Origin of the sequence: Hoeflea sp. TYP-13 (genome assembly GCF_040932035.1) — a bacterium.
Taxonomy (GTDB): Bacteria; Pseudomonadota; Alphaproteobacteria; order Rhizobiales; family Rhizobiaceae; genus Hoeflea_A.
On record NZ_JBFRBB010000005.1, the window covers coordinates 1 to 57671 of the forward strand.

At 58.3% G+C, this 57671-nt stretch carries 56 protein-coding genes and 1 tRNA gene (1 of these 57 running past the window's edge); 29 read left to right on the top strand and 28 right to left on the bottom strand.

The features are described from left to right. Positions 1-473 precede the first annotated feature (473 nt). On the top strand, positions 474-2417 hold the full coding sequence (locus ABVT35_RS23085; RefSeq protein WP_368469727.1) for a M23 family metallopeptidase: 1944 nt from the start codon (positions 474-476) through the stop codon (positions 2415-2417). Between the two features lie 100 nt (positions 2418-2517). On the opposite strand, the gene clpB is transcribed toward ABVT35_RS23085, so the two are convergent. The 7 genes from clpB to ABVT35_RS23120 all read right to left on the bottom strand — a co-directional run bounded on the left by clpB (position 2518) and on the right by ABVT35_RS23120 (position 12703). After that, positions 2518-5124, bottom strand: coding sequence for an ATP-dependent chaperone ClpB (gene clpB / locus ABVT35_RS23090; RefSeq protein ID WP_368469729.1), 2607 nt, complete (start codon positions 5122-5124; stop codon positions 2518-2520). Positions 5125-5366: 242 nt separating this feature from the next. Further along, the gene (locus ABVT35_RS23095) at positions 5367-6041 is read right to left on the bottom strand and encodes a DUF4167 domain-containing protein (RefSeq protein WP_368469730.1); all 675 of its coding nucleotides are present in this window, start codon (positions 6039-6041) and stop codon (positions 5367-5369) included. 454 nt (positions 6042-6495) lie between these two features. Beyond that, positions 6496-7116: an NAD(P)H-dependent oxidoreductase gene (locus ABVT35_RS23100; protein WP_368469731.1), complete on the bottom strand. Its 621-nt coding sequence runs from the start codon at positions 7114-7116 to the stop codon at positions 6496-6498. Beyond that, complete coding sequence (prmC, locus tag ABVT35_RS23105; protein WP_368469733.1) at positions 7113-7982, bottom strand: peptide chain release factor N(5)-glutamine methyltransferase; 870 nt, start codon at positions 7980-7982, stop codon at positions 7113-7115. The genes ABVT35_RS23100 and prmC overlap by 4 nt, the downstream gene beginning before the upstream one ends. 21 nt (positions 7983-8003) lie before the next feature. Further along, entirely contained in the window at positions 8004-9089 is a 1086-nt protein-coding gene (gene prfA, locus ABVT35_RS23110; protein ID WP_368469734.1) for a peptide chain release factor 1, read from the bottom strand. A 9-nt stretch (positions 9090-9098) separates the two neighbouring features. Further along, the gene (ptsP, locus tag ABVT35_RS23115; RefSeq protein ID WP_368469736.1) at positions 9099-11366 is read right to left on the bottom strand and encodes a phosphoenolpyruvate--protein phosphotransferase; all 2268 of its coding nucleotides are present in this window, start codon (positions 11364-11366) and stop codon (positions 9099-9101) included. Positions 11367-11449: 83 nt separating this feature from the next. Further along, on the bottom strand, positions 11450-12703 hold the full coding sequence (locus tag ABVT35_RS23120; RefSeq protein ID WP_368469738.1) for an aspartate kinase: 1254 nt from the start codon (positions 12701-12703) through the stop codon (positions 11450-11452). Positions 12704-12940: 237 nt separating this feature from the next. Between ABVT35_RS23120 and ubiG the strand changes: the two genes are divergently transcribed. Then, positions 12941-13687 carry a bifunctional 2-polyprenyl-6-hydroxyphenol methylase/3-demethylubiquinol 3-O-methyltransferase UbiG gene (gene ubiG / locus ABVT35_RS23125; RefSeq protein ID WP_368469739.1) on the top strand — a complete coding sequence of 249 codons (747 nt, stop codon included), beginning with the start codon at positions 12941-12943 and terminating at the stop codon, positions 13685-13687. Between the two features lie 15 nt (positions 13688-13702). Here ubiG and ABVT35_RS23130 read toward each other — a convergent pair whose 3' ends face one another. The 4 genes from ABVT35_RS23130 to ABVT35_RS23145 are packed head-to-tail and all read right to left on the bottom strand — an operon-like array spanning position 13703 to position 16040. Continuing rightward, positions 13703-14131 carry a DUF1178 family protein gene (locus ABVT35_RS23130; RefSeq protein WP_368469741.1) on the bottom strand — a complete coding sequence of 143 codons (429 nt, stop codon included), beginning with the start codon at positions 14129-14131 and terminating at the stop codon, positions 13703-13705. Further along, entirely contained in the window at positions 14128-14982 is an 855-nt protein-coding gene (locus ABVT35_RS23135; protein WP_368469743.1) for a carbon-nitrogen hydrolase family protein, read from the bottom strand. Before ABVT35_RS23135 ends, ABVT35_RS23130 begins: the two co-directional genes overlap by 4 nt. 10 nt (positions 14983-14992) lie before the next feature. Continuing rightward, positions 14993-15256, bottom strand: a complete 264-nt coding sequence (gene grxC, locus ABVT35_RS23140) for a glutaredoxin 3 (protein WP_368469745.1) — start codon at positions 15254-15256, stop codon at positions 14993-14995. 55 nt (positions 15257-15311) lie between these two features. Further along, positions 15312-16040, bottom strand: a complete 729-nt coding sequence (locus tag ABVT35_RS23145) for a ComF family protein (RefSeq protein WP_368469747.1) — start codon at positions 16038-16040, stop codon at positions 15312-15314. A gap of 82 nt (positions 16041-16122) precedes the next feature. Here ABVT35_RS23145 and ABVT35_RS23150 point away from each other — a divergent pair, with 82 nt between their 5' ends. Continuing rightward, the gene (locus ABVT35_RS23150; RefSeq protein ID WP_368469749.1) at positions 16123-17016 is read left to right on the top strand and encodes a methyltransferase domain-containing protein; all 894 of its coding nucleotides are present in this window, start codon (positions 16123-16125) and stop codon (positions 17014-17016) included. A 16-nt stretch (positions 17017-17032) separates the two neighbouring features. Here ABVT35_RS23150 and ABVT35_RS23155 read toward each other — a convergent pair whose 3' ends face one another. From ABVT35_RS23155 to ABVT35_RS23180, 6 genes are all read right to left on the bottom strand, one after another. Then, positions 17033-17197, bottom strand: coding sequence for a Flp family type IVb pilin (locus ABVT35_RS23155; RefSeq protein ID WP_368469751.1), 165 nt, complete (start codon positions 17195-17197; stop codon positions 17033-17035). Positions 17198-17378: 181 nt separating this feature from the next. Then, positions 17379-17693 (bottom strand): hypothetical protein, encoded by a 315-nt coding sequence (locus ABVT35_RS23160; protein WP_368469752.1) that lies wholly within the window; start codon positions 17691-17693, stop codon positions 17379-17381. Between the two features lie 102 nt (positions 17694-17795). Further along, entirely contained in the window at positions 17796-18203 is a 408-nt protein-coding gene (gene mutT, locus ABVT35_RS23165; RefSeq protein WP_368469754.1) for an 8-oxo-dGTP diphosphatase MutT, read from the bottom strand. Next, positions 18196-18999, bottom strand: coding sequence for a GNAT family N-acetyltransferase (locus tag ABVT35_RS23170; RefSeq protein ID WP_368469756.1), 804 nt, complete (start codon positions 18997-18999; stop codon positions 18196-18198). The genes mutT and ABVT35_RS23170 overlap by 8 nt, the downstream gene beginning before the upstream one ends. Before the next feature lie 9 nt (positions 19000-19008). After that, a complete protein-coding gene (gene argJ, locus ABVT35_RS23175) occupies positions 19009-20250 on the bottom strand; it encodes a bifunctional glutamate N-acetyltransferase/amino-acid acetyltransferase ArgJ (protein WP_368469758.1) in 1242 nt (413 codons plus the stop codon). Between the two features lie 69 nt (positions 20251-20319). After that, entirely contained in the window at positions 20320-21177 is an 858-nt protein-coding gene (locus tag ABVT35_RS23180) for a peptidylprolyl isomerase (protein WP_368469759.1), read from the bottom strand. Between the two features lie 287 nt (positions 21178-21464). Between ABVT35_RS23180 and secA the strand changes: the two genes are divergently transcribed. The 3 genes from secA (at position 21465) to ABVT35_RS23195 (ending at position 27360) form a co-directional block, all read left to right on the top strand. After that, complete coding sequence (gene secA, locus ABVT35_RS23185) at positions 21465-24209, top strand: preprotein translocase subunit SecA (protein WP_368469760.1); 2745 nt, start codon at positions 21465-21467, stop codon at positions 24207-24209. A 450-nt stretch (positions 24210-24659) separates the two neighbouring features. Further along, positions 24660-26081: a lipopolysaccharide biosynthesis protein gene (locus ABVT35_RS23190; protein ID WP_368470436.1), complete on the top strand. Its 1422-nt coding sequence runs from the start codon at positions 24660-24662 to the stop codon at positions 26079-26081. 1 nt (position 26082) lies between these two features. Then, complete coding sequence (locus ABVT35_RS23195; RefSeq protein WP_368469761.1) at positions 26083-27360, top strand: GNAT family N-acetyltransferase; 1278 nt, start codon at positions 26083-26085, stop codon at positions 27358-27360. On the opposite strand, the gene ABVT35_RS23200 is transcribed toward ABVT35_RS23195, so the two are convergent. Beyond that, on the bottom strand, positions 27361-28998 hold the full coding sequence (locus ABVT35_RS23200) for an acyl-CoA synthetase (RefSeq protein ID WP_368469762.1): 1638 nt from the start codon (positions 28996-28998) through the stop codon (positions 27361-27363). It lies immediately after the preceding gene. Positions 28999-29296: 298 nt separating this feature from the next. Further along, complete coding sequence (locus ABVT35_RS23205) at positions 29297-30172, bottom strand: LysR family transcriptional regulator (RefSeq protein ID WP_368469764.1); 876 nt, start codon at positions 30170-30172, stop codon at positions 29297-29299. A 139-nt stretch (positions 30173-30311) separates the two neighbouring features. On the opposite strand from ABVT35_RS23205, the gene ABVT35_RS23210 reads away from it, so the two are divergent. The 5 genes from ABVT35_RS23210 to ABVT35_RS23230 all read left to right on the top strand — a co-directional run bounded on the left by ABVT35_RS23210 (position 30312) and on the right by ABVT35_RS23230 (position 35180). Then, complete coding sequence (locus tag ABVT35_RS23210; protein WP_368469765.1) at positions 30312-31466, top strand: gamma-butyrobetaine dioxygenase; 1155 nt, start codon at positions 30312-30314, stop codon at positions 31464-31466. After that, positions 31463-32065 (top strand): HD domain-containing protein, encoded by a 603-nt coding sequence (locus ABVT35_RS23215; RefSeq protein WP_368469766.1) that lies wholly within the window; start codon positions 31463-31465, stop codon positions 32063-32065. The genes ABVT35_RS23210 and ABVT35_RS23215 overlap by 4 nt, the downstream gene beginning before the upstream one ends. Further along, positions 32062-32718: an ureidoglycolate lyase gene (locus tag ABVT35_RS23220; protein WP_368469768.1), complete on the top strand. Its 657-nt coding sequence runs from the start codon at positions 32062-32064 to the stop codon at positions 32716-32718. Before ABVT35_RS23215 ends, ABVT35_RS23220 begins: the two co-directional genes overlap by 4 nt. A 40-nt stretch (positions 32719-32758) precedes the next feature. After that, complete coding sequence (locus ABVT35_RS23225; RefSeq protein WP_368469771.1) at positions 32759-33595, top strand: alkaline phosphatase family protein; 837 nt, start codon at positions 32759-32761, stop codon at positions 33593-33595. Positions 33596-34178: 583 nt separating this feature from the next. Then, positions 34179-35180 (top strand): hypothetical protein, encoded by a 1002-nt coding sequence (locus ABVT35_RS23230; RefSeq protein ID WP_368469773.1) that lies wholly within the window; start codon positions 34179-34181, stop codon positions 35178-35180. A gap of 63 nt (positions 35181-35243) precedes the next feature. On the opposite strand, the gene ABVT35_RS23235 is transcribed toward ABVT35_RS23230, so the two are convergent. Next, positions 35244-35328 (bottom strand) — tRNA-Leu (locus tag ABVT35_RS23235). 453 nt (positions 35329-35781) lie between these two features. Here ABVT35_RS23235 and ABVT35_RS23240 point away from each other — a divergent pair. Together ABVT35_RS23240 and ABVT35_RS23245 are read left to right on the top strand one after the other, a co-directional pair. After that, positions 35782-36363: a YqaA family protein gene (locus tag ABVT35_RS23240; protein WP_368469776.1), complete on the top strand. Its 582-nt coding sequence runs from the start codon at positions 35782-35784 to the stop codon at positions 36361-36363. Positions 36364-36374: 11 nt separating this feature from the next. Continuing rightward, the gene (locus tag ABVT35_RS23245; protein WP_368469777.1) at positions 36375-36890 is read left to right on the top strand and encodes a disulfide bond formation protein B; all 516 of its coding nucleotides are present in this window, start codon (positions 36375-36377) and stop codon (positions 36888-36890) included. Between the two features lie 60 nt (positions 36891-36950). Here the strand turns inward: ABVT35_RS23245 and ABVT35_RS23250 are convergent, their stop codons facing one another. Next, entirely contained in the window at positions 36951-37508 is a 558-nt protein-coding gene (locus ABVT35_RS23250) for an HNH endonuclease (RefSeq protein ID WP_368469778.1), read from the bottom strand. Positions 37509-37635: 127 nt separating this feature from the next. Continuing rightward, positions 37636-38289, bottom strand: a complete 654-nt coding sequence (locus ABVT35_RS23255; protein ID WP_368469779.1) for a DNA-3-methyladenine glycosylase — start codon at positions 38287-38289, stop codon at positions 37636-37638. A 176-nt stretch (positions 38290-38465) separates the two neighbouring features. On the opposite strand from ABVT35_RS23255, the gene gluQRS reads away from it, so the two are divergent. After that, on the top strand, positions 38466-39344 hold the full coding sequence (gene gluQRS, locus ABVT35_RS23260) for a tRNA glutamyl-Q(34) synthetase GluQRS (RefSeq protein WP_368470437.1): 879 nt from the start codon (positions 38466-38468) through the stop codon (positions 39342-39344). Positions 39345-39383: 39 nt separating this feature from the next. Here the strand turns inward: gluQRS and ABVT35_RS23265 are convergent, their stop codons facing one another. Further along, entirely contained in the window at positions 39384-39671 is a 288-nt protein-coding gene (locus ABVT35_RS23265) for a hypothetical protein (RefSeq protein WP_368469780.1), read from the bottom strand. A 213-nt stretch (positions 39672-39884) separates the two neighbouring features. Next, positions 39885-40712, bottom strand: coding sequence for a YihY/virulence factor BrkB family protein (locus tag ABVT35_RS23270; protein ID WP_368469781.1), 828 nt, complete (start codon positions 40710-40712; stop codon positions 39885-39887). Positions 40713-40936: 224 nt separating this feature from the next. Between ABVT35_RS23270 and ABVT35_RS23275 the strand changes: the two genes are divergently transcribed. The 8 genes from ABVT35_RS23275 (at position 40937) to ABVT35_RS23310 (ending at position 47131) form a co-directional block, all read left to right on the top strand. After that, entirely contained in the window at positions 40937-41767 is an 831-nt protein-coding gene (locus tag ABVT35_RS23275; protein WP_368469783.1) for an SDR family oxidoreductase, read from the top strand. A 90-nt stretch (positions 41768-41857) separates the two neighbouring features. Then, positions 41858-42055, top strand: a complete 198-nt coding sequence (locus tag ABVT35_RS23280; RefSeq protein WP_368469784.1) for a twin transmembrane helix small protein — start codon at positions 41858-41860, stop codon at positions 42053-42055. Between the two features lie 13 nt (positions 42056-42068). Next, complete coding sequence (locus tag ABVT35_RS23285) at positions 42069-42644, top strand: cob(I)yrinic acid a,c-diamide adenosyltransferase (protein ID WP_368469787.1); 576 nt, start codon at positions 42069-42071, stop codon at positions 42642-42644. A gap of 34 nt (positions 42645-42678) precedes the next feature. Next, complete coding sequence (locus tag ABVT35_RS23290) at positions 42679-43437, top strand: rhomboid family intramembrane serine protease (RefSeq protein ID WP_368469788.1); 759 nt, start codon at positions 42679-42681, stop codon at positions 43435-43437. 224 nt (positions 43438-43661) lie between these two features. Further along, positions 43662-44411: an electron transfer flavoprotein subunit beta/FixA family protein gene (locus ABVT35_RS23295; protein ID WP_368469789.1), complete on the top strand. Its 750-nt coding sequence runs from the start codon at positions 43662-43664 to the stop codon at positions 44409-44411. 16 nt (positions 44412-44427) lie between these two features. Then, positions 44428-45357 carry an electron transfer flavoprotein subunit alpha/FixB family protein gene (locus ABVT35_RS23300; RefSeq protein WP_368469790.1) on the top strand — a complete coding sequence of 310 codons (930 nt, stop codon included), beginning with the start codon at positions 44428-44430 and terminating at the stop codon, positions 45355-45357. A 177-nt stretch (positions 45358-45534) separates the two neighbouring features. Then, complete coding sequence (locus ABVT35_RS23305) at positions 45535-46416, top strand: 3-hydroxybutyryl-CoA dehydrogenase (RefSeq protein ID WP_368469791.1); 882 nt, start codon at positions 45535-45537, stop codon at positions 46414-46416. A gap of 10 nt (positions 46417-46426) precedes the next feature. Further along, complete coding sequence (locus ABVT35_RS23310) at positions 46427-47131, top strand: SDR family oxidoreductase (RefSeq protein ID WP_368469793.1); 705 nt, start codon at positions 46427-46429, stop codon at positions 47129-47131. On the opposite strand, the gene ABVT35_RS23315 is transcribed toward ABVT35_RS23310, so the two are convergent. Next, the gene (locus ABVT35_RS23315; protein WP_368469794.1) at positions 47128-47829 is read right to left on the bottom strand and encodes a TlpA family protein disulfide reductase; all 702 of its coding nucleotides are present in this window, start codon (positions 47827-47829) and stop codon (positions 47128-47130) included. The genes ABVT35_RS23310 and ABVT35_RS23315 overlap by 4 nt on opposite strands. Positions 47830-47857: 28 nt before the next feature. On the opposite strand from ABVT35_RS23315, the gene argH reads away from it, so the two are divergent. The 4 genes from argH to ABVT35_RS23335 all read left to right on the top strand — a co-directional run bounded on the left by argH (position 47858) and on the right by ABVT35_RS23335 (position 53511). Then, positions 47858-49246: an argininosuccinate lyase gene (gene argH / locus ABVT35_RS23320; protein WP_368469795.1), complete on the top strand. Its 1389-nt coding sequence runs from the start codon at positions 47858-47860 to the stop codon at positions 49244-49246. Positions 49247-49333: 87 nt separating this feature from the next. Continuing rightward, positions 49334-49519, top strand: a complete 186-nt coding sequence (locus tag ABVT35_RS23325) for a lipoprotein (protein WP_368469796.1) — start codon at positions 49334-49336, stop codon at positions 49517-49519. 11 nt (positions 49520-49530) lie between these two features. Further along, positions 49531-50799, top strand: coding sequence for a diaminopimelate decarboxylase (gene lysA / locus ABVT35_RS23330; RefSeq protein WP_368469797.1), 1269 nt, complete (start codon positions 49531-49533; stop codon positions 50797-50799). Positions 50800-50934: 135 nt separating this feature from the next. After that, positions 50935-53511, top strand: a complete 2577-nt coding sequence (locus ABVT35_RS23335; protein ID WP_368469798.1) for a TIGR02302 family protein — start codon at positions 50935-50937, stop codon at positions 53509-53511. Between the two features lie 44 nt (positions 53512-53555). Here ABVT35_RS23335 and ABVT35_RS23340 read toward each other — a convergent pair whose 3' ends face one another. The 3 genes from ABVT35_RS23340 to ABVT35_RS23350 form a co-directional block, all read right to left on the bottom strand. Then, positions 53556-53918, bottom strand: a complete 363-nt coding sequence (locus ABVT35_RS23340) for a response regulator (RefSeq protein WP_368469800.1) — start codon at positions 53916-53918, stop codon at positions 53556-53558. A gap of 297 nt (positions 53919-54215) precedes the next feature. Beyond that, positions 54216-54758, bottom strand: a complete 543-nt coding sequence (hpt, locus tag ABVT35_RS23345; protein WP_368469802.1) for a hypoxanthine phosphoribosyltransferase — start codon at positions 54756-54758, stop codon at positions 54216-54218. A gap of 150 nt (positions 54759-54908) precedes the next feature. Then, complete coding sequence (locus ABVT35_RS23350) at positions 54909-55511, bottom strand: hypothetical protein (protein WP_368469804.1); 603 nt, start codon at positions 55509-55511, stop codon at positions 54909-54911. A 311-nt stretch (positions 55512-55822) separates the two neighbouring features. Between ABVT35_RS23350 and ftsE the strand changes: the two genes are divergently transcribed. The 3 genes from ftsE to ABVT35_RS23365 form a co-directional block, all read left to right on the top strand. Further along, on the top strand, positions 55823-56482 hold the full coding sequence (gene ftsE, locus ABVT35_RS23355) for a cell division ATP-binding protein FtsE (protein ID WP_368469805.1): 660 nt from the start codon (positions 55823-55825) through the stop codon (positions 56480-56482). Next, a complete protein-coding gene (locus tag ABVT35_RS23360) occupies positions 56475-57461 on the top strand; it encodes a cell division protein FtsX (protein WP_368469807.1) in 987 nt (328 codons plus the stop codon). The genes ftsE and ABVT35_RS23360 overlap by 8 nt, the downstream gene beginning before the upstream one ends. Before the next feature lie 110 nt (positions 57462-57571). After that, a protein-coding gene (locus tag ABVT35_RS23365; protein ID WP_368469808.1) for a YdcF family protein crosses the window boundary here: on the top strand, positions 57572-57671 show its beginning. Its footprint extends 641 nt past the window's final position; the window shows 100 of its 741 coding nt (coding positions 1-100); its start codon is at positions 57572-57574; its stop codon lies beyond the right edge, outside the window.

The window sequence follows — 57671 nt, forward strand, 5'->3', positions numbered from 1 at the left end:
AATCAGCGGCCCAATTGAGAAACAACAAGAGCAAACGATCCCGCCGCCAGCGGCGAACCGCCCTCGTTGGTGAGCGGGTTATACGCAACTCAAACAAAATAAGTCAACAGCGAAATTCGAAAATATGTCATTTTTTTTAGGCGCCCCGGACGGCGGCCTGTGAACGCATATAACAGGCCAAAATCAGGCTCCGTGCCCGGCGACGGATTCATCGGCATCACCAACCGTTAAAAAACTGAAATATTTCTGAAAAAACGGCATTTTGCCCTAATTCGGGCACAGTTGCCATGTCTTGAGGATAGGACCATGTCGTGCAGGGGGATAACGGCAGATCGCCCGACAGTAACGAATTTGCGCGAAATGTGCCTGTTTACGGCCCATAGAGATTGACTCGCCGTAAACAGCAGGGCAGATGAATAGCCGGGGAAATTACGGCACCGATGGAAAATAGAGGCGGGGCAATAAGATAACTGATGCCGTCACAGACTGATCTCAGCAGACAGATGGGAGAAGACGAGCCGCTACTGGCCGATGGCCGGAAGGCCCCCGACCGTCGCGAAATCTCCATACGCTGGCTGTCTGGCACCTTTCTGACCGGCGTCACCTCAAGCGCATTGATGGGCATAGCGTTGTTTGCCGCGCTCGACGGACGCGAGCAACTTGCCATACCGGGTGAAGCCTATGCGGCGACCGACATCAGTGAACCGGTAAAAGGCGCCGAAAAAGGCAGCCGGCTGGTCGGCACGACAATCGCAGCCAAACCCTCCGACAAGGCTATCGTCGAAATATCGACGATGATCAACGAAGGCGACCGCAGCGTTATCCGAAGCCGCCCCTTCGCCCACGTTAAAATGGCGCTTGCGGCCAATCACACTGCTAAGGCCGATTATCCCAAATTCGACCCGTTGAAGATCTTCTCTTCAGGCGAGCCTGAAACCGAACCGGAATCGACCGGCGTCATATATGGCGCCGAAGTCGAATCCGAAATCAGCCTCAAGACGACAGATTTTCCAATCCGCAATGCGCCCTACGCTTATGCGGCCACGATGAGTGCCGAAGAGGCTGAGGAAGTCGTCAGGACGAACGGTTCCATTCTGACCGACGAGACATTTCAGGTGGCAATGCTCCACTATGTCGACCCGCAGCGCTTTGCCGGTACAAATTCGCCCTTCGACTTCAGCGCCAATCTGAACGCCCGCGTCGTTGCCGAAAACGTATCGGTCGCCTCCGCCCTGTCACCGCAGGACCATACCGTCGAATTCATCGACGATGTCATTGCGATCCGCGAGGATGTATCAATGGTCAGCGCGCTGACCGAGGCCGGATACCACGAGAGCGAGGCAAAATATGTTGCTGAGGTTCTTTCCGGCGAGACGGGCTCAACAGACCTGAGGGAAGGCGACGTCTTCCGCATCGGCCTTGAGCAACGCGGCGAAGACACCCGCATCGTGCGCGCCAGCGTCTATGAAGGAACCGACCATGTCGGGTCTGTCGCCGTCAACGATTTTGAAATCCTGGTATCCGCCGAAGCGCCGCCCAGCTCCCCGGCTGTTGAAACGGCCTTCGACGAAACGCCCATCACGGTTACCACGGGACGTGAGCTGCCACGCGTATATGATGGCATATACAAGGCAGCGCTTTCCTACGGCATGAATGCCGATATGACGGACAAGATAGTCCGGCTTCTGGCAAGCAATGTCGACTATCAGGCACGCCTGAAGCCTACCGATACGATGGAGGCGATTTTCTCGGTCGACAAGGAAACCAAGGAGGCGGCCAGGGACTCCGAACTTCTCTATCTGAGCGCCACCTTCGGCAGCAACACCGTTAATTTCTACCGTTTCCGCAATCCCGAGGACGGGTCTGTCGACTACTACGACGACGAAGGCCGCAGCGCCCGCCAGTTCCTTCTTCGCAATCCGCTGCCGAATGGGCGCTTCCGCTCCGGTTTCGGCATGCGCCGTCATCCGATCATCAAGGTCCGCCGCATGCATACGGGTGTCGACTGGGCCGCTCCGCGCGGCACGCCGATCATTGCAGCAGGCAACGGCGTTGTGGAAAAAGCGGGCTGGAACAGGGGTTACGGCAAGCAGACCCTCATTCGCCATGCGAACGGATATGTCAGCTCCTATTCGCACCAGACCAAGATCGCCAAGGGCATTGCTCCGGGCGCGCGGGTAAGGCAGGGCCAGGTCATCGGTTATGTCGGATCGACCGGCCTGTCGACCGGGCCGCACCTTCATTACGAGCTCATCGTCAACGGCACCAAGGTTGATCCCATGCGCGTGCGCCTTCCCGATGGCAAGACGCTGAGCGGTAACATGCTTGCCGCTTTCCAGAGCGAACGCGAGCGTATTGATCAGCTGATCGGCCGCAACGAATCCCCCGCACGACTGGCGTCGGCCATTCTGGAATAGACTGGCTCCTTCCGCTTGTGCGGATCATCACACCTACTCCAGCGCATGAAAAACGGCCCGGCAAAACCGGACCGTTCTGTTTTGTGATTGTCAGCCTGAATTAAGCGGCAGCCTGCTTCTTGCTTTTGCCGGTCGCAGAAATCAGCAGCCTGTCGGATGCCGCCGAGATTGAGACTTTCTGGCCATCGGCGATCTCTCCAGCTAGGACCTTTTCAGCCAGTGGGTCCTGAACATATTTTTGGATCACACGCTTCAGCGGACGTGCGCCATAAGCCGGGTCATAGCCTTTTTCGGCCAGCCAGTTACGGGCATCCTCACCAAGATCGAGCGTGATTTTGCGCTCGGTCAAAAGATCCGTCAGGCGGGCCATCTGAATGTCAACGATCGCGCCCATATCCTCGCGCCGCAGTCTGTGGAACAGGATGGTTTCATCGACACGATTGAGGAATTCCGGCCTGAAAGAGGCTTTGACCACCTCCATGACCTGATCGCGAACCGAATCGACATCCTGACCTTCCGCAAGGCCTGTCAGATATTCCGCACCAAGGTTCGACGTCATGATGATGAGCGTGTTGCGGAAATCGACGGTCCGGCCCTGACCATCCGTCAGGCGGCCGTCATCGAGCACCTGCAACAAAACATTGAAGACATCCGGATGGGCCTTCTCAATCTCGTCGAACAAAACGACCTGATAGGGCCGGCGGCGAACCGCTTCCGTCAGCGCACCGCCCTCGTCGTAGCCGACATAGCCGGGAGGTGCACCGATCAGCCGGGCAACGGAGTGCTTCTCCATATATTCCGACATGTCCATGCGCACCATGGCGGTTTCGTCATCGAACAGGAAATGCGCCAATGCCTTGGTCAACTCGGTCTTGCCGACGCCGGTCGGTCCGAGGAAGATGAACGAGCCGATCGGCCGGTTCGGGTCCTGCAGCCCGGCCCTCGCGCGGCGGACGGCCTTCGAAACGGCCTGCACGGCTTCGCCCTGGCCGACAACGCGTTTCGACAGTTCGTCTTCCATGCGCAGCAGCTTTTCGCGCTCACCTTCAAGCATCTTGTCGACCGGAATTCCGGTCCAGCGCGACACGATATGGGCAATGTGATCGGGCGTCACGGTCTCCTCGACCATGGCCGAATCCTTGTTTTCGCTGCCCTCGGCTTCCTCTAGCTTGCGCTCCAGATCCGGAATCTCACCATAGGCAAGCTCACCGGCACGCTGGAATTCACCATTGCGCTGCGCGATTGCAAGCGCATTGCGGGCATCGTCAAGCTGCTTCTTCAGCTCGGCTGCAAGTCCGAGTTTCTGCTTTTCGGACTGCCAGATCGCCGTCAGCGAATCAGCCTTTTCCTCAAGTGAGGCCAGATCGACTTCAAGTTTTTCGAGCCGGTCCTTCGACGCAGCGTCGGTTTCCTTGAGCAAGGCCTCGCGCTCGATCTTCAGCTGGATAATCCGCCTGTCGAGTTCATCGAGCTCCTCGGGCTTCGAATCAACCTGCATGCGCAACCGCGATGCCGATTCATCGACCAGATCAATCGCCTTGTCCGGCAGGAACCTGTCGGTGATATAACGGTTCGAAAGGGTCGCGGCCGACACCAGCGCCGAATCGGAAATACGCACTTTGTGATGCTGCTCGTATTTCTCCTTGATCCCGCGCAGGATCGAAATCGTATCCTCGACCGTCGGCTCGTCAACAAACACCGGCTGGAACCGGCGGGCAAGGGCAGCGTCCTTTTCGACGTGCTTACGATATTCGTCAAGCGTCGTTGCGCCAACGCAGTGCAGCTCCCCGCGGGCGAGCGCAGGCTTGAGCAGGTTGGAGGCGTCCATTGCGCCGTCCGCCTTGCCGGCACCGACCAGCGTGTGCATTTCGTCGATGAAAAGAATGATATTTCCGGCGGCGGCCTGTACTTCGGAAAGGACCGCTTTCAGCCGTTCTTCGAATTCACCGCGATATTTTGCCCCGGCGATAAGCGCACCCATGTCGAGGGCAAGCAGTTGCTTGTCCTTGAGCGATTCAGGCACATCGCCATTGACAATGCGCAATGCAAGCCCCTCGGCGATGGCCGTCTTGCCGACACCGGGTTCACCGATCAGCACCGGATTGTTCTTTGTGCGCCTCGACAGCACCTGGATTGTCCGGCGGATTTCATCATCACGTCCGATAACCGGATCGAGCTTTCCTTCACGTGCCTCGGCGGTCAGATCGCGGGCATATTTTTTCAGCGCATCATAACCTTCTTCAGCGCTGGCCGAATCGGCGGTCCTGCCCTTGCGGATCTCGTTTATTGCCTGATTAAGACCTTGCGCGGTCACGCCGGCCTTTTCGAGGATCTTCGAAGTGGCGGCTGATTTTTCAATAGTCAGCGCCAGCAAAAGCCGTTCGACCGTAACAAAACTGTCACCGGCCTTCTTGGCTGCCTCTTCTGCTGTTGAAAAGACCTTGGCCAACGGCTGCGCAAGGTAAATCTGTCCATTGCCGCCCGAAACCTTCGGTAGTTTTCCGAGTGCGGCCTCGACGCCGAGCCTGGCATCGTCGGCGCGTCCGCCCGCCCGCTCGATCAGCGATGCGGCCATACCTTCAGGATCATCCAGAAGAATTTTCAGAATGTGTTCCGGGGTAAATTGCTGGTGCCCCTCTGCCAGGGCATAAGTCTGCGCAGATTGAAGAAACCCACGCACCCTCTCACTATATTTTTCCATATTCATAAAGACTGTCTCCTTGTCATGTTCCGCCCGCAACCGGCACGGAACTATGGATCCGGAAGGACCCCCGATAACGGCAGGCCCTGTTCGTTTCTAATATGGGTACTGTAACATGGGTCGTTCAAGTCCGGTTTCAATTTTGAATTGAGCCCGGCGCGGCCAAGTTGTCGCACCGCCCGGCGCCTCAAAAAACAAAACGCCCGGCAAGCCGGGCGTTCTTGAAAAAAACGATTGTTTTGACGGATTTACGCGTCCGGAGCGGCGGCAGCCACTTCCGGCGGATTGTCCTGTCCATCCGGTGATGTGCGTGTCGGCTCGGAAACGACGGTCGGCTCGGTTTCAACCGGGCCGTTGCCGACATTTGCATCAGCACCTTCGCTAACTGTATCCGGCGCCGATGTCCTTTGCCGGCGCGGCCTTGCTGGCGCGCGGCGGCGAACCGGAGAGCGGCGAGCAGGCTGCGGCTGACCGCCATCCTCGCCAATCGCCACTTCGGCGGGCGTTCCGGAGATAACCGGCTGGGGGCCTGAACCGTCGATCTGAACTTCAGTAGTTTGCTTATCTGCGTTTTCAGCATTTGCAGCGGCATTATCGGCTGGCTGCTGCTGTTGTTGTTCGCGTTCCGCGTTCTCACGCTCATCGCGCTGGTAACGCTCCTGCATCTGCGCCTGCGCCGAGGCAATGATCCGGTTGTAGTGCTCGGCGTGCTGCAAATAGTTTTCTGCCATGACCGTGTCGCCGGAGCTCGCCGCATCACGCGCCATGGTGCCGTATTTGTCGGCAATATGCTGGGCTGTACCGCGGATTTTTACGTCAGGACCGGTACTGTCATAGGTGCGCGATAGCGGATTGCCGTTTTTTCTTCCGTTATTGTTATTATTGCGACCGCGACCGCGTTTGTTCTGCTGTCCTGACCTCATGCGTCACTCACCTGAAATTTTTTCCCGTTATCGGATTGCTGGTACTGCACCGGTTGTTGAAATCGTTACTCGGCTGCCACGCCGCAGGCCGCATAAAGATGTGCGCTTGCGCTCTTTCCGCTTCACATTCATACAAGGGCAGATTCTGTTGCTGATGGTCAATCAGTGATCACCGAAGCGAAACCCGAACCAATCCTGAAGGATCGAATCTATGGTGATGACCATGTGTTCAGCACTGACTGGAAATTAGCGCGCTTTGCCGACAATTCCAAGCCTTTTCTTTATCTAATTCGTTTTCGGTGGCCCACAAGGTTAAGCCTGTCACGCAATGCAACATCATTGTGAGCAAATAGCTGCTGGCCGGGAACCCTCATTATTGGAAGAATATATCAAAAGTTGCCAGCCGGAGCCGGAATCACCCGTGTTTTGGCACGATACCCCATCGGCGGACGTCCTACAAAATCGATGCCAAAACCTTGTCTACGCGGCCCTTGAAGCGATCAATGCTGTTTTTGTCGGCGCTATCGGCCGCATAATGTGTCAGCATATTGAACCGGCACTTGGGTGCGCATGCTCCGATCAGCGCCCGCGCAAGGATACGGCGCACCGGTCGAAACAGGATAAACCGATCTATCCACCACGGGCTGCCCATGGTGGTTACCGCGACGCATTGCCTCAGTTTTAAAAGGCGCGGTTTGATCGGACCTGCATTGTCTGCGTGATCATAGGCAACGCCCGGTACCCAGACGCGGTCGAACCAACCTTTCAGCATGGCGGGAAACCCGAACCACCAAACCGGGAAAACCAGAATGAGAATATCAGCCGCCGAAAGGTCAGCGGCCTCCTGCCCGACGGCGTCGGTTGGATAGGGTTTTGCGTGATAACCCGCCCGTTCATCCGGCGATAACACGGGATCAAAGCCCGCGGCATAGAGATCGAGATGGGTGACATTGGTAGCGCTCTTGCTGAGATGGACAAGGATATGCTCACGCAGCTGCGCACAAAGGCTGTCGGCAAGCGGGTGGCAACTGACGACCAGAACGTTGGCGTCGGAACTGCCGGTTGTTTCGGTCACGGCTTACCTTTCTTTGCAAACGACAGAACCCGGTCATTGCCGCCAAGGTCTTTGAAACGGCCGGTGCAGACAAATCCGCTCCCCTGAAACAGATCCATGACCGCCTCATGCTGATCGAAACCGGTCTCGACCAGGATGTGTCCACCCGCCGACAAGTGCTTACCCGCATCGGCGGCAATCGCCCGATAGGCTTCAAGCCCGTCGGCTCCTCCATCAAGGGCGGCGATCGGATCGAAGTCCCTGACCTCCGGATCAAGCTTGCCGATATCGGCCGACCGAATGTAGGGAGGGTTTGACACGATCAGGTCAAATTCTCCCTCCACCGCCTCGAACCAGGACCCGCAGGCCGTATGAAAACGTTCCGCCAGTCCGTTGCGGCCGGCATTATCCTTTGCCGTTTGCAGAGCCTGCAAGGAGATGTCGGTCCCGAGGCCGGTGGCGGTTTCAACTTCGGCAAGCAGCGCCAGACATATCGCTCCGCTTCCCGTGCCGAGATCGATAATGCGGCACGTGCCGCTTTTATCCGCAATTGCCCTTGCATGCGGAAGGGCCGCATTCACCAGCGTCTCCGTATCGGGACGCGGCTCGAGCGTTCCCTGCGACAAGGCAAGATCGAGACCGAAAAACGACCGGTGACCGATGATACGGTGCACAGGCTCGTGCCGGCATCGTCTTTCGGCGGCCAGGCGGACACGCTCAACGTCGCCGGCAACGACCGGACGGCCGGGATCAAGGACCAGGTCGGTCAGACTTATATCGAGCAGATGACCAACCAGCGTGCGGGCATCCAATTGTGGTTGCGGCAGCCCGGCCGCATCAAATTGCCGCTTAAGTTCGGTTACAAGACCACCGACTGTGATGTCCATCAATTCCGCCGCTTTGCCGATTCACGCACCGGACGTTTCGCCGAGCGAGGCCAGAAGGTCGGCCTGGTGATCGGCAATGAGGGCATCGACCACTTCGTCGATTTCACCCATCATCATCCGGTCGAGTTTGTAGAGCGTCAGGTTGATGCGGTGGTCGGTGACGCGGCCCTGTGGAAAATTATAGGTGCGGATTCGCTCCGACCGGTCGCCGGATCCGACCTGGCTTTTGCGCTCAGCCGACCGCTCGCTCTCTGCTTTCTGGCGTTCCAGATCGAACAATCGTGCGCGCAGGATCTGCATGGCGCGGGCCCGGTTCTGGTGCTGCGATTTTTCCGCCTGAGTAACAACGATGCCGGAGGGAATATGGGTAATGCGAACCGCCGAGTCCGTAGTGTTGACGTGCTGGCCGCCGGCACCTGAAGCGCGCATCGTATCGATGCGTATATCCTCGTTTCGAACCTCGACATCGATCTCCTCGGCCTCTGGAAGAACGGCAACGGTCGCGGCCGAGGTGTGAATGCGTCCGCCGGATTCGGTTTCGGGAACACGCTGAACCCGGTGCACGCCCGATTCGAACTTAAGCCGTGCAAAAACACCGCGTCCGGTGATCGTTGCAACGATTTCCTTGAAGCCGCCGACTTCGCCCTCGCTGGCGCTCATCACCTCGACCTTCCAGCCGTTTGATGCGGCATAGCGCTCATACATGCGAAACAGATCGCCGGCAAAAAGAGCCGCTTCCGAACCGCCTGTCCCGGCCCGGATTTCAAGGATGGCGCTCTTGTTGTCGGCAGCATCCTTGGGCAGCAGCATGAGCTGCATGTCCTGCTCCAGCTTTTCGAGCCGCTCCTCAAGTTCCGGAAGCTCAAGCTCGGCAAGCGCGCGCATTTCTTCATCGGTCTCGGCATCGTCGAGAAGCGATTTCAGGTCGGAGATTTCGCTGACTGTCTTTCCGTGACTTCGGATTGTCGCGACGACCGGCTCGAGCTCGGAATATTCCGAGGCAAGCCTGACATAGGTCTCGGCATCTGGCCCCTGCGCCATCCGCGCCTCGATCTCATCGAAGCGGTTGTCCAGTTCGCGCATTTTTTCAAGCGGTAGTTTTGCCATCAGTTCACCCTAAAGCGGTATGCCGTTGGCATCGGCAAAATCGGAAAGAAGTTCGCGTACCGTGTATTTCGGATCGGCTTCATCAAGTGCCGGCAGCAGGACTTCCTCCAGTTTACCCACATCGAGGGCAAGCAGCATCGATTTGACCGGCCCGATTGCCGCCGGCGACATAGAAATGGACCGGTAACCGAGGCCCAGAAGCGCCATGGCCGGCAGGGTGCGCCCGGCCATCTCTCCGCAAAGCGTGAGCGGCGTGTTTCTCGCATCCGCCGCTTCGACAATCTGCCTCAGCATCCGCAGGAATGTTCTGCCGAGCGGATCGAAACGGTTGCTCACGCGCGCATTGCCGCGATCCGACGCCATTGCAAACTGGAACAGATCGTTTGAACCGACGGAGACAAAATCCGCATCCTTCATCAACTCGTCAAGCTGCCACATCAGGCTGGGCACTTCCAGCATAGCGCCAAGCTCAACCTTGCGCGGCAGGTCGTAGCCGAAGCGCGACAGGTGGCTCACCTCCTTGTTCACCAGGGAACGGGCGGCACGAAATTCACTGATTTCCGTGACCATCGGAAACATCAGCCTGAGTTCCCGACCGGCCGTCGCCCGAAGCAGAGCCCGCAGCTGCATTCTCAATATCCCCGGGCGATCGAGCGCCAGGCGCATGGCCCGCCATCCAAGCGCCGGATTTTCCTCGTTGGCGGCGCGGAAATAGGGAATGACCTTGTCGCCGCCGATATCGAGGGCCCTAAACGTTATCGGTTTGGGGTCCGCCTGCTTGATGGCACTGTGGTAGAATTGTTCCTGCTCCTCGACTTTCGGAAGGGTCGACGCAATCATGAACTGCAACTCGGTTCTGAACAGCCCGACGCCGCTTGCACCCGATTCCTCGAGCTGCGGCAGATCGACCAGCAAGCCGGCATTCATCTGCAGCGTGATCGCAACGCCGTCGCGCGTGACCGGTTCAACGGCGCGCAGCGCACGGAACTGTTCCTGGCGCCGGGCACTGAAGCGCACTTTTTCGGCATAGGCGCTTTCCAGATCAGCCATCGGCCGCAGATGCACCTTGCCGTCATCCCCGTCGATAATGATCGGATCGCCATTTTCAGTCATTGAGACAATGCCGGACACCTGGCCGACAACCGGAATGCCCATCGCCCTTGCGACAATGACAACGTGGCTTGTTACCGAGCCTTCCTCGAGGATCAGCCCCCGGACCTTCGAGCGGGTGTAGTCAAGCAGTTCGGCAGCGCCCATCGCACGGGCGACGATGATGGCGGCGTCGGGGAAATCATCCTGGTGGGATTTGACGTTGAATCCGGTCAGTTGGCGCAGCAGCCGGTTGGCCAGATCGTCAAAATCATGCAGACGCTCACGCAGATAGGGATCGGTCATATGGATCATGCGCGCGCGCGTGTCGCTCTGCACTTTTTCCACTGCCGCTTCCGCTGTGAGACCGTTGCGGATGGCCTCTTCGAGCTTGCGCACCCAGCCCCGGTCATGGGCAAACATCCGATAAGCCTCAAGGACCGCGCGGTGTTCGCCTTCGGTGGGAACATCACGGCGCGACAACATGTCGTCGATCGAAATACGCAAAGATCCAAGCGCGTCTTCGAGCCGTGTCAGTTCGCTGTCGATATCCTCGTTGAGGAGTTCAGTGACGACAATGCGCGGCTCGTGCAACACCGCGTGACCAAGCCCCACACCATCCGAATAGGCATCGCCGTCGAATGTGACCGGGCGGCTGAGATCGAGTTCCAGCCCGGGACGCGTGACTTTCTTCAACTCGCCCGTGGCAATCATCTCCGCCAGCACCATGGCGGTCGTCTCGAGCGCCTCGAGTTCATCCTCGCTGTAATTGCGCATGGCCTTGTTCTGGATAACCAGAACACCAAGCGTGCGGCCGGCTCTCAAGATCGGTGCACCGAGGAAGGAATGATAGATCTCTTCTCCGGTCTCGGGCAGATAGGTAAAGGCGGGATGGGTCTGGGCGTCGGACAGGTTAAGCGGCCGGGCACCGGCAGCAATCGTTCCGACCAGGCCCTGCCCCATCTTCAACTGCGCCAGGTGAACGGCACCGGGATTAAGACCCTCGGTCGCATAGAGTTCAAGAACACCGTCAGCGCGCAGAACATAAAAAGAGCAGACCTCCGCAACCATATTCTGCGCGATCTGGCGCACGATACGGTCGAGACGGTCCTGCGGCTCCAGCGGCTCCGCCATAAGCTCGCGCAACCGCTTCAGCATGACGCGGGGACCTGCCGATGGGTCTCTCATCGCGCTTCTCGCTCCCAGTTCTGTTCGCTCCGGCGACCAAACCGAAGCAACGGAAAATTGACCCGGTTAAGGGGTTTCAATGACTATGTTTTATCCAGCCCGTAAACCGAATGCAAAGTCCGAACGGCCAGTTCCCCGTAGGGCCCGTCGATCAGTATGGAAATCTTGATTTCCGATGTTGTGATCGCCTTGATGTTGATTCCCTTTTCGGCCAAGGCCTGAAAAGCCGTCGCCGCAACGCCGGCGTGACTGCGCATGCCGATGCCGATGACGGATACCTTCACCAGTCCGAGCTCGCTCTGCACCGCATCAAACCCGATTGTCTCTTTGGCCTTTTCGAGCGCAGCGAGCGATTTCTCCATATCGCCGGAGGGAATCGTGAAAGTCATGTCAGTCGACGAACCGTCCTCGGAAATATTCTGCACGATCATGTCGACGTTGATATGTGCTTCCGCCAGCGGACCGAATATGGCGGCGGATACGCCCGGGCGGTCTGCAACACGTCGCAGGGAAATCTGCGCCTCATCCTTTGCAAATGCGATGCCGGTTACGACTTCCTGTTCCACGATTTCTTCCTCATCACAAATCAAAGTGCCGGGCGGGTTATCAAAATCGTCCATTCCCGGCGCATCGGGTTCAGCAAAACTGGACCGCACGAACGTACGGACCTTGTGAACCATGGCCAGCTCGACCGAGCGGACCTGCAGCACCTTGGCGCCCAGAGACGCCATTTCCAGCATTTCCTCGAAGGCGATTTTGCGCAACCGCCGCGCCGAGGGCTCTATACGCGGATCGGTCGTGTAAACACCGTCCACATCAGTATATATGTCGCAACGGTCAGCATTCACGCCTGCCGCGATTGCCACGGCACTTGTGTCCGAGCCACCACGGCCGAGAGTCGCGATCCGGTTGTCGGGTCCGATCCCTTGAAATCCCGACACCACGGCGACCTGCCCCTCGCCAAACCGGCGGATCAGTTCTGTGCCGTCAATATCCAGAATTCGCGCGGCGCCATGCGCATTGTCGGTCTTGATCGGAATCTGCCAGCCCTGCCAGGAACGGGCATTGACTCCCATCGACTGGAGGGTAATGGCAAGAAGGCCCGAGGTTACCTGTTCTCCCGACGCAACGACGGCGTCATATTCCCGCGCATCATGCAGCGCCGAGGCTTCCCGCGTCCAGTTGACGAGCTCATTGGTTTTGCCGGCCATGGCTGAAACGACCACCGCGACCTCATGCCCTGCGTCGACCTCCCGTTTGACGTGACGGGCGACGTTGCGGATGCGATCCAGATCGGCCACAGAGGTGCCGCCAAATTTCATGACTATTCGGGCCATCGGTAAGACCGGAACTCCAAAAAAACGGTTAGAGCTAGTTGCGCTTAAAATTCTGCCGCCCGGCAAAGCGAGCGGCGGCGTCGATCTCATACCCAAAAAGCCTCGCTGCTGCAAGGAGCACGCCGCCGCTGATGTGTCCGTCACAGGCGGGAGCCGGCCAATCTGCGCAAATTTGCCGCTCTTGACTTTCGCGGGCGTTCGTCCGACTTCAATCGTAACAAGCCGCAGGAGACAAGTATGAGCGCCGCTGCCCCGTCAACCATCGACCAACAGGAAGTCGACCGCTTTTCCGCCATGGCCTCGGAATGGTGGGATCCGACCGGGAAATTCAGGCCCCTGCACAAGTTCAACCCGGTGCGTCTCGGATATATCCGTGATCAGGTCGCCGCCCATTTTGGCCGCGACCCCAAATCACCGGAACCGCTTGAAGGACTCCGGGTTCTCGATATCGGTTGCGGCGGTGGACTTTTGTGTGAACCGATAGCCCGGATGGGGGCTCAGATCGTTGGCGCCGATGCATCCGAAACCAACATCGAAATCGCTAAAATTCACGCTGCACAAAGCGGTGTTGAGGTTGACTACAGGGCCGTTACGGCCGAAACGCTGGCCGCTGCCGGCGAGCAGTTCGACATTGTCCTGAACATGGAGGTCGTCGAACATGTCGCCGACGTCGACCTGTTCCTTTCGTCCTGCGCCGAGATGGTCAAGCCCGGCGGCCTGATGTTCATTGCGACGATTAACCGGACCTTCAAGGCGCTTGCGCTAGCGATTGTTGGCGCGGAATACGTACTGCGCTGGCTGCCGCGCGGGACGCACCAGTATGAAAAGCTTGTTCGGCCCGAGGAAATCGAAGCGCCGGTCAGCGGTGCGGGGATGCAGATCGTCGATCGCACCGGGGTCTTCTTCAACCCGCTCTCCGACAGCTGGCACCTGTCACGCGACATGGACGTCAATTATATGATGCTTGCCGCGCGGCCGAAATAAAGCGGCAGATCGACTTCAGTTTTTGTCCTCGGGTAAATCCGGCAGCGGTGCGATGCCGACGCCTTCTTCAACCAAAGCCTTTACTTCATCGGGCCCGGCCTGTCCGATAATGCCGCGCTCTTCGCTTTCGCCATAGTGGATTTTGCGGGCTTCCTCGGGAAACCGCGTGCCGACGTCCTCGGAATTATCGCGGATGGTCTTGACCGCCTTGCGCAGTTGATCCATCGCCGCCTGCTGCGCCGTATTCATGGCAAGTCGGGTCGTCGCCTCTTTCTTTCGGGACGTCGAAACGGATGGTGCCATCAGCGCCTTTTCCACTGCCGTTGACCCGCAATGCGGACAGCTCACCAGCTGCCGCGCACTCTGTTCCTCAAAATCCGCGCTGCTCGAAAACCACGCTTCGAAAGTGTGTTGCTCATCGCATATGAGGTTGAATCGTATCATGCGGTTGCTCTGGTTGCCTCTTCTTCGGCAAGGTCGAATGTCCGGCGATTGCGCAAATTTGGAATCTTGTTTCGCGCTTCCACGCTGGCCGCCGGATCGATATCGGCGACAATGACCGCCGGTTCGTCATGTTCGGCTTCCGCAAGAATACGGCCCCAGGGGTCAACAATCATTGAATGGCCGTAGGTTTCGCGTCCGTCCTCATGGGCCCCACCCTGGGCGGCGGCAATGAAAAAGGCGCCGTTTTCGATTGCCCGCGCGCGCAAAAGCACATGCCAGTGCGCCTCGCCGGTCTGTCTGGTAAAGGCTGCCGGAGCGCTCAACACATCGGCGCCGGCGAGCGCCAGCTTCTGGAACAATTCCGGAAACCGCACATCGTAGCAGATGCCCAGCCCGAGGCGGGCAAAGGGCAGCGGCGCGATGGTAGCGTGCCTTCCGGGTTCATATGTAGCGCTTTCGCGCCAGCTTTCACCATTGTCGAGATCAACATCGAACATATGGATCTTGTCATAGCGGGCCACAGTTACACCGCCCGGATCGAAAATGAACGCCCGGTTGGCTATTTTACCGCCCTTTACGGCAATAGCCGTCGAGCCGATATGCAGGAAGATCCGGTGACGCGCCGCAAGCTCCGCCGCGGCCGCAACAACCGGATCGTCTGCTTCATCGCGGATAATTGCTTGCAGGCTTGCTCGCTTGCGGACCAGGGCACCGGTCATTTCCGGCGTTTGTACATAGTCGGCGCCTTTCGAGACGGCCTCCTCAACCAGTTCCGTCAAATCCCCGATATTGCGCTGCGGATCCATACACGATCGCATCTGTATAGCGGCAGCGCGGAAGCCTTGCGTCACAATATTCTCCTCAGGCTGCGGTGTGCAGCATCTTGTCCAGCTTGCCGCCATGTTCCAGCGCATGCAACTCGTCGCACCCGCCGATATGCGCCTTGCCGATGAATATCTGCGGAAACGTTGACCGTCCGCCCGCGCGCTTCACCATCTCGCTTCTCAGCTTGTCGGAAAATGTTGCGTCGTGCTCGGTATAGGAAATACCCTTCTTTTCGAGCAATCGCTTGGCGGCAGTGCAAAATCCGCAGAATTTCCGCGTATAGATGGTTACATCGGCCATTAATTTCTCCAGTGTGCGGTATCGTACCGTTTAATTCAGTCCATCCATATAGTGTTTACAGATTACCGGGGGCAACCCTGGCGAATGTAAGCACGAAAACTTTTCCGGCACCCGCTTTCAACAATGCCCGCGACGCCGACTTCACCGTCGCACCGGTCGTGTAGACATCATCGACGAGCAACAGCGACTTGCCGGCGATCTCAGCTATCCGCCCTTCAGGGACCGTAAATGCACCCCTGACATTGTCTGCCCTCGCCTGCGAGCCGAGGCCAACCTGTTGCCGGGTGGCACGGGTGCGAAAAAGCACCGAGGGCAGATAGGGCAATCCGGCGCGTGAAGCAAGTGCCCGTGCAAGCTCAGCCGACTGGTTGTAGCGCCGCATCAGCAACCTCGCCCTGTGCAGCGGAACCGGCAACACCGCGTCGGCGCCGGCGATTGCGTCTTCCCCGGATCGGACCATCCATCCGGCCATTACCCCGGCAAGATCGGTCCGGTCCTTGTATTTGAGCCGGTGCACCAACGCTCTGGCGATATCATCGTACAGCACTGCCGAACGAGCCTTGGCGAATGGTGGCGGATCGGCAATCGCATCGGCTGACAGAACCGCGTCACCGACATCGTAGGAAAACGGCGTGCCAAGCACATCGCACCGGGGCTGTTCTATAGGCCGCAACTGGCTCCAGCAATTGCCGCACAGGCCCCCATGCTCTCCCGTCAGTTCGCCGCACCCGAGGCAGGCCGGCGGATAGATGATGTCGCCGGCTCGGCGAAGCGCGTGTCGCAAGCATCCGCCGATTGACATCACAGTGGAATTGAAGGAACTGGGAGCCATATGAAGGACAATACAAAAAAGATGGGCATTCGCAATGGACGTCGACGGGCTGTTTGACACCGATCTCATACGCCGCAACCGGCTTCGCGCGCTTGCCCAGGCACCCGATGGCAGCGATTTCCTGCTGAAAATCGTGACCGAAGAGCTTGGCGAAAGGCTGGCATCCGTTGAGCGCAGTTTTGAAGTCGCTATTGCGCTGCACGCAGGCACCGGCACATTGGCGGACATGCTTGCCGCCAGCGGTAAGACGCAGCGCGTTCTGCAGATCGAGCAGGACCCGCGCCTGTTGACATCACAGGCCGCGCCGGAACACCAGGTTGTAACCGGGTTGGAATTGCTTCCAATCACAAACCAGGCCGTCGGCCTCGTTGTTTCACCCCTCACACTGCATCTGGCCAATGACCTGCCGGGCATACTCGTGCAGATCAACCAGGTGCTTCATCCCGACGGGCTCTTTCTTGCTGCATTGCCCGGAGCCGGAACATTGTCGGAACTGCGCGACGCACTGCTGTCGGCTGAAGAGGAACTGACCGGCGGCGCCAGCCCGCGGGTTATCCCCCTTGCCGACGTGCGCGATTGCGGGTCGCTGCTGCAACGCGCCGGGTTTTCGCTGCCGGTCGTCGATGCGGAGACCTATACGGTTCGCTACGATACGATGTTTGAATTGATGCGGGATCTCAGGCACATGGGAATGGCCAATCCGTTATTGGCCCGCAGCCGAAAGCCTGCCGGAAGGCGGCTCTTCATGCGCGCCGCTGAAATCTACGCCGAACGCTACGGCGATCCGGATGGACGCGTACGGGCAAGCTTCAGTGTAATTTATCTTTCGGGGTGGAAACCGCATGAAAGTCAGCAAAAACCGCTTTCGCCGGGATCTGCCCAAACAAGCCTCGCAAAGGCTCTGGGAACACGCGAACAAAAAATATAGAGCGTGTCACCGCCGATCAGTTAAATCCGCTCGCCACGTTGTTGAAAGAGTTTCCAACGCCGACACCGATTGCCGATGCGCCGGCCACGATGGTGATCGAAATCAACGTCGCGATGAAAGCATATTCTATTGCGGTGGCCCCGCTTTCGCACTTCAGGAACCGCTCTGCCAATCTGGTCATGTTGCGCTCCAATCGCACACTACTGTTCTATGTGGAATGTAGCTTTGAAACCATTGCAATATACCTAACAAACACAGTTGTTGTCCGGCTAACAACTTTGCTCAAACTTTAGCTGTTTCGGTGTTAACTGAGCCGTCGCAATGGCAGGATCATGAACATCCGATCCTGAGCAGGGATATCCTCAGCAATCGCCGGAGCGGCGTCCGTTGGCCTGTATTATGCACACGGAACTTGACGAAGACTGCAAAATACTGCGCTGGATCGTATATTCGCGCTTGCGTTTGGTTGTTGCCGTCGTTGTGAAGTCAATGCCCTGATTTGAAGAGATTAACTGCCAATCGTCGGAAGAAACATCGAACATCGGCGGCACGATCAGGGCAAGCGCCATCGCCGCCATGCCGAACAAAAGCGCAAGACGCATGGCACTGAAACGCCCCCGATGTCTTTTGTCGGTTGCGCCTGAATATACCGAAGACCAGAAATCATCATTGCTCATTTTCGAGCCCCTGCGCCCACATACAGTCCACGCAACTATCTGGTATTATGTTAAATATTTGATTAACGGCGCCCCGTAACAGCCACACTACAGGCTTCGAATCTAGATCAGATCGATTAAAAAAGGCACCAGCGGCTCATCTGCCGCCGGCATTGGAAAATCACGAAGGTCCCTCGGCCTTACCCATTTCAGCGCCTGCCCTTCCTTCGCCTGCGGGATACCCCAATAGCGTCGGCAAATGAACAGCGGCATCAGCAGATGGAAGTCGTCATAGGCATGGCTGGCGAAAGTCAGGGGCGCCAGACAGGCAATGCGGGTTGTAATTCCCAGCTCCTCTTGAAGTTCTCTGATGACGGCTTCTTCGGGCGTTTCGCCGGCCTCCACCTTGCCGCCCGGAAACTCCCACAATCCGGCCATCGATTTACCGGCGGGTCTTTGGGCAATCAGCACACGCCCATCGGTGTCCACCAGGGCGCAGGCCGCAACGAGTACGGTCTGACCACTACCCATCCGCAGGTTGCTCCGGAGCCTGCCGGTAGTCGTAACGATAAACCTCCCGAAAACCAAAGCCCTCGTAGAGGCTGACGGCTGCAGTGTTTTCTGCCTCGACCTGCAGCCATGCCTTTTCGGCGCCGCGGATGCGCGCCCAGCGCAGGGCCGTTGTGACGACCTCGCGCCCGTGTCCCTTGCGTCGGGCGTCGGAGCGCGTTGCCAGTTCGAAAATGCCCGCCATGTCGTTGTCATGCACGCACAGCGCCGTGGCCACCGGCCCGGTATCGGCTTCCTCGATAACAAAAAAACCTGTCTCGGGCCGTATCGAACTCAACACTTCCGTCAATCCCGGCTTGAGCACCGGGTCACGTCCGTGAACCTGGATGGAGGAATCCACATAGCGCCCGATTTCGCGGATGGGCAAATGGTCCATCGCATCTTCAAGGTCCAGATGGCCGATCTCGGCCATCATGACGCGCGTCTCATCGAAACGCCGCCAACCGTGGGCATCGAAATAGGCGTCGAGTTGGGGCGGTGCCAGTGGCGATTGCCGGAAAACAAGCGGGCGTCCGTAGGCCCGAAAGCGCTGGGCCGCTCTTTCGACCCGCAATTCGACGTCGCGGTGATCGGACGGATCAAGCGGATTGACGGAATTCAGGCGCTTTGACGGATGGCCGGCCGTCAGCCGGATCTGCCAGCTCCCGTCATATTGGATCGAGGCTGCCGGCCATGCCCTGAAGCCAACGGCTTCCAAACGACGAACACTGGCAAGATCCTGCATGGAAATATCCGGTCTCTTATTGTGGTCTGACATTAAATTCGGCTAGCTGCGGTAGTCGCCGTTTATTGCCACATATTCCTTGGTCAGGTCGCAGGTCCACACCGTGGCCTGCCCGTCGCCTACCCCTACGTCGACCGCAATGTCGATCTTCGGCCGCTTCATCACCTGCGCTGCAGCGTCCTCGGAATAATCCGGATCACGTTCACCCTCAACAGCAACACGGATATCGCCAAACCAGATCTTCAGCCGGTCGCGATGCGCTTCCTGGCCGGCCTTGCCGACCGCCATGACAATCCGGCCCCAATTGGCATCTTCTCCTGCAACGGCCGTTTTGACCAGAGGCGAATTGGCAATCGACAACGCAATCACCTTCGCTGCCTTGTCACTGGCCGCACCTTGTACTGTGATTTCCACCATCTTTCGAGCGCCTTCCCCGTCACGTACGATTTGATGGGCAAGGTCCTTCAACAGATCGAACAGTGCGGATTTGAACTCGGATATCGCACCGTCGCCCGCATCTGAAATATGCGGCGCACCTCTTTTTGCGGCCGCTCCCGTCGCGAACAGCATGAGCGTATCGGACGTTGACGTATCGCTGTCGACGGTGATGGCGTTGAACGAACCGTCGACGCCTTCCGACAACATGGCCTGCAGCGCGTCGCTTGCGATGTCGGCATCGGTCACGACAAAGGACAGCATGGTCGCCATATCCGGTGCGATCATGCCCGCCCCCTTTGCGATACCGTTGATGCGGACTTCCGTCCCGCCGATCGTTGCGGTACGGGTGGCAACCTTCGGATAGGTATCGGTTGTCATGATCGCCTTCGCCGCATCCATCCAGCCATCGGGATCGGTGTTTGCTGCAAGGGTTTCCAGCGCACCTGAAAATCCGTTGGCGTCCAAAGGCTCGCCTATGACGCCGGTCGAGGCCAGGAACACTTCGCGAAGGTCGCAACCAACTGCCCGGCATGCGGTTTCGGCTGTTATGCGCGCCGCTTCGCTGCCTTTTTTGCCGGTGAAAGCGTTGGCATTACCCGAATTGACCACCAGCGCACGTGCTGCGCCGCCGCCGAGGTTCTCCCGGCAGAATTCAACCGGTGCGGAGGGGCATAGCGATTGCGTGAATACACCGGCCGTTGCCGCAGGCGTATCGAACACCATCAGCATGAGATCGGTGCGCCCGGCATACTTTATTCCGGCAGCGGCGGTTCCGATATGTACGCCCTCCAGCGGTGGAAGGACGGCATATTGCTCCGGAGCCAGTGGAGATACGGTGTCAGTCATTGCTCTTACGAATTGTTTCACCGTCCCCGCAATCACGTTGAAAGGTGAATTGCGGCAACAGCTTTCGATTTATTGATTGGCAGGCGGATTGACCGCGTTCAAAAGATCCTGAAGATTCTTGTCCGTCACTTCGACGTCGATTGCTGCACGCGCCTCCTGAATAAGGGCCAGGTACTGTTCCTGCAGCAACACCCTGCGGATCTGGTCGGCAACCTGCGCGAACTGCGGCGGTGGTGTGTCGCGCTTGTCTTCAACTTTAATCACGTGCCACCCAAACTGCGTCTTGACCGGCTCTTTCGTGTAGCCGCCGGTCTCCAGCGCAAAGGCCGCCTCTTCGAATTCCGGTACCATTCTGCCGCGGGTGAAATAACCCAGATCGCCGCCTTGCGGGCCGCTCGGTCCCGTGGATTTTTCCTTGGCCAGTTCGATGAAGTCCTTACCGGCCTCCAGTTCGGCAATTACCGCTTTGGCCTGCTCTTCGCTGTCGACAAGAATGTGACGCGCCTTGACTTCCTGTTCCGGCGGTGTCGCGGCAACTTCCTTCTCGTAGCGGTCCTTGACCGCCTCTTCGGTCAGCCCGTCTACCACTTTTGCCCGGAAATATTCATTATGCAGAGCGCGGTCCTTGAGGAATTCAAGCCGCCGCTGAAACATTTCGTCCTTGCCGAGACCGGCTTTTTCCGCCTGCAGGGCGATCAACTTAATGTCGAGCAGTGCCGAAAGCGCCGCCGCGGTTCGCTGATCCGCCGGCAAGCGCGAGAACTGCGGGTCGAGATCGGTTTCGGCAAAGGTCAATTCGGACTGATAGACCGGCTTGCCGCCGATCGTCGCGATCACCTTGTCTTCCGTATCCTGAGCATACGCACCGAAGCTCAGGCAGACGGCCAGCACCACCAAACTCGCACGCAATTGCAATGTTACTTGCATGATCAACAAACCTCTTCTGGGTTGGGCAGCCGACCGGCCGCCATGTACATTCAATAGCCGATTTCCGCTCTGTCACAAGCAAGAATCCTGCCGCCCACCACAATCAGCCAAATCCGACGCAGCCACAGCGCCGTTGACATCGATCACCCCCCCTCTTATCTGTCACGCAATCTCGCGTCCAGTTCAGTTTAGGGCGGATCAGCTTCAAAACGGCGTCATCGGGCCACCGGCAGGCCAAACCAGTGACTTTTTGAGGACCGCCCAACCAGCAAGAAAGGACCATATTGATGGTCAGCTTCGGCGGTATCGCCCGCAAATTGTTTGGTTCTTCAAACGAGCGTCTTATTCGCTCATACAAACCGCGCGTCGACGCCATCAATGCACTCGAAAGCGACATGCAGGCCCTTTCCGATGAAGAACTGGCCGCACGCACCGATCAGTTCCGCAAGGAGCTCGCCGACGGAAAATCGCTCGACGACCTTCTGGTTCCCGCTTTCGCCACGGTACGCGAAGCTGCCAAACGGGCCCTCGGACTTCGTCCGTTCGACGTTCAGCTCATCGGCGGCATGATCCTTCACGAAAATTCAATAGCCGAGATGAAGACCGGTGAAGGCAAGACGCTCGTCGCAACGCTCCCGGTCTATCTGAATGCCCTTCAGGGCAAAGGCGTTCACGTCGTAACGGTGAACGACTACCTTGCCACCCGCGACGCGGAATGGATGGGGCAGGTTTACAGCTTCCTCGGCATGACGACGGCAACGATCGTGCACGGTATGGACGACGACGAACGCCGCGCGGCCTATGGCTGTGACATAACCTATGCCACCAACAACGAACTGGGTTTCGACTATCTGCGCGACAATATGAAATATGAGCGCAACCAGATGGTTCAGCGTGGCCACAACTACGCCATCGTCGACGAGGTCGATTCCATCCTTATTGACGAAGCGCGCACGCCGCTGATCATTTCCGGTCCGCTGGATGACCGTTCCGAGCTGTACAACACCGTCGATGCCTTTATTCCGCTGCTCGAAGACCGCGACTACGAGATCGACGAAAAGCAGCGTTCGGCGACCTTCAGCGAAGAAGGAACCGAAAAGCTCGAAGGCATGCTGACCGAAGCGGGCCTCCTCAAGGGTGAATCGCTCTACGATGTCGAAAATGTCGCCATCGTCCATCACATCAACAACGCCCTCAAGGCACACAAGCTTTTTGCCCGCGACAAGGACTACATCGTCCGCAATAACGAGATCGTCATCATCGACGAGTTCACCGGCCGCATGATGCCGGGCCGCCGCTATTCGGAAGGTCAGCACCAAGCCTTGGAAGCCAAGGAAAAGGTGACCATCCAGCCGGAAAACCAGACACTCGCATCGATCACTTTCCAGAATTACTTCCGCATGTATTCCAAGCTCGCGGGCATGACCGGAACGGCATCGACCGAAGCGGAGGAATTCGGCAATATCTACGGCCTCAATGTCGTTGAAGTGCCGACGAACCTGCCGATCCAGCGCGCCGATGAAGACGACGAGGTCTACCGCACCGCCGATGAAAAATACAAGGCGATCGTCGAGGAAATAAGGCAGGCGAGCGAACGCGGCCAGCCGGTTCTTGTCGGTACGACATCCATTGAAAAGTCCGAGTTTCTTGCCGATCGTCTCGGCAAGGAGGGCCTGAAGGGTTTCCAGGTTCTCAACGCACGCTACCACGAACAGGAAGCGATGATCGTTGCGCAGGCCGGCGTGCCCGGCGCCGTAACCATCGCCACCAACATGGCCGGCCGCGGAACCGATATCCAGCTCGGCGGCAATGTCGACATGCGCATTGCCAATGAACTGGCCGACGTCGAAGACGAAGCGCAGCGCAAGTCGAAGGAAGAACAGATCCGAGCTGAAGTACAGACCCTGAAGAAAAAAGCGCTGGAAGCAGGCGGTCTTTATGTTCTGGCGACAGAACGCCACGAAAGCCGCCGAATTGACAACCAGCTGCGTGGCCGTTCCGGCCGTCAGGGCGACCCCGGCCGCTCGAAATTCTTCCTGTCCCTGCAGGACGATCTGATGCGTATTTTCGGTTCCGACCGTATGGACGGAATGTTGAAAAAGCTGGGACTGAAAGAAGACGAGGCCATCGTCCACCCATGGATCAACAAGGCGCTCGAACGGGCCCAGAAGAAGGTCGAGGCCCGCAACTTCGACATCCGCAAAAACCTGCTCAAATTCGACGACGTCATGAACGACCAGCGTAAGGTCATTTTCGAGCAGCGGCTCGAACTGATGGACGCTGAAGATATTTCCGAGACAACCGCGGATATGCGCCAGGACGTCATCGACGACCTCGTTTCAAGCCACATTCCCGAAAGGGCCTATGCCGAACAATGGGACATTGAAGGGCTGAAGGAGGGAACCGAGAAATTCCTCAATCTCGAGGTTCCTGTCTCCGAATGGGCCGCGGAAGAAGGTATCGCCGAGGACGATATCCGCGAACGTCTTACCGAAGCGACGGAAAAGGCGGCGAGCGAACGGGCCGAGCGTTTCGGCCCCGAAGTGATGACCTATGTCGAAAAATCAATCGTCCTGCAGACGCTGGACCATTTGTGGCGCGAACATCTCGTCAATCTCGACCATCTGCGCTCGGTCATCGGCTTCCGGGGCCTTGCGCAGCGCGACCCGCTGCAGGAATACAAGGCCGAGGCTTTCGAGCTGTTCCAGAGCCTGCTTGGCAATCTGAGAGAGACGGTAACCGCGCAACTCATGCGGGTTGAACTTGTTCGCCAGGCGGCCGATTCACCTGAGCCGACGCCGCCGGAAGAAATGGAAGGCCACCATGTCGATGCCTCCACCGGTCAGGACGAGTTTATGGAACCGGCAGGCGAAGCCGGTGGCCTTGCCCTTGCACCGGCCCAACACAGAACCGTCCCGGCAGAGGAACGCGACCCGAACAACCCGGCGACCTGGGGCAAGGTCGGACGCAACGAGGCCTGCCCCTGCGGCTCCGGCAAGAAATACAAGCACTGCCACGGGTCATTCGGATAGACCGGCCGGCCTTTGGGCGAAACCTGCTTTGGCAAAGGTGCCGCTCACAATTTATTGAACGACGGTATTTAGCAGCAGCGGCCGGTTTCCGGCCGCTTTCGCATTTTGGACAAAATCCCTACCCACTTGCCTGAAACAGGCAATAGCCACGCTGCTCAACCTGCGCGGACCACACCCCTGTGATGGCCGAAAATCCGGCATATTGAGGGAATTAAGCACTGCGCCACCAGCGGCATCGGCTATACGCCGGCGGTCATTATCGGCGGTCTGTTTTGCTTAATTTTCGTTCGCGCGGCAGACATCAGGTGGAATGGACATGGTTAGAGCAGGACGTCCGGAATTACGCATTCGCTTTTCTCCCGTGCAAAACCCCCGATTCCAACCGTTTCTTAACGCCCATGCGCCATACTGCAGGACAGTATCGAGTATGGGTTGGTCATTGCCGTGCGTATGACGGTGGAAAATACGGCAGAAAAAACGCTCGCGCCGGAACAACAGGTCCGGCGGACTGTTTCCGGATTCCTCGACCGGTTGCTTCAGAAAATCAATGGACAGGACGGGCATCATCAGGCCCGCCACATGTCGCTGATCGCGTTTGTCATTCGCGTCATGAGCGCCGGCATCGCATTTCTGTCGCAGATTTTCCTTGCCCGTCTCATGGGGCAGTTCGAATACGGGATATTTGTCTTTGTCTGGGTAATGGCCGTTATCGCCGGCAACCTGTCCTGCCTCGGCTTTCACACAGCCATTATCCGCTTCCTGCCACAATACCGCTCCAGTGGCGCGATTGAAGAAATACGCGGCATCACCTTCACCACCCGCCTGGTTGCGCTGGCCGCCGCCAGCCTGGTCGCCGCCATCGGCATTGCCCTGCTCTATGTGCTCGGCGACCGGATGCCCGTCTACTATCTGGCTCCACTCGTCCTCGGCGCTATCCTCCTGCCAATGATCGCGCTCGGAGATGCGATGGAGGGAACCGCGCGGGCAAACAGCTGGGTCGTACAGGCCCTGACACCGACATATCTGGTGCGCCCGATCCTGATACCGCTTGCCATGGTGGCTGCTGTGGTGCTGGGTTTCGACGCAAGCGCCAAGACCGCACTGATCGCTGCGATCATTGCCACATATGCCACAACGGCCGGTCAGTTGATCATTCTTGGACGGCGCTTGCGCAGCCGGTATGAACCGGGGCCCCGTAAGGTCCATCTTGCATACTGGGTGAAGATCGCACTGCCGATTTTCCTCATTGAAGGCTTCTATTTCCTGTTGACCAATTCGGACGTCGTCATGGTCGGCCTGTTTCTGCAGCCCGACCAGGTCGCTACATATTTTGCCGCCGCAAAGACGATGGCATTGGTCCATTTCGTCTTTTTTGCGGTCAAGGCCGGCATGACCCCGCGCTTTTCGCAGCTGGTGGCCGAAGAAAAATCTGACGAATTGGCACGCTTCGCAGTAAGTGCTGCGCGCTGGACCTTCTGGCCCTCCCTGGCAGTCGGCGGCGTGGTCCTGTTGCTGGGCCCGTTCTTGCTGTCGCTGTTCGGCCCCGATTTCGCAGCCGGCTATTCCGTCATGTTCATTCTCTTCGCTGGAATTGCGGCAAAGGCCTTTATCGGTCCCGGCGAAGCGCTTTTGACGATGACCGGCCAGCAGAAAATCTGCGCCCTGATCTATTTCGCGGTGCTTGCCGTCAACGTTGCCGGCAACATTGTGCTCATCCCGCAATTTGGAATCAACGGTGCGGCCGCAGCGACAATGACGGCGATGTTCGCTGAAGCATTGCTGTTGTTTTTCATTGTTCGCAGCCGGCTGGGCATCAACATGAACGTACTAAGCAAGCCGCAAAGGATCGCGGCCAATAGTGAGGCAGGCTGAAATGTCCTCGAACCCGTTTTTGCAAGGTGAACCCGGAAGCGCCGGCGCCACGACGGTAACAAAGATTGCCGGCATGACGGTGGAGCGTCCGGTCGCCGAGGTTTCGGTTGAAAGCGGCAAGCCATCACGTCATTTGTGCATCTACCCTGCCCGGGCCGGTTATGATCTGCGCCCGGAGCTCGACTTCCTGACCCACCGTGCCCTCGAACCGAACGTGTTTTTTTCCGCGCGCTTCATGGCCCCCGCAATGCCGCGCCTAGAGGACAAGCAGATACGCCTCATGATCATGCGCGACGAGGATGCACAGCGCAGCCGCATGCGCTTTCTGATGCCGTTTTCCATCGAACGGCCTGGATTTTCCATCGGCGCGCCGATCATCCGCTCCTGGGCAAACCCCTACGGTCCGCTCGGAACGCCGCTGCTCGACCAGGAAGATGCCGCCGAGACGCTGGATAATCTGCTTGAAACACTGGCAAGCGGCGAACTGAACCTGCCGTCGGTGCTGGTCATTCCGAGCGCCCGGCTGGAAGGTCCATTCGTGCAGCTGCTGCGCGCCGTCGCCATCAGCCGCAACCTGCCGGTCGCCGAGGCCGAGTTATTCGAAAGGCCTATGCTGCAAAGCCTGCTCGACGGCCCGGCCTATCTGGAGAAGTCCCTTTCAGCCAAGCATCTGCGTGACCGCCGCCGCCTGCGGCGTCAGCTCGCCCAGCGCGGCGTTCTCAGCTACGACGTCGCCCGCCGGCCGGATGAAATCCGCCATCGCCTGGAAGAGTTCCTCGCCCTTGAAGCCAGTGGCTGGAAAGGCCGCCGACGCACGGCCATGGTCGTCGACCGCTACCGGGCGGCCTTTGCCCGTGAGGCAATCACCGACCTTGCCGAGACCGACAATGTCCGCATTCACACGCTGAACCTTAACGGCGAAGCCATTGCTTCAATGATCGTCTTCATCATGAGCGGCACCGCATACACATGGAAAACAGCCTACAACGAAGAGTATCGCGCCTTTTCGCCAGGCCAGCTGCTGATGGACGATCTGACCGGCACCCATCTGGATGATCCCAACATCATGTTGACTGATTCATGCGCTGTTCCCGATCATCCGGTGATGAGCCGCCTGTGGCGTGAACGCTGCAAGATGGGAACACTGGTCATCGGACTTACGCCGTCAAAGGACCGTGACGTGCGCCAGGTCACGACACAATTGCATCTCTATCAGAACACGCGCAACATCGCCCGCGTCGTGCGCGAAAAACTGCGCAACATGACCAAGAGCAGATAGTCAGCTATAGCTGCGGGTCTCGCGGATTGCCCGGTCGCGCAGCTCACGCCGGATGACCTTGCCAGTGGTCGTCAGCGGCATCGTTTTGACGAACTCCACCTCGCGTGGATATTCGTGCGCCGACAGCCGCACCTTGACCCAGTCCTGGATCTCACCGGCCAGCGCGTGGCTCGGGATTTGCCCCGGCTTCAGCACGATATAAGCCTTGACGATTTCGGTGCGCAGCGGGTCGGGTTTGCCCACTGCGGCGGCCAGTGCCACCGCCGGATGCGCCGTCAGGCAATCTTCGATTTCACCGGGTCCGATACGGTAGCCCGCCGAGGTGATAACGTCGTCGTCGCGGCCGAAGAACTCGATGAATCCGTCTTCGCTCTGTATGCCCTGATCGCCGGTCAGCATCCACTCGCCAACGAATTTCGCCCGCGTTGCCGCCTCGTTGTTCCAATACCGCAAAAACATCACCGGATCGGGCCGCTTGACCGCTATCTGGCCGGGCGTTCCGGCAGCAACCTCTTCACCGTTCTCGTCGACAATGGCGACCGTGTGCCCTGGCACCGCGAGGCCGATCGCACCGGCCCGCGTCACACCGATACTGCCGCACGAGGACAGAACCAGATTGCATTCGGTCTGACCATAGAACTCGTTAATGGTGATGCCGAGTTCGCGCTTTGCCCATTCATAGGTTTCCTTGCCGAGGGATTCACCGCCCGAGCCGATGGTGCGCAGATTGAGTTCGAAACGCTCCGCCGGTTTTTCGACGGTCCTGAGCATCTTGAGCGCGGTCGGCGGAATGAAGGCATTGCGCACGCCCGTCTGCTCCATGATGCGGAACGCGGTTTCGGGATCGAATTTCTGCGCCGCGGACGAGACCACCGGTACGCCGAAATAAAGCGCCGGCATCAGCACGTTCAACAATCCGCCCGCCCAGGCCCAGTCGGCCGGCGTCCAGAACAGATCGTCCGGCTGCGGCAGGAATTCGTGCGGAAACTGGATGCCGGGAAGATGTCCGAGCAGCACCCGGTGTGCATGCAGCGCACCTTTGGGCGGCCCCGTGGTCCCTGACGTAAAGATCATCAGCGCCGGATCGTCGCAATGCGTTTCCACCGCCTCGAATGACGAGGGAAAATCGTTGACAAGCGCATCGAACGACACGGTTCCGGGCGATTGATCCACACAGATGATCGAGCTGAGCTGGTCGAGCCGGTCGGAGATCGCACTGACCTTGGCAGCTCCCGACGCATTGGTGACGACGCACTTTGCCCCGGAGGACTTCAGTCGGTAGTCGAGCGCATCGACACCGAACAAAAGCGCTAGCGGCACGGCAATGGCGCCGAGCTTGTATATGGCGATATGCGCAATGGCAGTTTCGAAACCCTGCGGGAGCAGCAACGCAACCCTGTCGCCACGGGCAATCCCGAGCGACGCAAGCCCGTTGGCTAGCGCGTTCGAACGTGTCCGCATCATCTCGTAGGTGAGCCTGTCCGGCTCCCGGTCCGGCCGGTAGTGCATCAGACAGACGCGATCGGGTTCGCGCTCCGCCCATACATCGCACACCGCGGTTCCCATATTGAACTGCTCGGGGATGTCCCAGGCAAAATCCCGGACCAGATCTTCATAGTTATCGCGAACCGGCAGCATTCACGTCTCCTTGTGCGGTGCGCAATTTTATAGGGCCTGGCGATCGCGAATGAAAGCGCGGTACGGCAACAGATCAATATGTCGGGAATTTGGCTGCTCCGCCCGTAGATCGCCAACCCCGCAAGGGGTCCGGCGTTCCGGGCAGGATGCGCAATTACATCGATACGATGCGGTATGGCCGAAAAGTCGGTCCACTATCCTGCCGAGTGGCGGAGCAACACTTAAGATATAGGAAGGTGGCCTGCTCAAATCAACGGCGGCAGCTTGCCGCAGTGACGGAAAGACAGCCTTCCGCGCCTCAGGCAAGCCTGGCGCCGAGCGAAGCCGCAAGTTCGCGGTGAACCGGCAAGGGTTGCCGCTCGGCTTCCCATGAAAGCCAGTAACCGGTATCCATGACAAAGTGCGGTTCCGGCAGTCTCACCAGATCACCCGCCGCAAGCGCCGCCTCCGACAGCGGCAGCGATGCCAATATCACGCCAAGTCCTTCTATGGCTGCATTCAGCACCAGATCGAAGGAATCGAAATGCAGGCTTGAGCGCAGCGGTACGGGCGAACCGGTTGCCGCCGACCAGGCCCGCCACCCCGAACGCGGGCCGCTTAGCTCAATAACCGGTTTTTCACGCCATTCCTCACCCTTTTGCAGCAGCGACGGCGCCGCCGCCGGCGCCAGCAGTTCCTGATGCAGCAACTCCGCCTTCCTTCCCGGCCAGTTGCCACTGCCGTAACGCAGGTGGATATCAGCCTTCGCGTCATCGAAATCACGCTGTCTGTGAGCCGAGACAAAGGTCACGCGCAGGCCCGGGTGCTTGGCGAGGAACGGTTTGAGCCGCGGCAGCACCATCAGCTCTATATGCGAGGGCATGGCGGCGATGGTGATTTCGCTGACGGCTGGTGAAAAAAGATCAGCGGTGCTGCGTGAAAGTGCGGTTAGCGCCGATTGAACATGCGGCAGATACGCCTCGCCGTCGAGCGTCAGTTCCACACCCCGGGGCTTGCGCACAAACAGCGCCTTTCCCAGACGATGTTCGAGGTTGCGTATCCGCTGGCTGACTGCGGCCTGGGTAAGGCCGAGCTCCTGCGCCGCCGCCGTGAAATTGCCTGACCTTCCCGCCGCTTCAAAGACGCGCAACCACTCAAGCGGTGGCAATTGCTGCTCGCTTCGCTTGTCAGTCATAATCTATTTGGGGTCTCGATACCAATATCCATTTCTTGTGCTTATAGCACGATTAGAACTAGGGTCGAGCAAAAGAGGCACGGCAGGACCGCATACCGGTATACGCCGCAGCTTCGAACAAAAGACATTGGAGGGTACGATGATCACCATTCAGTCGGTGACCGCCTTTGAGGACGGTTCCGGTCTTCAGCTGTATTTGAGCGACGGAACGAACCCGCGCTTTCATGCGGTCTGGTTGCGCGACAACGCGCTCGACGAGGAAACCCGCGCACCGGGCAATGGCCAGCGTCTCATCACGCTTTCCGATATCCCCGAAAATGTCGGCATTAAAAGTGCCGGCACCGATGGACAGACCCTGACCGTCATCTTCACGCCAGAGGATAAATCCGTCACCTATCCGGCCCCCTGGCTGCAGGCCAACGCCTATGACACGAAGGCGGCAAAGCCTGCAGGCTGGCTGGCGGAAACAATCCAAACCTGGGACAGCACATCGTTCGACAATGTACCGACCGGTGATTTTGCCGCTATCCATTCCGATCCCGATGCGCTGCGCGACTGGCTGGCCGACATTCGCCGTTTCGGCTTTGCGCGGCTGGCCGACGGTCCCACGGAAAGCGGATCCCTGCTCGAGGTCGTCAAGCCCTTCGGCTATGTGCGTGAAACCAATTACGGCAAGTGGTTTGAGGTTCGCACCGAGGTCAATCCGACCAATCTTGCCTATACCGGGCTGGGTCTCCAGGCCCATACGGACAATCCCTACCGCGACCCGGTGCCGACACTTCAGATCCTTTACTGCCTCGAAAATTCCGCAGAGGGCGGTGATTCCATCGTTGTCGACGGGTTTCGGGTGGCACAGCGGCTTCGCCAGGAAAACCCGGAGGGCTTCGGGCTGCTTTCGGGCCACTGCGCCCGCTTCGAATATGCCGGCTCGGAGGGTGTGCAACTGCGTTCGCGCCGGCCGATGATCGAACTTTCCCCGGATGGTGAGTTGATTGCCGTGCGCTTCAACAACCGTTCCGCCGCGCCGATCGTCGATGTACCCTATGAACACATGGCGGCCTACTACGACGCCTATCGCCGCTTTGCAGACATCATCGACGACCCGGCCATGGGTGTCGCCTTCAAACTTGAGCCCGGAGAGAGCTTCATCGTCGACAACACCCGCGTGCTCCACGCCCGCAACGGCTATTCCGGCGCCGGCTCGCGCTGGCTGCAGGGCTGCTACGCCGACAAGGACGGTCTGCTCTCGACGCTTGCCGCGCTGGAAATCCGGAACATGGAGGCCGCCGAATGACACGTCCTGACTATTCAAGTCTTTCCGCCGGCAATATCGTTGATTTTATCGGCGACATTTTCGAACGACGCGGCGCCGATTCCTATCTCGGCGAACAGGTCACCATGTCCGAACACATGCTTCAGGGCGCAAAACTCGCTGACGAGGCCGGCGCCGGCGACCACATGGTTGCCGCCGCGCTGCTGCATGATATCGGACACTATACGAACGAATTTCCCGACGATGCGCTCGAAAAGGGTGTCGACAACCACCACGACGAGGCCGGCGCTGCGGTGCTGGCACCCTTTTTCCCGTCGGTTGTAACCGATTGCGTGCGCTATCACGTCGCTGCAAAGCGTTATCTGTGCGCAACCGATCCGGGCTATTTCGACCGGTTGTCGGCGGCTTCCGTCCACACGCTCAACCTGCAGGGCGGGCCGATGAGCGAGGAAGAGGTCGAAGCCTTCGCCAAAAACCCCAATCTCGAGGCCATCATCCAGGTCCGCATTTGGGACGAGGAAGGCAAGGTTCCCGGTATGGAGACGCCGCCCTTTTCCCATTATGCACCGATGCTGCAGCGCGTGGTCGATGAACATATGAGTATGGGCCCGCAGGAATGAACGCGCCCAATTACATGTTTGAGCCGAAGGAAAAGCCGTCCCTTGGCCTTCACAAGGTGCCGCTTATCGAGGCCACGGACGAGACGGTTGAGGGTTATGGCTTCCTGGTGGACAATCCCGAAGAATTCGAAATCGAGATCGTCCGCTGGCCGGCACAGGGCTGGCGCCCCATCGACGAAGGCACGGGAGACGAGGCCGGATGGGTCGAGGGCATATTCAGCGGTGAATGGAAAGGCGATGTCCTTTACGGATCCAATGAAGCCGTAAACGGCAACTATGTGCTTGGCTGGTCGGCCGACCCTCAAACCGCTTCCACCGAGACAGAAACCGTACCGCGCGAACAGGTGCTGCTTTGGCACATGAACTATCATCCCGATGGCGGACAGCTGTTCTTTCCGTTGGAAAACAAGCCCTTTGTCGTTCCCGCGGCACTTCCAGGCGACGATCTGACGCCGGACAAGGTGGTCGCCTTCTGGTGCGACGGATCGCGCGGCCTGTATATCCACCCCAACATCTGGCACGAAGGAATCTTTCCGGTCGAGGACCGGCAGCAATTTCTCGACAGACAGGGGCGTGTCCACGCCCGCGTGAGCTGTGACGTCGGGGCGGAATTCGGGATTTACCTTTCTGTTCCGCTGCGCAAATCTTTTTAGAGAACACGCCTCCCTGCGGTGACATAAAAGGCATAGGCCCATGACCCAAAAAGTTGCACTGATCATCATGGATGGCGTCGGCTATGAGACCTGCGTCGCCCAATGCGGCTTCCTGCAGGCCTCGTTCGAGGCGGGCCGCGCGCAGCGCTGGAAAATGCGCTCGTGCCTCCCGACCATTTCTCTTGTCATGTACGAAACCATCCATACGGGGCTTGCGCCGGTCGACCACGGGATCATGTCCAATCATTCCCTGCGTCCGTCACAAAGGCCAAACGTCTTTTCGTCCCTGAAAGAACAGGGCAAAACCGCCGCTGTGGTTGGTCACTCCTTTTTTCACACGCTTTATGGCGGCAGCGCCTTCGATCCGTTTCTCCATTGCGAAGTGGACGACCCGGATGCGCCGATCGCCCATGCGCGTTACTACTCCATGGAAGGCTACGGCAAGCGAAATGCCTGCGCGCCCGCCGAAATCGACCTTTGCGCCCAGGCAACCATGCTGCTTGAGCGGCACAGCCCCGACTATCTTCTGCTCCACACCAGCAGTGCCGATACGCTCGGCCACACCTTTGGCGGCGATTCAGCAGAATATCGCCGGCAGACCGCCGTTATCGACGATGCACTGTCTCGAACCATCCCCTCGTGGCTCGAGGCAAGCTATGAGGTGTTTGTCTGCGCCGACCACGGGATGAGCGCGGAAGGTGCCCATGGCGGAGACGAGGCGGCCGTGCGCGATACGGCGTTCTACTATTTCGGCAGTGCAACGGGGCCGGATCGCGAAATCGTGCTCGACCAGCGCATCATCGCCCCAACGATCCTGTCGCGCACGGGTGCACAAATTCCCGCTTCCATGACAACGCCGCCGCTGTTCGAGCGCTAGGGCTCGTCATGAACGATTGAAAAATATAGCGGTGCCGATCCGGTTACAAAGTCCGGAAACCTTCAATTTCCGGATGCAATAATGTTGCCCTTCGGCCACGGTTACGGTCTTTCGGCAGATGCGACGGGAACCGTGACTATGTTACACGCTATTTGAATTGACACCTGCTATCCAACGCTGATGTATGGCCTCGGGGAAATGATTTTTGGGGTGTGGATTTTCATAGCGTAAAATCGAAAACTTCCTATGGTGCCGCAATAACCGGCGCGCTGGTTTGCGCAGACTGCACCATGGTTGCCGATATCCTCAATGAACATACCCCGACGTCAGCCTGAAAATCAGGATGGCGCCAACTCGATACTTCTCGATGCCGACCGCAACGGCGCATCGTTGAATACGCCACCTCCGACAGGAAGTGTGGCGCAAATGGCGGACCACTGGGGTAGATTTACTCCGGACCTGAGCACACAGTGAAAGGCGCGGGCGCAAGCCCGCGCTTTTGATTGTCGGGAGAAATTTGCATAGTGTCGGCAATCGTGATTCTGACGTTTGTCTGGCCGCTTGAAATCATAGATTGTTTTGGATGTCGTTCTACAGCCTGCTTCACCTCGAGGAAAAAGAACATTCGGCGGTAAATGTAAAAACTGCTGACTTCGACGATCAGGTCCGGCTGTATGTCAGCTGCGCCGTGTGCCTGTCGAACTCCCTTGCTCTTGAAGGCAGGGAGCTGACCGTGATCACGAACAATGGCGAGGCCATCAACAGGGCCGCGGCTGCAATCGGCGGCAGGCTGAAAATCCGGGAAATACCGTTTGTCACCGAGATCCCGTCCGGCATCGATTTTTATTCCGCACATCACAAAATCGATTGCTACCGGTACTTTGCAGGCCTCGATGCGCCCTATGCTGCACTCGTCGATCTCGATGCCATCTGCGTCAATGCGTTCCCGGCATCCTTCGACCGCAATATCGAGCTCGGTGTGCCGATGTGTTACGACATATCGGATCAGGCGATCCCGACGCACGGAGCCGAACGGCTACGGCAGGATCTCAAGAAAATTCACGGACATGAATCCGAAGGCCGATGGTACGGCGGCGAGTTCATATGTGCGCCGCCGTTATTCTACCGCCGGCTGGTCGAAAAAATCGAAGGCGTCTACGATAACTACACCCGTCACATATCCGATCTGCATCACGTGGGCGACGAGACACTGACCACGGCGGCCATCGAACTGTTGAAGCTTGATGGAATTCAGGTCGCGGATGCAGGAACACTGGGCATCGTCGCGCGCCACTGGAATTGCAGCAGGCCGGGATTCATACAGCGCCCCTTCGAGCATGCCTCGAATGCCGCAATCCTTCATCTGCCGATCGACAAGCCGTTTCTCGCCAAACTGGGACGCTCGAAGCAAGCATCACACCGGGACTTTTTCCGCCGCTACGATTTTCGGCGAAAGGACTACCTGCTCAGAAAATTGCGGGCAACGGGCGGTGCAGTGCGGCTCGGCCTGAAGCATTTCAGAACATATGTCTCAAATCCGCTGCTGCATAAAACAGGCATCAAGAAACGGCACGTCCGCCGCTGACGGAAACCTGGCCTCGCCACAATGTGAGGCACTTCGCGGTGGGAATATCCGTGAGTAAGAGAGTGGTGCCCCCGGTCGGACTCGAACCGACACTTCCGAAGAAATTGGATTTTGAATCCAACGCGTCTACCAGTTCCGCCACAGGGGCCCTGTGTCGTCTTGCAAATCAGCAGCCGGAATATACGTACAGGTAACGCCCGGTCAACTTGCTTTTGCTAGCTTCAGCGACGAAAAGTGCAAAATCCGGTTTACGCCAAACACGATTCTTTCTATTACCACCGCGCCAACGGGGACCATAAGAGCGAGTTGACGGTAAATTGAAACATTTGATGGCGGAAAATCGGTCCACTCGGATAGGCGCGTCGCGCAGCGCGATGTGGTACATCGGGCAAGCGGCGCAACGACGCCGATGGGCCGATATTCCGCCACCCTTGAAAGGAAAGAGCTTGTTGATAAACAATGTCAAACGGGCCGGGCGATTTTGCCCGCTGACTGCGTTGGCTTGCGCTTGTGGTGGGGAAGCACCACGGCGCGCAACCCGCCTTGTCAGCGACCAAAATCGCCCCGGTCTAATGCTTCAATTTACCGTCAACTCGCTCTAATGCTCAGACGCCTTTACGACTGGACCATGTCGCTTGCCGCAACGCGCCATGCCCGCATCGGTCTTGCCGGCGTCTCGTTCGTCGAAAGCTCGGTCTTCCCGATCCCGCCCGATGTGCTGCTCATTCCAATGGTCCTGGCGGACCGGGCCAACTGGTGGAAGAACGCGCTGATCTGCACGGTTGCATCTGTTCTCGGCGCACTGCTCGGCTATGCCATCGGCATGTTTCTGTACGAAGCCGTGGGCCAGCCGATCCTCGCATTCTACGGCAAGGAAGACGCCTTTGAGCGCATCAGCCAGTGGTATAACACCTATGGCGGCTGGGGCGTGCTGTTTGCCGCCATCACCCCGTTTCCCTACAAGGTGCTGACAATATTTTCCGGCGCCACCGGCCTGAACCTTGTGACATTTATTGTCGTCAGCGTCATTGGCAGGAGTTTCCGCTTCTTTCTCGTCGCCTATCTTCTATACAGATTCGGCGAGCCGATCCGGGCCTTTATCGAGAAATATCTCGGCATTCTTTTTGCCATATTCATGGTGCTACTGATCGGCGGCTTTTACGCGCTGCGTTTCGTATTTTAGAGGGAAATTCAATGGTTGCGCTCAACGCACCCACCGGTGGCGAAAAAACAATACAGGCGCTGGCAATAGCCGTCGCCATGGCGCTTGTCGTCGGCGCCGCGCTGGGGTTCGAGCATATTGGCGGGTATATCCCCTGCGCCCTGTGTCTTGAACAGCGCACGCCCTATTATGTCGGCGTGCCGGTGATGATTGTCGCAGCCATTTCATCGGCGATGAAAGCACCTGCCATCATTACCAGAACACTGTTCGTCGCCGGCGGAGGCCTGATGATCTATGGCGCCGGGCTCGGCGTTTACCACTCCGGTGTAGAATGGGCCTGGTGGGAGGGTCCCGCGGACTGCAGCGGCGCTGCCGGCCTCACCACCGATGCCAGTAATCTTCTGAGCGATCTCAATGCCATCAAGCCGCCGGCCTGCAATGAAGCCGCGCTCAGGGTGCTCGGCCTTTCCTTCGCCGGTTGGAACGTGATTGCAAGCGTGATCCTTGCAATTGCCTGCCTGCGCGGCGCGTTTGGCAGCAGGGCCTGACAGCACGACAGAAAACAAGGTTGATATGTTGCGTGCGATGCCCAGATCGCTTTCGACGCATCAGGGCTCCAGCTCGACATCCCAGTAGAGATAGTCCATCCAGCTTTCGTGCAGATAGTTGGGCGGGAACATGCGGCCGTTATTGTGCAGATCATGCACCGTCGGATGATAGGGCTTTTGCGCCGGGAACATCCGCGCCTGCTTCGGCATCTTGCCGCCCTTTTTCAGATTGCAGGACGAACAGGCCGCAACGATATTCTCCCAGGTCGTCTCCCCGCCATAGCGGCGCGGAATGACGTGATCGAAGGTCAGATCCTTTTCGGTACCGCAATACTGGCACTTGAACCGGTCGCGCAGAAACACGTTGAACCGTGTAAAGGCTGGATAACGGCTTGGTTTTACGTAACTTTTCAGGCAAACGACACTGGGCAGCGCCATCGACATGCTGGGAGACGACACGCGGTGCTCATATTCGGCCAGGATGTTCACACGGTCGAGAAAGACCGCCTTTATCGCATCCTGCCAGGACCAAAGCGATAAAGGGTAGTAGCTGAGGGGCCGGTAATCGGCATTCAGCACCAGCGCCGGAAGCGCATCGGGTGATACTGCAATCGTCAATTCACTCTCCTGAGTGATTCGCCAGTCGTCTTCGATATATTAGGCCGGTTGTTACAGGATTGTGAAGTAATCTCAGGAAATTGACGATGATTGATGCCTGTGCGGCCTCCGCATCGGCCAAACATCGCTATCCGGTGGGAATCACATCCCCGCGCCGCATCTCGGTTGAATAATACGCCCAAAACAGCCGCGCGGCCACACCCCTCCAGGGCTGCCACCGGCAGGCTATTTCACGCAACGTCTTTTGATCGGGGCGATTGCCCATCTGAAATGCATGGCCGGCGGCGCTTTGCAGCGCAACATCGCCGGCAGGGAATATATCGCCATGGCCGGCGCAAAAAAGCAGGTAGACCTCGGCGGTCCACACGCCGACGCCCTTCAGCGCCGTCATCGCCGCGATGGAATCCCCGGCCGGCATCGCACACAGGGCACGCGGGTCGATATCGCCGCTTATGATTGCATTTGCAGCCCCCTTGAGCGTCGTTTCCTTCGACCGAGACAGCCCTATCCTGCGGCATTGTTCATCGTCAAGCGCTGCGATCTGTTCCGGAGCACAGCCCTGCGCCTCGTCGACAAGCCGTTTCCAGATTGCCGCGGCGGCAGCTTTTGAAACCATTTGCGCGACGATGATTTCAGCTAAGCCCCGAAATCCGGGCGCCCTTCTGCGAAGCGGCACCGGACCGGCCTTTTCCACAACCTCGGCAAGGCGTCCATCGATCCGCACAAGCGCCTCGAGCCCTTCGGCAACATCATCCGGCGTCTCGATCGTTCTGACATTCATATCTGGCGCTCCGGGCCTCCTGACAAATCGGATATTTACCGCTCCGCGGTGCAATTTCGACTGGTACGGCTTTGAATTTTCGCTTTCTTCATGTCTATGCTGCAGCAATATGCAAAACCCGATCAACCCTCGCAATGCCGGAGCTGCGCAGTGTCAGAAAACCGCATCAGATGACCTTGTCCCAGCGTGTCTTCCGGTTTGCGCCGAGCCCCAATGGCGCCCTTCATCTCGGCCATGCCTACTCGGCGTTGCGCAACTATGAACTGGCCCAAGAATGCGGAGGCGTCATGCTGTTGCGCATGGAGGACATCGACACCGTCCGGTGCACACCGCAGTTCGAGCAGCGCATTGTCGAAGACCTCCACTGGCTCGGCATTACCTGGCCGGAGCCCGTCCGCCGCCAGAGCGATCATTTCGAGGACTATCGCAACGCACTTGCGCGACTACAGGAGATGGGTCTCGTCTACCCGGCATTTCTGACGCGTCGGCAGATTCGAGACAAGGTCAATGAGACTGACAAAAAATGGCCGCGTGACCCGGACGGCGCACCGCACTATCCCGGCGATGAACGCCTGCTGCCTGAGAGGAAACGGCTCGAACTGATCAGTTCCGGCCTTCCGTTCGCCTGGCGTCTGGACATGCAAAAAGCCTGTGCGATTGCGGGAAGCGCGCTGACCTGGCGAGAAAGCGGCAACGGTCCGGACGGGCAAACCGGCCTGATCGATGCAGAACCCGAACGCTGGGGTGACGTGATCCTGGCGCGCAAGGATACGCCAACCAGCTATCACCTGTCCGTGGTAATAGATGATGCCTTGCAGGAAATCAGCGACGTCGTGCGCGGCCATGACCTGTTCCACGCGACATCCGTCCACAGGCTCCTGCAAAGGCTCCTGAACCTTCCTGAACCGAACTATCGCCACCATCGGCTTTTGACGGATGAAAGCGGACGAAAGCTGTCGAAGAGCAGCGGAGATACCGCCATAGGCGCTTTGCGCGAGCGCGGTTTGACGGCTGAGAATGTCATTCAAAAATGCAAAACCGGCGCCAGGATCTGACGCCGGTTAATCTGCATAAATCGGTCTGAGTTGGCTTGATCAGGTCCGAAGGAACAGGTGCTTGAACACCGCCAGGACAAGCAGCGATCCGAAGGCGCCGACCAGGGCCGAGCCAACAACCACTTCCATCCTGCCAAGCGGCAGCCCAACCAGTTCGGCCAGGAACAGTCCAAGAGCCAGACCGGTTCCCAGTATGGTCATATTGCCAAACACGCCGAATCCGATCGAGCCCATCACGCCATCCATGGCATGACCGACAAAGAAGCAGATCACGACACAGGCAATCAGCAGCCCGTAAGCCATTTCCGGCGACAAGTATCCAAACATATCCTTGCTCCGTCATTTGCAGGCGCGAAGCCTCAGTGCCGCCCTACACTTTCGAGAAACCTCCGCGTGACAATTCATTTGCCAGGTCCTGATGATACCCGAAAATCTACTGGTTTTGTCGGAATGTAGAAATTGCAGTTAATACAAAGTGGATGCAAAAGCCCGCATTTTAGGGCTTTTTACCATTGGTTCACCCTAATGGCCGCACCAGTATCACTTACGCTCGGCAAGGATCGAGGCGTTCAGCTCCGCGCCCAGAATGAAGATCGCTGCAACAATATACAGGAAAATCAATGCGATCATGATGGAGGCCAGCCCCGCATAGGTCGCAACATAGGTGGAGAAGCGTTGCAGATAGGCTGAAAATGCGAGCGCTCCGGTCATCCAGAAAATCATGGTTACCAAAACCCCCGGAACGATTGCCCTGAAGGGCCTGTAACCGGCCGGCAACCAGCGATGACAGACGATCAAACCGACAAAAAGCAGGACCACGGCAACCACCAGCCGCCAGTTGTCCAGATGGGAAATCAGGTCGTCCGACCAGGGAGCCCATTTGCGCAAAAGATCGGTCAAAAGCGGCGCCAAGACAAGAAGAAAGCTGATCGCCAGCAATATCAGCGTTGCGATAATGATAAACCCGAGGCTCTGGGCGCGGGTAAAGAATATAGAGCGCCGGTCGTCGACGCGGTAAGCCCGGTTGAGCGCGACACGCAACGCTTCGACCCCGTTGGAGGCAAAAAAAGCGGCCGTGAGGACCGATACCGTCAGCACACCGCCGCGATTGACGGTCAGGACAGTCAGCACCTGTTGCGAAATCGGTTCGGCTATCGATTTGGGCCAGGTATCGAAAATTATGTGAACCGCCGTATCGGCAAAGGCGTCGGCTCCGACAAAACTCGCCAGCGACGTTGCGAAAATCAAAAACGGGAAGACGGCCAGCAAGGTGGACAGTGCGACATGGCTGGCCATCGCCCAGCCGTCATCCTGATTGAAATGGATCACGGCGCCCGAGACCACTTTCCACGCCTGCTGTGCTGTCATACATCGCCTCCCGGGGTCCACTGACGGCTATCCGTCCGCCGGTCATTATCGCCATCTGGCCGCCAGTTATGCATGTAATAGCAAAGAAAGTGATTTCAAAAGAACCCGATATCGGCTCAATACACGGCGGCATGGCTTGTCAAAGCGAAATGCCAAGAGCTAATGAACGTGTTTTGCAGCTCCGGGTGCAATCCCGGAAACGCCAACGAGGACCGGAGCAATTCATGCAACAGCACAAATCCATTCTAGTAACCGGATGCTCATCGGGTATCGGGGCCTATTGCGCTCGTGCCTTGAAAGATGATGGCTGGCGGGTTTTCGCTACGGCGCGCAAACCCGAAGATATCGATCACCTGAAATCGGACGGTCTGGAGACTTTCTATCTCGATTATCGCGAACCCGATAGCATTGCCAAACTGGCAAAGGACGTGCTGGAGCTGACCGGCGGGCGACTCGACGCGCTGTACAATAACGGCGCCTACAGCCAGCCGGGAGCGGTCGAGGACCTGAGCACCGATGCGCTGCGTGAGCAGTTCGAGGCCAATTTTTTCGGCTGGCATGACCTGACAAAACGCATCGTTCCGGTCATGCGCAGCCAGGGCCACGGCCGCATTGTGCAATGCTCCTCGATCCTGGGTCTGGTTCCTATGCGCTGGCGCGGTGCCTACAGCGCGTCGAAATTCGCGCTGGAAGGCCTGTCGGTGACGCTGCGTCACGAGCTAGCCGGAACCGACATTCATCTCAGCCTGATAGAGCCCGGTCCGATCGAATCGAAGATCGCCATCAACGCACTGCATTACATAGAAAAGAACATTGATGTCGAAGGCTCGGTTCACCGCGCCGACTACGAAAGGGAATTGCAGCGCCTGCGGCAGGGAGGCGTGCGGTCGAAAACCAAACTCCGGCCCGATGCGGTCTATGCCGTTCTCAAGCATGCGCTGGAAAGCAGCAGGCCAAAGCCGCACTACGTTCTGACGCGCCCGGCAAAGATCGCCACGGCTCTCAAACGTCTTCTTCCGGCCGGCGTTCTCTATGGCATATTGGAAAAACGCTAAGCGGGCCAATTTGTCACAATCCAAAAGGGGCGGACGGTCACGTTTATCGTGCTATGTCGCGGACCAACGACAAAAATCAGCAGGGATCCAATGACAACGTTCCTCTACTATCTGACAATGGTGGTCATGGCGGCCGTCGTCTTCGTTTTGTTTCGCGGCCTCCTCAACATGATGCGCGGCGGCTCGGGAAACCTGTCCAACAAACTGATGCAGATGCGGGTTCTTCTGCAGTTCATTGCGGTCGTGCTGATTGTGGTTGTATTGTGGATCACCGGCGGCGGACGCTGAGGGATTATTGCCATTGGTCAAACTGAACAAGATCTACACGCGGACGGGTGATGCTGGCACCACCGGACTTGGCACCGGGGAACGCCTGGCTAAGCACGATCTTCGCATCGAGGCATTCGGCACGGTGGACGAGGCCAATGCCTGCGTCGGCATGGCTCGGCTTCACACCGCAGGACTTGCCGATCTCGATGAGATTCTCGCCAGGGTTCAAAATGATTTCTTCGACCTCGGAGCTGACCTGGCAACACCCGACAATGGCAAAAAGTTGAAATACGAGCCGTTGCGCATCAGCGACCAGCAGGTCGAACGCGTCGAAGCCGAAATCGACCGGCTTAACGGCAAACTCGATCCGTTGCGGTCATTCGTTCTACCCGGCGGATCGCCGGCCGCAGCCGCTTTGCACCTGGCAAGGACCGTTGCGCGCCGCGCCGAGAGGCTGATGGTCGCGCTCAATGAAACCGGCACACATGTCAATCCGGCCGGACTTCGCTACATAAACCGTATCTCCGATCTGCTCTTTGTGGCCGCCCGCTGCGCCAATGAAAACGGCAAAGCCGACGTGTTGTGGGTGCCCGGGGAAAACCGCTGATCCCGGAGCCACCCGGCGGGAGACGGAGCCAGCCATGTTCATTCCGCTGCACGATAAAAACGATCTGGAACATATCGACGTCCAGTATGTGACACTCGCGCTGATCGGACTGAATGTCGCGATGTGGGTGCTGACGGCGCTCAGCGGTGAGAATGGAAGTTTCACCAATGCCGCGGTTCTCGGCCTCGGCTTTATTCCGGCGGTTGCCTATGGCAGTGCTGAACTCGCACCTGAATTTGCAGTGGTGCCGGAAACCGCGACCTACATCACCTATGCCTTCCTGCATGCCGATTTCTGGCACCTGGCCGGCAACATGCTGTTTTTGTGGGTCTTCGGCGACAATATCGAGGATGCACTCGGTCATTTCAGGTTTCTGATTTTCTATCTCGCCTGTGCCGCCGCAGGCGCCCTGGCTCATGGATTGTTGCAGCCTGTCTCGGAGGCCCCTCTGATCGGCGCTTCCGGAGCTGTTGCCGGCATTGTCGCGGCCTATCTGATCCTGCATCCGCGCATTCGGGTCTGGGTCCTTGTTCTCGGCCGCTTGCCGCTGCCTCTTCCCGCTTATATCCCGCTGGCGATCTGGATCGGCTTTCAGTTCTTCATGGTCGTAACAGACGGTGACAGCGGCGTATCCTGGGCGGCGCATATCGGCGGCATAGTCGCCGGCGCCATTCTCGTTGTTCTGTTGAAACGCAAAGACGTGCCCTTGTTCGACCGCCGCATCATCTCCCCGTGGGCCGTTGTTCACAAGCACGGTCCGGATCAGCAAACGCCGCCCCGGTGGGGACGTTAATTTTGCAACTGCTCACGCGAGGGCGAACAGAAATGACGCAGCTGCAGCATAATCGCGATTGACGTAAGCGGTAACTTGCAGATATGTGACTGCCAAGAGGCTCGAAATTCAAATTGTCCGGGCAAATTGTTGGCCAGAATTGAACATGTTCATGTCGCCTTCCAGCCATCATTCAGCGATCCGGATGTGCACATATATGCGCACGATTTGAGAAAGGTAAGCGAATGAAAGTTCTGGTCCCCGTAAAACGGGTCGTAGATTACAACGTCAAGATCCGCGTCCGTCCTGATGGCTCAGGTGTCGAACTGACCAACGTCAAAATGTCGATGAATCCGTTCGACGAGATTTCCGTGGAAGAAGCCATCCGGCTGAAAGAAGCCGGCAAGGTCGAAGAGATCGTCGCTGTTTCAGTCGGCCCGGCAAAGGCCGAGGAAACCCTGCGCACGGCCCTTGCCATGGGCGCCGACCGCGGCATCCTGGTCCAGACCGACGATCTGGTCGAGCCACTTGCGGTTGCCAAGATCCTGAAGGGTATCGTCGGAGAGGAAAATCCGGATCTCGTCATCGTCGGCAAGCAGGCAATCGATGACGATGCCAACCAGACCGGCCAGATGCTGGCTGCTCTTCTCGGCTGGTCCCAGGGCACCTTCGCATCCGAGGTAGAAATCGGCGATGGTGTTGCCAAGGTCACCCGCGAGGTGGACGGCGGACTGCAGACCGTGGAAATCAAACTTCCCGCTGTCGTCACCACTGACCTGCGTCTCAATGAGCCGCGCTATGCGTCTTTGCCCAACATCATGAAGGCCAAGAAAAAGCCGCTCGACAAGAAGACGACCGCGGATTACGGCGTCGATACCGCTCCGCGTCTGAAGGTTCTGACCACCGAGGAGCCGGAAGGCCGCAAGGCCGGCGTCAAGGTCGAGAGCGTTGCCGAGCTTGTCGACAAGCTCAAGAACGAAGCCGGCGTGCTTTAGGAAAGGACACAGCATCATGACCATTCTTCTTCTTGCAGAACATGACAATGCGTCCCTTTCGGATCAGACCGCAAAGGCGCTTTCCGCCGCCGCCCAGATCGGGGGCGATATCCACGTGCTGGTCGCCGGCAAAGACGCTCAGGCTGCAGCGGACGCCGCCGCCAAACTCGACGGCGTCTCCAAGGTGCTTCTGGCCGAGGCCGACGAATTTGAGGTCAATCTCGCAGAACCGACGGCAGCGCTGATCGTTGCGCTGGCCGAGGGCTACGACACGATTGTTGCTGCGGCCACCACCAACGGCAAGAACATCATGCCGCGCGTTGCCGCACTGCTTGACGTCATGCAGATTTCCGACATCACCGATGTCGTAAGTGCAGACACCTTCAAGCGCCCGATCTATGCCGGCAATGCCATTCAGACTGTACAGGCCACAGATGCCAAAAAGGTCATCACCGTGCGCACCGCGGGCTTCAGCGCCGCCGGCGAAGGCGGTTCGGCTTCGGTCGAGACGGTTGCGGCAGTCGACAATCCCGGCCTTTCAACCTTTATCGAAGCCAAACTGTCGGAAAGCGATCGTCCCGAGCTTACCTCGGCGAAGATCATCATTTCCGGTGGCCGCGCACTCGGTTCGGAGGAAAAGTTCCAGGAAGTCATCCTGCCGGTTGCCGACAAGCTCGGCGCCGCCGTCGGCGCGTCGCGTGCCGCCGTCGATGCCGGCTACGCCCCGAACGACTGGCAGGTTGGCCAGACCGGCAAGGTCGTGGCACCCGAGCTCTACATTGCCTGCGGCATTTCCGGTGCGATCCAGCATCTGGCCGGCATGAAGGACTCCAAGGTTATCGTTGCCATCAACAAGGACGACGAGGCACCGATTTTCCAGGTGGCCGACTACGGGCTGGTCGGAGATCTGTTCGATATCCTGCCTGAACTCGAGAAGGCTCTTTAGTTCAGACAGTTACCTGACTGGGCCGTGTGTATTTCGGACGCGCGGCGCATTGTCTCAATTCAGGTAAAATCATTGCGCAATATTGATGGCCGGGCTGGACGTTGTCTGCCCGGCCATTTAGTTTGTGCTCGAAATTAAGCGCGAGTGCGATTTACCCCGCAAGAAATGGAACAGGTCATGGCCAACGCGATCAAATCTGTTGGAATAATCGGAGCCGGTCAGATGGGAAGCGGCATTGCGCATGTATGCGCGGTGGCCGGCTACGACGTCCATCTGAATGACATCTCCGAAGAACGTATTCAGGAGGGCTTGGCAACCGTTAACGGCAATATGGCACGGCAGGTTTCGGCCGGCACGCTGAAGGAGGAAGAGCGCACCAAGGCAGTTGGACGCATCCACGCCGCCCCGCAAATCGATGACCTTGCCTCACTCGATCTGGTGATCGAAGCGGCGACCGAAGACGAGACTGTCAAGCGCAAGATTTTCGCCAATCTGTGCCCGATCCTCAATCCGGAAGCGATCCTTGCGACCAACACCTCGTCATTGTCAATCACCAGGCTCGCCTCGGCGACCGACCGGCCCGAGCGGTTTATCGGCATTCACTTCATGAACCCGGTTCCGGTCATGCACCTTGTCGAGCTTGTGCGCGGTATCGCCACCGAGGACGTCACCTTCGACACGGCCAAGAAGTTTGTCGGCTCGCTCGACAAGACCGTAACTGTCGCGGAAGATTTCCCCGCCTTCATCGTTAACCGCATCCTCTTGCCGATGATCAACGAGGCGATCTACACGCTCTATGAGGGTGTCGGCACGGTTGAAGCAATCGATACGTCCATGAAACTTGGTGCCAACCATCCGATCGGTCCGCTGCAGCTTGCCGATTTCATCGGCCTCGATACCTGCCTTTCCATCATGCAGGTTCTCTATGACGGATTAGCCGATTCGAAATATCGGCCCTGCCCGCTGCTGGTGAAATACGTCGAAGCCGGATGGCTCGGCCGCAAAACCGGCCGCGGCTTTTATGATTATCGCGGCGATGAGCCGGTCCCGACACGCTGAGGAAAGCCAGATGACCGAACAGCCGGTTGCAATCATCATCGGCGGCGGCAGCGGCATGGGCGCCGGCGCCGCAAAAAAGCTGGCTGCCGACGGCTATCGCATTGCCGTCCTTTCCTCCTCCGGCAAGGGCATAGCGCTTGCCGAAGAACATGGCGGCATCGGCCTGACCGGCTCGAACCGCAATGCGGCTGACCTGCAGGCAATCGTTGACGCGGCGATGGACAAATGGGGCCGCATCGATGCCGTCGTCAACAGCGCCGGACACGGGCCAAAGGGGCCTGTCCTGGAACTGACCGATGAAGACTGGCACGAAGGTCTGGAGTTTTATCTTCTCAATGTTGTTCGCATCGCGCGTATCGTCACGCCGGTCATGCAGGCGCAGAAATCGGGCTCCATCGTCAATATATCGACCTATGCGGCGTTTGAGCCGGAAGAGACCTTTCCGACCTCAGGCGTATTCAGATCCGGCCTTGCCGCCTTCACCAAGCTTTTCACGGACAAGTACTCCATCGACAATGTGCGTATGAACAATGTTCTTCCAGGCTTCATCGACAGCCTGCCAGAAAAAGAGGATCGCCGCGCACGCATTCCCATGGGTCGCTACGGCTCCGTCGAGGAGGTTTCAGAGCTGATCGCTTTTCTCGCCTCGCCCAAATCAAGCTACATCACCGGCCAGAATATCCGCGTCGACGGCGGCATCACCCGCTCGGTTTAGCTGCTGCCACCGTCAACGCCTTCAAGTGCCTTGCCGATATAGGCCTTGGCATCATCGCCGGACCAGTGCGCCGGGCCGTTCATATTGGCAAGCAGGCATCCGTTTTCGCCGATCAGCAGCGTGACCGGCAGCCCAAAGGCCAGCCCGTCCTTTTTCAGCGCATTGAAGATCCCCATCGTGTTGTCGCGATAAAACCCCAGGCTGGAGACACCGATCTCGTCGAGGAAATTTTTCGGCTTGGTATCGTCGCCCTGATCGATATTGACCGCCACCACCTCGAAATTGTCACCGCCGAGCTCGCTTTGCAGCTGGTCGAGGGCCGGCATTTCCTCGCGGCACGGCGCGCACCATGTGGCCCACAGATTGACAAGCAGGGTCTTGCCGGCAAGGTCCGCAATCGAAGTCTGCTGCCCGTCCGGGGCATTGAAGGTCAGGGAAGAAAGAACTTTCGGATCGCTCGCGGAGGCCATGGCGGCGATATCGCCCCTGGCAAACGGCTGAATTGCTTCGGCGACGGCCAGAGAAGCCGAACAACTGCCGGCATCCGCACCGCTATTCGCATTGCCGGCGATTGCTGACGTGTTGCCAGAGGGCGTGCCCTTCACGTATACCGCACCGACAGCGGCCAGCAGGCCCAGGACAATGGCTGCGCCAATGATCCTGACTTTGGTGCGACTGTTGTTTTTTTGTTCTGACATTTACGTCATCTCCGGAGTTGACTGAGACATGACCGGCAAATCCTCCAACCAGATGTGGGGCGGGCGCTTCGCTTCCGGCCCCGATGCAATCATGGAAGAAATCAACGCCTCGATCGATTTCGACCGCAAACTATTTGCCCAGGACATCAGGGGTTCGCTGGCCCATGCCGATATGCTCGCGGATAATGGCATAATTAGTGCGGAAGATCGTGACAAGATAGCACAAGGCCTGAACACGATTTTGTCAGAAATCGAGGCAGGGACCTTCGAATTCTCGCGCCGGCTGGAAGACATTCACATGAATATCGAGGCGCGGCTCTCGGACCTGATCGGTCCGGCTGCCGGAAGGCTGCACACCGCCCGCTCGCGCAACGACCAGGTGGCGCTCGATTTTCGCCTCTGGGTGCGCGAGGAACTGGAAAAAACCGAAAATGCGCTTTCAAAGCTCATTGGCGCATTTCTGGACCGGGCCGAAGAACATGCAGATACGGTCATGCCCGGATTTACCCATCTGCAGACGGCGCAGCCGGTGACCTTTGGCCACCATTGCATGGCCTATGTTGAGATGTTCGGCCGCGACCGCTCCAGGGTGCGTGATGCGCTGGCGCGCCTTGACGAGTGCCCGCTGGGAGCCGCGGCTCTCGCCGGGACCGGATTTGCGATCGACCGGCACCAGACCGCCAAGGCGCTTGGCTTTTCGGCACCCACACGCAATTCTATCGATACGGTTTCGGACCGTGACTTTGCCCTGGAATTTCTTGGACTTGCTGCCATTTGCGGCACACATCTTTCGCGCCTTGCAGAAGAAATCGTCATCTGGTCGACACCGCAATTCGGTTTTGTGCGCCTGTCGGATTCCTTTTCTACCGGCTCGTCGATCATGCCACAGAAGAAGAATCCGGACGCTGCCGAGCTGGTACGCGCCAAAACCGGCCGTATCAATGGCGCGCTGATCGCGCTCCTGACCGTCATGAAAGGCCTGCCGCTTGCCTATTCGAAGGACATGCAGGAAGACAAGGAACAGGTCTTCGACGCTGCCGAAACGCTCGAGCTGGCTATTGCCGCGATGACCGGGATGATCGGTGATTTGCATATCCTTCAAGACGGCATGAAGGCGGCCGCCGGGTCCGGATATTCAACCGCCACCGACCTCGCCGACTGGCTGGTGCGCGAGGCAGGGCTTCCTTTCCGCGAGGCCCATCACGTCACCGGCAGGGCCGTTGCAATGGCAGAGGACAAGGGTTGCGATCTTTCCGATCTGCCGCTTGCCGACCTGCAGGCCATCAACGGCGCCATAACGAAGGACGTCTTCTCGGTTCTGAGTGTCGAGGCTTCAGTGGCCAGCCGGACGAGCTTTGGCGGAACCGCGCCAAAAAATGTTCGTGAACAGATTGCTTGGTGGCGTAAGCAACTTTGACAATGCAGCGATAAAACAGGGTGCACATTTGCGCAGAACTCCGGTAAAAGACCTGCACCTGAAGTTTCGGATAAACGCGAGCACCCCATGACCGCTATGAATGTCGCCAAGGCCGCTACACTATTCATGCTGACAGCGCTGCTTGTTGCCGGCTGCGGCCGAAAAGGCGATCTTGAAATTCCGTCCTCGCAGCCCGTTGCGGAAAATCCGGACGACACCGAGCAGCAGCCCAAAAAGGAACGCCGCTTCATACTCGACCCGCTGATTCAATAGGCAGATTTGCGGTGAACCATTTTGAATACAGAGACGGCGTTCTCTACGCGGAGGACGTCAGTGTCACGGAGATTGCGGGTGCCGTCGGAACGCCCTTCTACTGCTATTCGACCGCCACGCTGACGCGCCACTACAATGTATTCGCCAAGGCGTTTTCGGGTGTCGACGCACTCATCTGCTATGCGATGAAGGCCAATTCCAATCAGGCGGTCCTGGCAACGCTGGCAAAACTGGGCGCCGGAGCCGATGTGGTTTCTGAAGGCGAGCTCCGCAGGGCGCTGGCCGCCGGAATACCAGCGCGGAAGATCGTCTTTTCAGGGGTTGGCAAGACCGTACACGAAATCGACTACGCGCTGAAAACCGGGATATTGTGTTTCAATATTGAATCCGAAGCCGAGCTTGAGCTCATCAGCGCCCGCGCTGTCAGGGCCGGCAGGACCGCACCGGTTTCCTTCCGCATCAATCCCGATGTGGACGCCAAGACGCATGCAAAGATCTCGACCGGCAAGAAGGAAGACAAGTTCGGCATATCCTGGCGCCTCGCCGAAGCCGTCTACGCCCGCGCAGCAAAATTGCCGGGGATCAATGTAACCGGCATCGATATGCATATCGGCAGCCAGATCACCGATCTGCAGCCCTATGACGATGCCTTCAAGCTCTTGCACACGCTTGTCGCAAGATTGCGCGACGCCGGCCACACGATCGACCATGTCGATGTCGGCGGCGGTCTCGGAATTCCCTATCGGGCCGACAACGATCCGCCGCCCGATCCCGAGGCCTATGCGGATGTCGTTCTCGAACACGTCAAATCGCTCGGCTGTCAGATCATATTTGAACCGGGGCGGATGATTGCCGGCAATGCCGGTATTCTCGTCAGCGAAGTCGTTTATGTGAAGGATACCGGCTCGAAGACATTCGTGATTGTCGACGCGGCCATGAACGATCTCGTCAGACCGACCCTTTATGAAGCCTGGCACGATATACGACCGGTTGTTGCGCCGAACAGCGATGCGCCGCGCATAATGGCCGATTTTGTCGGCCCGGTTTGCGAAAGCGGCGACTATCTTGGCAAGGACCGCGATGTTGCTGCACTCAAGGCAGGTGACCTCATTGCCGTCGGGTCGGCCGGTGCCTATGGAGCAGTGCAGTCTTCAACCTACAACACCAGGCTGCTTGTGCCCGAGGTCATGGTCAACGGCGACCGTTTCCATGTGATTCGCCCCAGAACGTCCTACGACGATCTTATCGGACTCGATTCGGTTCCCGACTGGCTGGAATAGCGATTTTCCGGCCGCTACCGGCGGGCTTTTCTGGTCTGCGCGAAATAGCGCACGATCTCACAATTTGTTGCACCGTCTCGCCTTTGCCGCAAAGAGTGCTATCCTTCAGTAACCAAACAGAAGGATTATTCGCCCATGGCGCAATCGAGGCGGCAGGACAGCTCACCGGGGTCCGGTTCCCTGCGCGCGCTGCTTCGGCGAATAAACATCCGCATCCGCGCGATGCAGGTCATCCTTTTCGCCGAACGGTTTTGGCCGCGGCTTTTGCCCGCCCTTTGTGTCGCAGCACTGTTCGTGGCACTGTCATGGTTCGGCTATTTCCGCCTTGTGCCCGACTGGCTGCGGTTGGTGTCCGCCGGGCTCTTCGCAATTGCGATCATCGCTTCCCTGTTGGCTTTCAAGGGGTTGCACTGGCCAAGGCGGCAATCCGCGCTTGACCGCCTGGAAAAAGACAACCGCATCATTCACCAGGCGCTGGCGGTGCAATCCGATCAGCTTGAAAACGACGATGAATTTGCACGTTCCCTCTGGCACGCGCATCAGAAGCGCATGGCTGAGCGCATCGACGCGATTCATCTCGCCCCGCCGCGTCCCGACACACCGAAGATGGACCCCTATGGTCTGCGTGCGGTCGTCGTGCTGCTGTTCGTGGTTGCCTTTTCCTATTCCTATTCGAATCAGTCCGGTCTTATCAGCGACGCCTTTCACAGCCACAGGCCCACCGAGGCTGTTGCCGGCATGCGGGTCGATGCCTGGGTGACACCGCCCGATTATACCGGTAAGGCACCCATATTCCTGACCGGCAGCACCAAGGGACTGCCCGAGACAATCCCCGTCCCCCAGGGCAGCGAAATGCTGGTTCGCATCGTTGGCGGCAGCGGCTCGGAAGATGTTCTGTTCGAGACAGACGACGCCCAGATCCGCGTTGAAGCGAGCGAGGAGCAGGCCGCGAGAAAAGCCACAGCCGACCGGCGCGCTGCAGCACGCGATTTCCGCTTCAAGGCTCCCGGCGATGGCGTCTTGATGATCAGGCAAGGAGCGCAGATTGCTGAAAGCTGGCGCTTTGAGCTGATAAAGGACACACCACCGGCCATTGCCTTTGACGGCAATCCGGGTCGCGCGGCCAACGGCGCGCTGGAAATAGGCTTTGTGCTGCGCGACGACTACGGCGTCCACAGGGCTTATGCGGAGATCCTTCCCGTACAGCCCCAGGCCGACAACGCCAATCCGCTCTATGATTTGCCCGACTATCCCCTGACATTGCCGCGCAAGACAGCGCGGGAAAAGAAGGGCCGCGAAAGCCGCAACCTGACCGAACACCCCCTTGCCGGCCTTCCGGTTGAGATAACGCTAGTGGCGGAGGATTTTCTCGGACAGACGGGCCGCAGCGATCCTGTTGAGATGGTTCTTCCCGGCAAATTCTTCAGCAATCTGCTCGCCGGATCGGTCGCCGAACAGCGTCAGGTGCTGGCACTCGACACCAACCGGATCGATCACGTCATCGATCTGAACGACGCGGTGACGATGGCGCCCGAGGAGACCATCGACAACACGACCCATTATTTGCTGATCAAGTCAGCAAGGTCCCGCATCAAACAATCCTGGGACGAGGACATGCTGCGCGATGCGGCGGACTATATGTGGGATATCGCCATCGGCATTGAAGACGGCGACCTTTCCTTCGCCGAACGACGTTTGCGCGACGCGCAACGCGCCCTGTCCGAAGCACTCGAGAGAGGCGCTCCGGATGAGGAAATACAGGCATTGATGGACGAGCTGCGTGAAGCAATGCAGGAATTTCTCCAGGCGCTTGCACAGCAGATGCAGCAAAACCAGAGCGCCATGCAGCAGATTCCACCGGAGGCAATGCAGAACATATTGCGCCAGCAGGATCTCGAACGCATGCTCGACCAGATCGAAAATCTGGCGAAATCCGGTGCCCGAGATCAGGCGCAGCAGCTTTTGTCCGAACTGCAGCGGATGATGAACAACCTTCAGACCGGCCAGCACATGCCTCAGCAGGGCGATAATCCCATGCGTCAGCAAATGGACAAGCTCGGCGAACTCATGCAGCGTCAACAGCAACTGATGGAAGAAACCTTTGACCTGGAACAGGCGCTAAGGGACCGGCGCCGGCAGGAGTTCTTTCAAAATGAAGGCGAGCAGCAGCAGGGCCAACAGCAGGCCCCCGGCGAGGGCCAGGAGATGACCGAAGAGGAGCTTCGCCAGGCCCTGCGCGACCTCAAGGAACAGCAGCAGCAGTTGCAGAACCAGCTCGGCGAACTGCAGGAGAAGCTGGAAGAATTCGGTCTCGGGCCGAATGAGGGCTTCGGCGAGGCCGGCGAGGCGATGGGCAGCGCCGGCAAGGCGCTTGGTCAGGCTGACGGCGGCACGGCAGTTGATGAACAGGGCCGCGCCCTGCAGGCGCTTCGCCAGGGCGCACAGGAGATGATGAGCCAGATGCGCCAGGCCATGGGCCAGAACCCGGGCCAGCAGCCGGGCAACGCCCGGCGCGATCCGCTTGGTACCGATCCGCTTGGCCGGCCCACGGCCAATACGGGTCCGGATTTCGGTGAAGACGTCAAGGTTCCTGAAGAAGCGGACATACAGCGTGCACGCCGCATACTTGAGGCCATCCGCGAACGGCTGGGCGATGCCTTCCGGCCTGAAATGGAACGTTTCTACCTGGAGCGCCTGCTGGACAACCGCTGACCGGCAACCGGCAACGCACCGGCCTCTAAATCAGCGATCATGATTCAGGCAGTCAGCGCCTCGGCAACCGCACTGCGGATATCAGGCAGGCTGAAAGGCTTGGGCACGACATCAACGATGACGCTGGCAAGGGTTTCGGCGCGCTCGCGCTGTTCGGCAAATCCGGTCATCAGCAATATCTTGAGCTCCGGAAATTCTTCAGCTGCAGTGTGTGCCAGCTCGATACCGTCCATCACCGGCATGCGGATATCTGACAGAAGCAGGTCATAGGAGGTGTCTTCGCGCAACTGATCGAGGCCGTGAGCGCCGTCAACCGCTTCATCCACCTCGTGACCGTCCATCTTCAGCGCGCGGCTGACGAATCGACGCAGTGAATCTTCATCTTCGGCAATGAGTATTTTTGCCATTATTTCCCGTCCGACAATTGCCCGAACACGAACCATGCTACATCGCTGGCCGGTGCCCACCCTGTTTTCACGCGTCACGTACGCCGCGCCGGGGTTTTCAGCCCCGCCCGGATCAAATCATTCAATCCTTGTCGCTGGGTAAATGTCGCCATCAAAGATGCGGGAATCCGCCAGCCAAATCCGCATTCGGCAAATCATGCTTAACAGAAGGTTGGCCGCCCGATGGCAGGAACCGGATTTCCGATCAAATCGGCGGCGAATTAAGAGGCAGGCGAATCAGATGCGACAAGAAAATCGCTACGCATCGCCCGTTACGACGCCGACGAACGGCAGTTCGCGGAAGGCATAGGCGACATCCATGCCGTAGCCGACGACAAAGTAGTCGGGGCATTCAAAACCCACATAATCGGCATTAAGAGTGCCTTCACGCCGGCTGCTCTTGTCAAGAAGAACGGCGATCGAGACATCGTTCGCGCCGCGCTCATACATAAGGTCGCGGGCAAATCGAAGCGTATTGCCGGATTCAAGAATGTCGTCAATGAGGAGAATATCGCGGCCAGTAACTTCGCTGTCGATATCCTTTATGATCTTGACGCCCTGGCTCTTTGTGCCCTTGCCGTAACTTGAAAGCGTGATGAACTCGACCTCGGGCTCGAGACCGACCGCGTGCAGGGCACGCAGCAGATCGGCTGCAAATATGAACGAGCCCTTCAAAATGGAAATGACCAGCAGATCGTTTTTCGGTTTTGCGGCAATCTTCGAAGCCAGATCCAGATTGCGCTCGGCGATCTGCTCCGATGAAAACAGAACGTCTATACTTTTCCCGCGGACGACAGGCATGACGGCATATCCATGTTTAACAGCACTCGGCAGAGCAAACGTAATTTTTATGAAAATAATTCCGCTGCCCCTTGGGGCCGGTTTAGTGCATGCACACGGAAAGGAAAAGCAAAACCGCCATCTTTTCCCATATTTCAGGCTGAAACAGTTTCAGCGGGCCGTTCCGCCGCCGGCGAGCGTTACGGTTAACTGATCGTAATCGCGAATCTGATTCGGAACACGCACCTGAAATCGTGTGCTCTCGCCCGCAGCCAGCCTTTTCTTGCCTGCGCGCGCATAAAGCGGCATCTGTTCGCCGGATACCGGGCCCGGCCCGATGGCGAGCAGCGGCACGTCCCGGTCATCTGCCGAATCATTTTTTATAAGACCATGCACAACAAAATAGGACCCGTCATTTACGCGCACGGGATCGATCGTAACCCTGGAAAGCGAGAGCCCCTTGCCGGACGAACCGCCGAAAAGACCGGGCGCAAGTGCATAGCCTCCAGAAAACCAGAACACACAAAGGCTGAGCACAGCGATCGCAGCGGTAAATCCGGCGGGCGAAAGCCGTAATGCCCTCTTTTTTCCGCTTTTTTTGTCCGAAAACAGATCCAGACGATCCGCGCCGCCTGTTTTGGCGCCGCTGAAATCCGGCGCCCGGTCATCAGTCGGAACATACGATTTTGTACGTATATCCGGTTTTGGCGGGCGCGGCGCCGCGTCGTCCTCAACAAGCTCGAATTCGGCATCTATGATGTCGTCACCGGCCAATCGCCCGCGGTTCCCGCGGTTGAGGATGCGACCTGGGGACGCTTTTTGCCGGCTTGCACGCGAAGACTGTTTCGAAAATTGATTTCGCGTACTATAGCCGAATCTGTGCTTGCCGCTGCTGTTTTGCATGAGCTGTCGAAGATGCCCCTGGTCAGGCCATTGCGGGAATTCTTTAACAGTCGTAAACGGATTTGGTTAACAAAGAAAAAACCGGACCGAATCGGAACGCAGCAAAAGGCTGGAATTTATTATCCGTTAACCGTATCGGCACGGCGATGCGGTTTTCGAAATGCAACTTGTGAGGCGCGGGCGTGATCGACTTCGACAATGTTGGGCTGCGTTACGGCATGGGGCCGGAAGTCCTGCGTGATTTGACATTCGATGTTCCCAGACGCTCCTTCCAGTTTCTGACAGGCCCATCGGGCGCCGGTAAAACCACGCTGATGCGCCTGATGTTCATGTCCCTGCAGCCGACGCGCGGTTTTGTCCGTGTCTTCGGTCAGGACATCACCACCATTCCGCAGCAGGAACTGCCAAAGCTGCGCCGCCGCATCGGCATTGTTTTCCAGGATTTCCGCCTGCTCGATCACCTGACAACCTATGAAAATGTCGCGCTGCCGCTGCGCGTGCGCGGCAAGGAGGAGACAAGCTACCGAACGGACGTAATGGAACTGCTCAAATGGGTGGGGCTTGGTGACCGCATGAATGTGCTGCCTCCGATCCTGTCGGGCGGTGAGAAACAGCGCGCGGCCATTGCCCGGGCACTGATCGATCAGCCTGAGATCCTGCTGGCTGACGAGCCGACCGGTAACGTCGATGCACCGCTCGCGCGACGGTTGCTTCGCCTGTTCCTGGAGTTGAACAAGCTCGGCACCGCAGTCATCATAGCCACCCACGATCTGTCGCTGATGGATCAGGTTGACGCACGACGCATGATTCTTTCTGGCGGACGGCTCGAAATCTATGAATGACATGTCGGACACAGAACACGGAATTGGCGAGAGCCGGCGGGAAATCGTGCTGCGCCCGACCGCGCCGATCGTTCCGGCCGGCAATATTGCCGGCAGTTCGCTCATGTTCGTCATCTCCATCATGTCGTTTCTGGCCTGCCTGACGCTTGGCGCCGTCATCATGGTGCAGGACACGGCAAACAGCTGGCAGAGCCAGATTTCCCGGGAAATCACCATTCAGATCAAACCGGAACCGGGCATGGATCTGGATGCCGAATTGGCAAAGGCGCGGGATATTGCCCTGAGCTTCACCGGCACAACGGCGGCAACCATCGTCGACCCCGCTGCCACGGCGCGGCTCCTGGAACCGTGGCTCGGAGAGGGGCTGGACCTTGAAGAGCTGCCGGTTCCAAGGCTCGTCATCATCACCATAGACGAGGCCGCGCCACCTGATTTTGCCGGCATGCGCTTAGCGCTTGAAGAATCTGTCCAAAACGTATTCCTGGACGATCACCGCACATGGGTAGACCGGCTGGTCGCCATGGCCAACACAACCGTTATCATCGGACTTTGCGTCCTGGCTCTTGTTTTTACGGCAACCATCTTGACCGTGGTGTTTGCGACAAGGGGCGCCTTGTCGGGAAATCACCACATCGTTGAAGTGCTGCATTTCGTCGGTGCCGAAGCCAGCTTCGTCGCCGCCAAGTTCCAGAAACACTTTTTCCTGATTGCGCTGAAGGGTGCGCTTGCGGGCGGCATAGCCGCGGCCCTGACCTTCGCGCTGGCCAGTATCTGGGCAAGCGCCAGCATGGCAACGCCCGAAAGCGACCAGGCAACGGCCCTGTTCGGCGGCTTTTCGATGGGTGCCGGCGGTTATATCGGCGCGCTTGCCATTGTCATCATCACTGCCGTTCTGACGGCACTGACAACCCGCATAACGGTTATCCGCACCATTATGGAAATCGACCTGATCCGGTCTGACCCGACCCGTTCGATCTGATAATCCGGGCCAGGCAAAACAACCCCCAATACCCGATATCCCCGGTGTCCAAGGACCATGTGACAGTGCCGGCTCTGGTGCTTGCCACAAAGGCACTGTAAGGAAGGACTATGAATACCGAACCAACCGGCGAATCAGCACCTGCCGATTCGCCGAAAAAGCACAGCGGGGGCGCGCGCTGGCTGAAGCGGCTGGCGGGTGTTTTCCTGC

Bases quoted from the DNA above. Each gene is read 5' to 3' on its own strand.
- ptsP (WP_368469736.1), bottom strand. From the start codon at position 11,366: ATGAGAGACCCATCGGCAGGTCCCCGCGTCATGCTGAAGCGGTTGCGC.
- ABVT35_RS23275 (WP_368469783.1), top strand. From the start codon at position 40,937: ATGCAACAGCACAAATCCATTCTAGTAACCGGATGCTCATCGGGTATC.
- ABVT35_RS23230 (WP_368469773.1), top strand. From the start codon at position 34,179: ATGTCGTTCTACAGCCTGCTTCACCTCGAGGAAAAAGAACATTCGGCG.
- ubiG (WP_368469739.1), top strand. From the start codon at position 12,941: ATGAGCGCCGCTGCCCCGTCAACCATCGACCAACAGGAAGTCGACCGC.
- ABVT35_RS23325 (WP_368469796.1), top strand. From the start codon at position 49,334: ATGACCGCTATGAATGTCGCCAAGGCCGCTACACTATTCATGCTGACA.
- ABVT35_RS23120 (WP_368469738.1), bottom strand. From the start codon at position 12,703: ATGGCCCGAATAGTCATGAAATTTGGCGGCACCTCTGTGGCCGATCTG.
- ABVT35_RS23160 (WP_368469752.1), bottom strand. From the start codon at position 17,693: ATGAGCAATGATGATTTCTGGTCTTCGGTATATTCAGGCGCAACCGAC.
- ABVT35_RS23305 (WP_368469791.1), top strand. From the start codon at position 45,535: ATGGCCAACGCGATCAAATCTGTTGGAATAATCGGAGCCGGTCAGATG.
- ABVT35_RS23205 (WP_368469764.1), bottom strand. From the start codon at position 30,172: ATGACTGACAAGCGAAGCGAGCAGCAATTGCCACCGCTTGAGTGGTTG.
- ABVT35_RS23300 (WP_368469790.1), top strand. From the start codon at position 44,428: ATGACCATTCTTCTTCTTGCAGAACATGACAATGCGTCCCTTTCGGAT.
- ABVT35_RS23130 (WP_368469741.1), bottom strand. From the start codon at position 14,131: ATGATACGATTCAACCTCATATGCGATGAGCAACACACTTTCGAAGCG.
- argJ (WP_368469758.1), bottom strand. From the start codon at position 20,250: ATGACTGACACCGTATCTCCACTGGCTCCGGAGCAATATGCCGTCCTT.
- ABVT35_RS23155 (WP_368469751.1), bottom strand. From the start codon at position 17,197: ATGACCAGATTGGCAGAGCGGTTCCTGAAGTGCGAAAGCGGGGCCACC.
- ABVT35_RS23190 (WP_368470436.1), top strand. From the start codon at position 24,660: ATGACGGTGGAAAATACGGCAGAAAAAACGCTCGCGCCGGAACAACAG.
- ABVT35_RS23180 (WP_368469759.1), bottom strand. From the start codon at position 21,177: ATGCAAGTAACATTGCAATTGCGTGCGAGTTTGGTGGTGCTGGCCGTC.
- ABVT35_RS23280 (WP_368469784.1), top strand. From the start codon at position 41,858: ATGACAACGTTCCTCTACTATCTGACAATGGTGGTCATGGCGGCCGTC.
- ABVT35_RS23310 (WP_368469793.1), top strand. From the start codon at position 46,427: ATGACCGAACAGCCGGTTGCAATCATCATCGGCGGCGGCAGCGGCATG.
- argH (WP_368469795.1), top strand. From the start codon at position 47,858: ATGACCGGCAAATCCTCCAACCAGATGTGGGGCGGGCGCTTCGCTTCC.
- ABVT35_RS23335 (WP_368469798.1), top strand. From the start codon at position 50,935: ATGGCGCAATCGAGGCGGCAGGACAGCTCACCGGGGTCCGGTTCCCTG.
- ABVT35_RS23085 (WP_368469727.1), top strand. From the start codon at position 474: ATGCCGTCACAGACTGATCTCAGCAGACAGATGGGAGAAGACGAGCCG.
- mutT (WP_368469754.1), bottom strand. From the start codon at position 18,203: ATGGGTAGTGGTCAGACCGTACTCGTTGCGGCCTGCGCCCTGGTGGAC.
- ABVT35_RS23255 (WP_368469779.1), bottom strand. From the start codon at position 38,289: ATGAATGTCAGAACGATCGAGACGCCGGATGATGTTGCCGAAGGGCTC.
- ABVT35_RS23240 (WP_368469776.1), top strand. From the start codon at position 35,782: ATGCTCAGACGCCTTTACGACTGGACCATGTCGCTTGCCGCAACGCGC.
- secA (WP_368469760.1), top strand. From the start codon at position 21,465: ATGGTCAGCTTCGGCGGTATCGCCCGCAAATTGTTTGGTTCTTCAAAC.
- ABVT35_RS23270 (WP_368469781.1), bottom strand. From the start codon at position 40,712: ATGACAGCACAGCAGGCGTGGAAAGTGGTCTCGGGCGCCGTGATCCAT.
- ABVT35_RS23095 (WP_368469730.1), bottom strand. From the start codon at position 6,041: ATGAGGTCAGGACAGCAGAACAAACGCGGTCGCGGTCGCAATAATAAC.
- ABVT35_RS23360 (WP_368469807.1), top strand. From the start codon at position 56,475: ATGAATGACATGTCGGACACAGAACACGGAATTGGCGAGAGCCGGCGG.
- grxC (WP_368469745.1), bottom strand. From the start codon at position 15,256: ATGGCCGATGTAACCATCTATACGCGGAAATTCTGCGGATTTTGCACT.
- clpB (WP_368469729.1), bottom strand. From the start codon at position 5,124: ATGAATATGGAAAAATATAGTGAGAGGGTGCGTGGGTTTCTTCAATCT.
- ABVT35_RS23225 (WP_368469771.1), top strand. From the start codon at position 32,759: ATGACCCAAAAAGTTGCACTGATCATCATGGATGGCGTCGGCTATGAG.
- ABVT35_RS23150 (WP_368469749.1), top strand. From the start codon at position 16,123: ATGGACGTCGACGGGCTGTTTGACACCGATCTCATACGCCGCAACCGG.
- prmC (WP_368469733.1), bottom strand. From the start codon at position 7,982: ATGGACATCACAGTCGGTGGTCTTGTAACCGAACTTAAGCGGCAATTT.
- hpt (WP_368469802.1), bottom strand. From the start codon at position 54,758: ATGCCTGTCGTCCGCGGGAAAAGTATAGACGTTCTGTTTTCATCGGAG.
- ABVT35_RS23210 (WP_368469765.1), top strand. From the start codon at position 30,312: ATGATCACCATTCAGTCGGTGACCGCCTTTGAGGACGGTTCCGGTCTT.
- ABVT35_RS23220 (WP_368469768.1), top strand. From the start codon at position 32,062: ATGAACGCGCCCAATTACATGTTTGAGCCGAAGGAAAAGCCGTCCCTT.
- ABVT35_RS23315 (WP_368469794.1), bottom strand. From the start codon at position 47,829: ATGTCAGAACAAAAAAACAACAGTCGCACCAAAGTCAGGATCATTGGC.
- ABVT35_RS23295 (WP_368469789.1), top strand. From the start codon at position 43,662: ATGAAAGTTCTGGTCCCCGTAAAACGGGTCGTAGATTACAACGTCAAG.
- prfA (WP_368469734.1), bottom strand. From the start codon at position 9,089: ATGGCAAAACTACCGCTTGAAAAAATGCGCGAACTGGACAACCGCTTC.
- ABVT35_RS23265 (WP_368469780.1), bottom strand. From the start codon at position 39,671: ATGTTTGGATACTTGTCGCCGGAAATGGCTTACGGGCTGCTGATTGCC.
- ABVT35_RS23215 (WP_368469766.1), top strand. From the start codon at position 31,463: ATGACACGTCCTGACTATTCAAGTCTTTCCGCCGGCAATATCGTTGAT.
- ABVT35_RS23195 (WP_368469761.1), top strand. From the start codon at position 26,083: ATGTCCTCGAACCCGTTTTTGCAAGGTGAACCCGGAAGCGCCGGCGCC.
- ABVT35_RS23200 (WP_368469762.1), bottom strand. From the start codon at position 28,998: ATGCTGCCGGTTCGCGATAACTATGAAGATCTGGTCCGGGATTTTGCC.
- ABVT35_RS23245 (WP_368469777.1), top strand. From the start codon at position 36,375: ATGGTTGCGCTCAACGCACCCACCGGTGGCGAAAAAACAATACAGGCG.
- ABVT35_RS23290 (WP_368469788.1), top strand. From the start codon at position 42,679: ATGTTCATTCCGCTGCACGATAAAAACGATCTGGAACATATCGACGTC.
- ABVT35_RS23340 (WP_368469800.1), bottom strand. From the start codon at position 53,918: ATGGCAAAAATACTCATTGCCGAAGATGAAGATTCACTGCGTCGATTC.
- ABVT35_RS23170 (WP_368469756.1), bottom strand. From the start codon at position 18,999: ATGTCAGACCACAATAAGAGACCGGATATTTCCATGCAGGATCTTGCC.